The organism is Dorea acetigenes (genome assembly GCF_025567385.1).
Lineage (GTDB): Bacteria > Bacillota > Clostridia > Lachnospirales > Lachnospiraceae > Claveliimonas > Claveliimonas acetigenes.
The window spans coordinates 1-57,671 of the sequence record NZ_JAOQJU010000018.1 but is presented as its reverse complement, the minus strand read 5'-3'; the positions used below and the strand labels follow the sequence as shown (position 1 = coordinate 57,671).

50 protein-coding genes, 1 tRNA gene and 1 pseudogene (1 of these 52 running past the window's edge) are annotated in these 57,671 nt (G+C 43.9%); 38 read left to right on the top strand and 14 right to left on the bottom strand.

Going from position 1 to position 57,671, the window contains the following annotated elements; all coding sequences use genetic code 11:
* Both OCV99_RS12785 and OCV99_RS12780 read right to left on the bottom strand, forming a co-directional pair.
* Nucleotides 1-228, bottom strand: partial view of a ThiF family adenylyltransferase gene (locus OCV99_RS12785; RefSeq protein WP_262575613.1) — the beginning only. 1,122 nt of this gene lie to the left of the window's left edge; the window shows 228 of its 1,350 coding nt (coding positions 1-228); it begins with the start codon at nt 226-228; its stop codon lies beyond the left edge, outside the window.
* 439 nt (nt 229-667) lie between these two features.
* Nucleotides 668-805: a hypothetical protein gene (locus tag OCV99_RS12780; RefSeq protein ID WP_262575612.1), complete on the bottom strand. Its 138-nt coding sequence runs from the start codon at nt 803-805 to the stop codon at nt 668-670.
* Between the two features lie 196 nt (nt 806-1,001).
* On the opposite strand from OCV99_RS12780, the gene OCV99_RS12775 reads away from it, so the two are divergent.
* The 4 genes and pseudogenes from OCV99_RS12775 to OCV99_RS12765 all read left to right on the top strand — a co-directional run bounded on the left by OCV99_RS12775 (nt 1,002) and on the right by OCV99_RS12765 (nt 7,420).
* Entirely contained in the window at nt 1,002-2,195 is a 1,194-nt protein-coding gene (locus OCV99_RS12775) for a hypothetical protein (RefSeq protein WP_158371073.1), read from the top strand.
* Nucleotides 2,196-2,744: 549 nt separating this feature from the next.
* A pseudogene (locus OCV99_RS18390) lies at nt 2,745-2,939 on the top strand (type II secretion system protein); the annotation flags it as partial.
* Between the two features lie 147 nt (nt 2,940-3,086).
* Entirely contained in the window at nt 3,087-4,820 is a 1,734-nt protein-coding gene (locus OCV99_RS12770; RefSeq protein ID WP_158371071.1) for a DNA methyltransferase, read from the top strand.
* Between the two features lie 2 nt (nt 4,821-4,822).
* Nucleotides 4,823-7,420 carry a DEAD/DEAH box helicase family protein gene (locus OCV99_RS12765; protein ID WP_158371069.1) on the top strand — a complete coding sequence of 866 codons (2,598 nt, stop codon included), beginning with the start codon at nt 4,823-4,825 and terminating at the stop codon, nt 7,418-7,420.
* A gap of 126 nt (nt 7,421-7,546) precedes the next feature.
* On the opposite strand, the gene OCV99_RS12760 is transcribed toward OCV99_RS12765, so the two are convergent.
* From OCV99_RS12760 to OCV99_RS12730, 7 genes are all read right to left on the bottom strand, one after another.
* Nucleotides 7,547-7,948 carry a hypothetical protein gene (locus OCV99_RS12760; RefSeq protein ID WP_158371068.1) on the bottom strand — a complete coding sequence of 134 codons (402 nt, stop codon included), beginning with the start codon at nt 7,946-7,948 and terminating at the stop codon, nt 7,547-7,549.
* A gap of 71 nt (nt 7,949-8,019) precedes the next feature.
* A complete protein-coding gene (locus tag OCV99_RS12755) occupies nt 8,020-8,286 on the bottom strand; it encodes a response regulator transcription factor (RefSeq protein WP_262575616.1) in 267 nt (88 codons plus the stop codon).
* A gap of 21 nt (nt 8,287-8,307) precedes the next feature.
* Nucleotides 8,308-8,976, bottom strand: coding sequence for a hypothetical protein (locus OCV99_RS12750; RefSeq protein ID WP_158371065.1), 669 nt, complete (start codon nt 8,974-8,976; stop codon nt 8,308-8,310).
* An 11-nt stretch (nt 8,977-8,987) separates the two neighbouring features.
* Nucleotides 8,988-9,611 (bottom strand): response regulator transcription factor, encoded by a 624-nt coding sequence (locus OCV99_RS12745; protein ID WP_158371063.1) that lies wholly within the window; start codon nt 9,609-9,611, stop codon nt 8,988-8,990.
* On the bottom strand, nt 9,608-10,639 hold the full coding sequence (locus tag OCV99_RS12740) for a sensor histidine kinase (RefSeq protein ID WP_158371061.1): 1,032 nt from the start codon (nt 10,637-10,639) through the stop codon (nt 9,608-9,610). Before OCV99_RS12740 ends, OCV99_RS12745 begins: the two co-directional genes overlap by 4 nt.
* Nucleotides 10,636-12,276 carry a hypothetical protein gene (locus OCV99_RS12735; RefSeq protein ID WP_158371060.1) on the bottom strand — a complete coding sequence of 547 codons (1,641 nt, stop codon included), beginning with the start codon at nt 12,274-12,276 and terminating at the stop codon, nt 10,636-10,638. The genes OCV99_RS12740 and OCV99_RS12735 overlap by 4 nt, the downstream gene beginning before the upstream one ends.
* A 201-nt stretch (nt 12,277-12,477) precedes the next feature.
* Nucleotides 12,478-14,316: an LPXTG cell wall anchor domain-containing protein gene (locus OCV99_RS12730; RefSeq protein ID WP_262575609.1), complete on the bottom strand. Its 1,839-nt coding sequence runs from the start codon at nt 14,314-14,316 to the stop codon at nt 12,478-12,480.
* A gap of 340 nt (nt 14,317-14,656) precedes the next feature.
* On the opposite strand from OCV99_RS12730, the gene OCV99_RS18260 reads away from it, so the two are divergent.
* Nucleotides 14,657-14,839, top strand: a complete 183-nt coding sequence (locus tag OCV99_RS18260) for a restriction endonuclease (protein WP_158371056.1) — start codon at nt 14,657-14,659, stop codon at nt 14,837-14,839.
* A 96-nt stretch (nt 14,840-14,935) separates the two neighbouring features.
* Here the strand turns inward: OCV99_RS18260 and OCV99_RS12720 are convergent, their stop codons facing one another.
* Genes OCV99_RS12720 through OCV99_RS12710 form a run of 3 tightly spaced genes read right to left on the bottom strand, consistent with a single transcriptional unit; the run spans nt 14,936 to nt 16,341 of the window.
* On the bottom strand, nt 14,936-15,397 hold the full coding sequence (locus tag OCV99_RS12720; RefSeq protein WP_158371054.1) for a helix-turn-helix domain-containing protein: 462 nt from the start codon (nt 15,395-15,397) through the stop codon (nt 14,936-14,938).
* Between the two features lie 30 nt (nt 15,398-15,427).
* Nucleotides 15,428-15,892, bottom strand: a complete 465-nt coding sequence (locus OCV99_RS12715; protein WP_158371053.1) for a GNAT family N-acetyltransferase — start codon at nt 15,890-15,892, stop codon at nt 15,428-15,430.
* Nucleotides 15,893-15,897: 5 nt separating this feature from the next.
* The gene (locus OCV99_RS12710; RefSeq protein WP_158371051.1) at nt 15,898-16,341 is read right to left on the bottom strand and encodes a MarR family winged helix-turn-helix transcriptional regulator; all 444 of its coding nucleotides are present in this window, start codon (nt 16,339-16,341) and stop codon (nt 15,898-15,900) included.
* Between the two features lie 390 nt (nt 16,342-16,731).
* Between OCV99_RS12710 and OCV99_RS12705 the strand changes: the two genes are divergently transcribed.
* The 5 genes from OCV99_RS12705 to OCV99_RS12685 all read left to right on the top strand — a co-directional run bounded on the left by OCV99_RS12705 (nt 16,732) and on the right by OCV99_RS12685 (nt 26,364).
* Nucleotides 16,732-23,808: an RICIN domain-containing protein gene (locus OCV99_RS12705; RefSeq protein ID WP_262575605.1), complete on the top strand. Its 7,077-nt coding sequence runs from the start codon at nt 16,732-16,734 to the stop codon at nt 23,806-23,808.
* A 112-nt stretch (nt 23,809-23,920) separates the two neighbouring features.
* A complete protein-coding gene (locus tag OCV99_RS12700) occupies nt 23,921-24,514 on the top strand; it encodes a hypothetical protein (RefSeq protein WP_262575603.1) in 594 nt (197 codons plus the stop codon).
* Between the two features lie 227 nt (nt 24,515-24,741).
* A complete protein-coding gene (locus OCV99_RS12695) occupies nt 24,742-25,122 on the top strand; it encodes a hypothetical protein (protein WP_262575601.1) in 381 nt (126 codons plus the stop codon).
* Between the two features lie 27 nt (nt 25,123-25,149).
* Nucleotides 25,150-25,743, top strand: a complete 594-nt coding sequence (locus OCV99_RS12690) for a hypothetical protein (protein ID WP_262575599.1) — start codon at nt 25,150-25,152, stop codon at nt 25,741-25,743.
* Nucleotides 25,744-25,770: 27 nt separating this feature from the next.
* Entirely contained in the window at nt 25,771-26,364 is a 594-nt protein-coding gene (locus OCV99_RS12685; protein WP_158371041.1) for a hypothetical protein, read from the top strand.
* A gap of 97 nt (nt 26,365-26,461) precedes the next feature.
* On the opposite strand, the gene OCV99_RS12680 is transcribed toward OCV99_RS12685, so the two are convergent.
* Together OCV99_RS12680 and OCV99_RS12675 are read right to left on the bottom strand one after the other, a co-directional pair.
* Nucleotides 26,462-26,534: transfer RNA gene (locus tag OCV99_RS12680), tRNA-Ala, on the bottom strand.
* Nucleotides 26,535-26,575: 41 nt separating this feature from the next.
* The gene (locus tag OCV99_RS12675) at nt 26,576-26,854 is read right to left on the bottom strand and encodes a hypothetical protein (RefSeq protein ID WP_158371040.1); all 279 of its coding nucleotides are present in this window, start codon (nt 26,852-26,854) and stop codon (nt 26,576-26,578) included.
* A gap of 532 nt (nt 26,855-27,386) precedes the next feature.
* On the opposite strand from OCV99_RS12675, the gene OCV99_RS12670 reads away from it, so the two are divergent.
* The 28 genes from OCV99_RS12670 (at nt 27,387) to OCV99_RS12535 (ending at nt 57,126) form a co-directional block, all read left to right on the top strand.
* Nucleotides 27,387-28,067 (top strand): response regulator transcription factor, encoded by a 681-nt coding sequence (locus OCV99_RS12670; protein WP_158371038.1) that lies wholly within the window; start codon nt 27,387-27,389, stop codon nt 28,065-28,067.
* On the top strand, nt 28,064-29,530 hold the full coding sequence (locus OCV99_RS12665) for a sensor histidine kinase (protein ID WP_158371036.1): 1,467 nt from the start codon (nt 28,064-28,066) through the stop codon (nt 29,528-29,530). The genes OCV99_RS12670 and OCV99_RS12665 overlap by 4 nt, the downstream gene beginning before the upstream one ends.
* A gap of 9 nt (nt 29,531-29,539) precedes the next feature.
* A complete protein-coding gene (gene hisH / locus OCV99_RS12660) occupies nt 29,540-30,145 on the top strand; it encodes an imidazole glycerol phosphate synthase subunit HisH (protein ID WP_158371035.1) in 606 nt (201 codons plus the stop codon).
* 16 nt (nt 30,146-30,161) lie between these two features.
* Nucleotides 30,162-30,923, top strand: coding sequence for an imidazole glycerol phosphate synthase subunit HisF (gene hisF / locus OCV99_RS12655; protein ID WP_158371033.1), 762 nt, complete (start codon nt 30,162-30,164; stop codon nt 30,921-30,923).
* 32 nt (nt 30,924-30,955) lie between these two features.
* A complete protein-coding gene (locus OCV99_RS12650) occupies nt 30,956-31,624 on the top strand; it encodes a uracil-DNA glycosylase (protein WP_158371095.1) in 669 nt (222 codons plus the stop codon).
* Nucleotides 31,625-31,690: 66 nt separating this feature from the next.
* Complete coding sequence (locus OCV99_RS12645; RefSeq protein ID WP_158371032.1) at nt 31,691-32,239, top strand: hypothetical protein; 549 nt, start codon at nt 31,691-31,693, stop codon at nt 32,237-32,239.
* 253 nt (nt 32,240-32,492) lie between these two features.
* Nucleotides 32,493-34,847: a heavy metal translocating P-type ATPase gene (locus OCV99_RS12640; protein WP_262575594.1), complete on the top strand. Its 2,355-nt coding sequence runs from the start codon at nt 32,493-32,495 to the stop codon at nt 34,845-34,847.
* Nucleotides 34,848-34,971: 124 nt separating this feature from the next.
* Entirely contained in the window at nt 34,972-35,331 is a 360-nt protein-coding gene (locus tag OCV99_RS12635; protein WP_158371028.1) for an ArsR/SmtB family transcription factor, read from the top strand.
* A gap of 30 nt (nt 35,332-35,361) precedes the next feature.
* Nucleotides 35,362-35,955 (top strand): tetratricopeptide repeat protein, encoded by a 594-nt coding sequence (locus OCV99_RS12630; protein WP_158371093.1) that lies wholly within the window; start codon nt 35,362-35,364, stop codon nt 35,953-35,955.
* A 32-nt stretch (nt 35,956-35,987) separates the two neighbouring features.
* Nucleotides 35,988-37,232 (top strand): GTPase HflX, encoded by a 1,245-nt coding sequence (gene hflX, locus OCV99_RS12625; RefSeq protein WP_158371027.1) that lies wholly within the window; start codon nt 35,988-35,990, stop codon nt 37,230-37,232.
* A gap of 5 nt (nt 37,233-37,237) precedes the next feature.
* On the top strand, nt 37,238-40,588 hold the full coding sequence (locus OCV99_RS12620) for a PD-(D/E)XK nuclease family protein (protein WP_158371025.1): 3,351 nt from the start codon (nt 37,238-37,240) through the stop codon (nt 40,586-40,588).
* Nucleotides 40,585-44,145, top strand: a complete 3,561-nt coding sequence (gene addA / locus OCV99_RS12615; RefSeq protein WP_158371023.1) for a helicase-exonuclease AddAB subunit AddA — start codon at nt 40,585-40,587, stop codon at nt 44,143-44,145. Before OCV99_RS12620 ends, addA begins: the two co-directional genes overlap by 4 nt.
* Before the next feature lie 83 nt (nt 44,146-44,228).
* On the top strand, nt 44,229-44,552 hold the full coding sequence (locus OCV99_RS12610) for a PadR family transcriptional regulator (RefSeq protein WP_158371021.1): 324 nt from the start codon (nt 44,229-44,231) through the stop codon (nt 44,550-44,552).
* A complete protein-coding gene (locus tag OCV99_RS12605) occupies nt 44,549-45,268 on the top strand; it encodes a DUF1700 domain-containing protein (protein WP_158371019.1) in 720 nt (239 codons plus the stop codon). The genes OCV99_RS12610 and OCV99_RS12605 overlap by 4 nt, the downstream gene beginning before the upstream one ends.
* Nucleotides 45,268-46,098, top strand: coding sequence for a DUF4097 family beta strand repeat-containing protein (locus OCV99_RS12600; protein WP_158371018.1), 831 nt, complete (start codon nt 45,268-45,270; stop codon nt 46,096-46,098). The genes OCV99_RS12605 and OCV99_RS12600 overlap by 1 nt, the downstream gene beginning before the upstream one ends.
* A gap of 31 nt (nt 46,099-46,129) precedes the next feature.
* A complete protein-coding gene (locus OCV99_RS12595; protein WP_158371016.1) occupies nt 46,130-46,315 on the top strand; it encodes a PspC domain-containing protein in 186 nt (61 codons plus the stop codon).
* 166 nt (nt 46,316-46,481) lie between these two features.
* Nucleotides 46,482-46,670: a small, acid-soluble spore protein, alpha/beta type gene (locus tag OCV99_RS12590; protein WP_158371015.1), complete on the top strand. Its 189-nt coding sequence runs from the start codon at nt 46,482-46,484 to the stop codon at nt 46,668-46,670.
* Nucleotides 46,671-46,788: 118 nt separating this feature from the next.
* The gene (locus OCV99_RS12585) at nt 46,789-47,460 is read left to right on the top strand and encodes a WecB/TagA/CpsF family glycosyltransferase (protein ID WP_158371013.1); all 672 of its coding nucleotides are present in this window, start codon (nt 46,789-46,791) and stop codon (nt 47,458-47,460) included.
* 235 nt (nt 47,461-47,695) lie between these two features.
* The gene (locus OCV99_RS12580) at nt 47,696-48,784 is read left to right on the top strand and encodes a PucR family transcriptional regulator (RefSeq protein WP_158371012.1); all 1,089 of its coding nucleotides are present in this window, start codon (nt 47,696-47,698) and stop codon (nt 48,782-48,784) included.
* A gap of 16 nt (nt 48,785-48,800) precedes the next feature.
* Nucleotides 48,801-49,487, top strand: a complete 687-nt coding sequence (gene ftsE / locus OCV99_RS12575) for a cell division ATP-binding protein FtsE (RefSeq protein ID WP_158371010.1) — start codon at nt 48,801-48,803, stop codon at nt 49,485-49,487.
* Nucleotides 49,477-50,385 (top strand): permease-like cell division protein FtsX, encoded by a 909-nt coding sequence (ftsX, locus tag OCV99_RS12570; protein WP_158371009.1) that lies wholly within the window; start codon nt 49,477-49,479, stop codon nt 50,383-50,385. The genes ftsE and ftsX overlap by 11 nt, the downstream gene beginning before the upstream one ends.
* Nucleotides 50,386-50,426: 41 nt before the next feature.
* Complete coding sequence (locus tag OCV99_RS12565; protein WP_158371007.1) at nt 50,427-51,623, top strand: murein hydrolase activator EnvC family protein; 1,197 nt, start codon at nt 50,427-50,429, stop codon at nt 51,621-51,623.
* 20 nt (nt 51,624-51,643) lie between these two features.
* Entirely contained in the window at nt 51,644-52,834 is a 1,191-nt protein-coding gene (locus OCV99_RS12560; protein ID WP_158371005.1) for a S41 family peptidase, read from the top strand.
* A 154-nt stretch (nt 52,835-52,988) separates the two neighbouring features.
* Nucleotides 52,989-54,281: a dihydroorotase gene (locus tag OCV99_RS12555; protein WP_158371004.1), complete on the top strand. Its 1,293-nt coding sequence runs from the start codon at nt 52,989-52,991 to the stop codon at nt 54,279-54,281.
* Nucleotides 54,274-55,209: an orotidine-5'-phosphate decarboxylase gene (pyrF, locus tag OCV99_RS12550; RefSeq protein WP_158371002.1), complete on the top strand. Its 936-nt coding sequence runs from the start codon at nt 54,274-54,276 to the stop codon at nt 55,207-55,209. Before OCV99_RS12555 ends, pyrF begins: the two co-directional genes overlap by 8 nt.
* Nucleotides 55,210-55,211: 2 nt before the next feature.
* Nucleotides 55,212-55,994: a dihydroorotate dehydrogenase electron transfer subunit gene (locus tag OCV99_RS12545; protein ID WP_158371000.1), complete on the top strand. Its 783-nt coding sequence runs from the start codon at nt 55,212-55,214 to the stop codon at nt 55,992-55,994.
* Nucleotides 55,994-56,896 (top strand): dihydroorotate dehydrogenase, encoded by a 903-nt coding sequence (locus tag OCV99_RS12540; protein ID WP_158370999.1) that lies wholly within the window; start codon nt 55,994-55,996, stop codon nt 56,894-56,896. The genes OCV99_RS12545 and OCV99_RS12540 overlap by 1 nt, the downstream gene beginning before the upstream one ends.
* A gap of 74 nt (nt 56,897-56,970) precedes the next feature.
* Nucleotides 56,971-57,126: a rubredoxin gene (locus OCV99_RS12535; protein WP_158370997.1), complete on the top strand. Its 156-nt coding sequence runs from the start codon at nt 56,971-56,973 to the stop codon at nt 57,124-57,126.
* The last annotated feature ends 545 nt before the right edge of the window (nt 57,127-57,671 follow it).

Here is a 57,671-nt window from a genome sequence, read left to right as displayed (position 1 = left end):
TTTTCTATGCCACTCCTGAATAACTTTGTTGCAAATTTCAACATCCGGCTCGCAACTAATTTGCGTAGACTTTGATTTACTAATATAGAACGTGACATCTACCTCTTTTCCGTCCGACGATCCAAGCATGGCAAGCTGCTCAGGGGTTTGATATGCGAGTGATTTCTGCAAGTCTTTAAGCGTGTCTGGTGTGGGTTTTAAGCCTTCTTTAATTTTCTTTAAAAACATATTTTTATCCTCCGTGTTTATTTGTGTATTAGATATGCCTACATTAACTTCCGGTGAGCCGCGAAACATATGAGTCGAAACTTCGTAGTCCTCTAATATATCTAGATGTGCAATCCGCCCAAACAGCCGCAACTTGCTTTGCGTCCTCGAGACTCATCAATTCGCCATCCCAGCAGATATATTCATAGGTTTCATCTTCGTCCTTCAGTCTGTGCGTACTGTGCCCATCACTTGGTCGATTACCGTAATCGATATTTTTAATGATATAGATGCGCCAAGATTCCGTTCGAAGACCAAGATCAAAGAATACAAAATCAAATGTCATGCAGTCATCTATATCTCGGTAGAGCAATCTTACGTGTTCTCCGTACATTCTTTGCACCTTCTTTCTGTAGAAGATTGCGAAGAGCCAGTAGACTCTTCGCAAAAAGATGTAAAATTAGAAACTTTTAGATCTAAAGGTTCCTGGCGGAAGAGAACGCGTAAAATCAGTATCCTGACCTACACTACTGCCGTCTTTAGGACCGATATCAGCCATAGAGACGATATCGCTTCTCAGTTTCAGAGATTCCATCATAGATCTCACCTCCTTTACGATGGATTGAAAAAAGCGAGAAAAATGTTATAATACAAGTAGTTTAAAGTATTCAGATTCTACTTTTGGAACCTCCCGCTTTTCTTGATGCTATTGTATTACGAACCGAAGCAAGAATATATGAAAGACCAATTGACATTGAGTTGACATTTTTGTTGACATGAAGAGGGATATTATTATGGAAAAAAATTTAAATTATATGAATTATGAAAAAATATTTAGAGAATATTGCAGGGGTACTTTTAATCCAGAAATAGAATCTATCAGATTTATTAAAGCTAACGCCGATAACGTAGATAAATATATTCTACTGTGTGCTGCCATGAATGAATCTGAAAAGCAGAATTTAATTGGAGAAGGCGATAGTTCCATCGATGCAGCAACGCTTTCAAGATATAGGAAGGGTGGTCGCAAAATCGCAGACGATATTCAGAACACTTTTCGGAGAAAAGATTCCCTTAAATTAATACAGCAACATTTTCAGAGAATATTTCCTAGCGCAATCTCTAAGTATGACCACTATAATCTTTTAAAAGAAATTTGGAATCTTACTCAAGATGATCTTTCTATTCCTGCGGAAATACGAGAACAATTTAACCAAGAGTATTCAGAAGCAGTATCCGCATTAAAAGATGACAATCTAGAGGAGTCTTGTTTATTTCTTGCGCATGCATTAGAAGTCGCTATATTGCGTGAAGATTATGTAAAATATATCCCACATTTAAGCCGGGACGTTGAAAAGGCTATTCGGGAATTAGAAAATAATACAGTGAGTTATCAAGCGGGGGAAATATTTCGCGAAATGTGTAGAGCTGCGCTGGATGGCACTATAGACGAACATAAGAATGCGGCCCTCAAACAAGTTAACGACTCTAGATTCACAGATGATGACTACAAGTATTTCGCGTTAGCAATTCTAAAATGTAGAGACAAAATGGCTGAAGATGAGCTCTATGGCTTGAGGATTCTGTGCTTCTTTTCTGCCATATTAGAGATAAAGCAACTAAAAACATCTTCAATAGAGGGAATTAAACATGTTTTTGAAAAATATGAAATACCTAAAGAATCGATGTTTGTGATTCCCATAGATGAGCACATATTATCGGGGCGAATACTCCAATTCGAAGCCAAGCTGCCGCGCCTGATATCGAAAGAAGTTGTTAATTTCGATGATATGGATGAATTTCTGGAACAGAAAAAAAGAGAAGGATATAAGTATATTTATAAACGGCAAACAAGTTCCGAGAATGATGGGGAGCCCGCTATTTATCTCTCTAAAGAGAATCTATCTACGGCGGGAGTTGTCAATGACGATAAAGCTCCTGAATTTTGGATAGAAACTCCTGGATTTGATAAAAATAAGTTAATGTAGACAAAAAATCAGCCAAGACTTCTTACGCATCTTGGCGGATTACTTTTAGGTTTTTATCTATACATCCTGTGCTGTTTTTAGGCCGCACTGCTCACCTCTTCGCCATTCCGCTACAGGCTCGCAGTCATTTGTTTTATTGCCTAAAATCTATATTTCTTCCATTCTAAGTTCTTTTCAATTCTTTCAATTCCCACGACCTACCCATAGAAGATAATGCTCTGATTCAGGATGTTAATGATCTAAATGTACATTCTTGTTGGTAAAATATCATAAAATAGCAAAAATGTCAATAGTATTTTAATGCAATATGCACAAAACCAAGAACTCGGCAGAGGTAGCGAAATTACATCCTTTTAATTTATCTTTCTTGGTTAAAGGAAGAAAAACGAAATACAATAATCTCCAAATGCTTTGCATTTTCTGCAATAGAACCAACCTACAACAGTCTGAGTATAGTACACTAAAATAGCATAAGAACAATAAAACACTGGAGAAAAACATGTCAAAATTTCTTAGGGGGAAACTAAAGGATAACGAAGCTAAAAAGGCTTTACTATCATCGAAGTTGTTCTAGTTCTGGCTATCGGTGGGCTTATCTTTTTGATGGTCTTCATTGCATTACCGGCTCTGCAGCGCAGCCAAAGAAATACTCAGCGCAGAAATGATATAGATAGATTTGCGCAAGCAGTAATTGAATATCAAAAGCATAATTCTGGAGAACTGCCATTCAAGGGATACGAATAGCTCTTATCATTTAAATCCTTCATAATACTCGCACCTCTCCAGGAAATAACTTCTCTCTAGAATTAGCTTACTTCACATTTCGATTAGGCGTCCAGTATTATTTTTCAAAGATATGCTAATCTATAAATAGAGTAATATGGAGCAAAAATGCAAAAATACTATGATAGATTAGCTGAGCTATTAAAAAGCAATAGCGAATTTGTAATTGATGAGAAGTTGAATAAAAATATGCTTGCCGAACTGGCAAGAAAATATGACGCCGGATTGTTTAGCTTATTGTTAAGCGATAACATTATTAAGGAATTATTTTTCACAGAGACTGAAGCTGGATTAATTTTCAAGAAAGATGTATTTCTTCAGTTTATTTCGCAAAAGGAATTCTTGCCGGACTCATACACGCGATTCTCTTCAAAGATCGGCTTGGCTTCCGGTGATAATTTTATATCCGACGATAACCGGGTCGTACTAAACTGGCCGTATAAAGATTGTGTTCTAGAAGGCGGTCAGACTAAAGAGGATCAAAAGCGCGACGAAGTCTTTTTTAATGAAGTTCTCGCTCCGGATCAAATAACCACCATTCTCGATGACAAAGTCTTTACTAACTGGAAACGCTACGACAAAGACGGCGAGCATGAATTAGATGAGCTAAAACCAGACGATAATCTTATTATAGAAGGCAATAACCTCATTGTCCTTCATTCGCTCAAGAAACGCTTTGCTGGCAAGGTTAAGCTTATCTATATTGATCCGCCGTTCAATACCGACAACGATAGCTTTATGTATAACGATAGATTTACTCGTTCAACTTGGCTTACATTTATAAAGAACCGGTTGCAGGTGGCAAAGGAATTACTTTCAGACGATGGCTCTATCTTTATTCATTGTGACGAAAATCAAGATGGTTATTTACGCGTGCTTTGCGACGAAATCTTCGGTGAGGATAATCTCATGAATGAGATAATTTGGCGCTATCGAACATATGTCGGCCAAGTAAAAGATTATTTTCCCAAAAAACACGACACCATATTCTGGTACAAGAAACATAATAGACCAAAGTTTAATCTAATTTACGAAGACAACATCGAGGAGACCGTGGATTATAAGAGGTGGGGTAAATTTATCGTGGATGGAAATAAAATAAGATATGGTAATCATCCTACCACAGATAGCAGATTTGCTGCATACTTAAGGAAATATATAAAGCAGTATGGCCAACCGGATGAAGGTGAGGTGATATATCAAGTGAATGGGTATATTATTGATGATGTCTGGGAGGACATTATTGCTCTTGATCCTAAAAACCTTTCGGAAAGGACGAAATTTTCTGGTGGCCAAAAACCAGAGGCGTTACTGCAGAGGATTATTGGATCCGTTACCGATCCTGGTGATATTGTCCTAGATTATCACCTTGGTTCCGGAACGACTGCCGCCGTAGCACACAAGATGGGGCGCCAGTACATTGGTATTGAACAGATGCATTACATTGAAGATATTTCCATAAAGCGCCTTAAGGACGTTATTGGCGGCCATAAGGGCGGCATATCGAAATCCGTTAATTGGACCGGTGGCGGCTCATTCGTTTATTGCAATATCAAGAATGACGCAAATAAATTCCGTGAGCGCATAAAAATGAGCAACGGAGACAATATGTCGGAGTTGCTCGATGAAGTTCTTCATTCATCATTCTTATCCTATCGCGTAGATCCGAAGAAAGTTAATGCGGATGAGTTCGAAAAATTATCATTAGCGGATAAAAAGCATATCCTTCTTGATCTCATAGATAACAACACGCTCTACTTGAATTATTCCGAGATTGAAGATAAAACCTACAATATTTCTGAAGCAGACAAAAAACATAACAAAGAATTCTACGGAGCATAAAAATGACTCCAGATAAACCACTATACGAGAAATATAACATGGTGACGGCATCGGGAATATCTTTCCCGTCGACGCCTAAGCATATTCGTGAGAACCTCTCCCATAAATTACGTCCATACCAAGAACAAGCCATTGGCAGATGGATGCACTATATAGATAATGATTCGGTAAACAAAAAAGTTCCAATTCAGTTGTTATTTAATATGGCAACTGGTTCTGGTAAGACTTTAATTATGGCGAGCCTTATACTTGATCTGTATAAGCGAGGCTATCGGAATTTTATCTACTTTGTAAACAGCAAGAATATCATCGAGAAGACGCGAGATAACTTCTCCAATCCCGGAAGTAGCAAATATTTGTTTTCGAATAATATTCAAATTGATGGCGAGAAAGTTGAGATTTGCGAGGTTGAGAATTTTTCTGAGACAGATAATAATGCAATTAATATTATTTTCACGACCATTCAAGGATTACATACAGATCTGAATATTCCTCGCGAAAATAAGCTTTCATATGAAGAGTTCGATAATAAGAAAATTGTATTAATCGGCGATGAAGCGCATCATAATAATTCCTCTACGCTTCTGTCAAAAGATGATTTAGAAGATAACCGTAGTTGGGAGTCGACTATTTCTAATATTATGGATATTGCGAAAGATCCCATCCTCCTTGAATTTACAGCAACAATTGATTTAGAAGATCCAAATATTTACTATAAATATTTCGACCGTATTATCTACAGATATGACCTAAAAAACTTTCGTCAAGATGGCTACAGCAAGGATGTCTTCATCTACGATGTCGACTCTGATCTTAGGAGCCGTATGCTTCAAGCGATTATTATTTCGCAATACCGAAAGAAAGTTGCTCTCAGGCATGGTATTTGGCTAAAGCCAGTTGTTTTATTTAAATCGAAAACCATCGCAGAAAACAAAGCTAATTTTCGAATGTTTAGGGAACTAATAACTTCTTTGTCAGTAAATGACTTAATAGAGCAGAAATCCGGTGCTTCAAATATATTGGCAGACGCTTTTAAAAAGATTAACCTAGAATTGACTGATATTGTTGAGGAATTAAAGAACGATTTTATGTCGGAACGGCTACTCCTCATAGATGGCAATAATATTGATTCAGACAAGCAGATTAGGCTGAATTCTCTCGAAGATAAGGACAATGAAATTCGTGCAATTTTCGCCGTAGATATGCTAAATGAGGGATGGGATGTCTTAAATCTTTTTGATATCGTTCGGTTATATGATACTCGCGATGCAAGGAATGGCGCTCCGGGAAAGACAACGATTAGAGAAGCGCAGCTTATTGGTCGTGGAGCACGCTACTATCCATTCGTAGTAGATAACCCTGAGCAGAAATATGTCCGGAAGTTCGACAACAACGAAAATGAAGAACTTCGGCTCATAGAGCAACTTCATTATCACTCGGCAAGTAATCCAAAATATATTCAAGAAATTCGACAAGCATTAGTCACGTCTGGATTAATGGATGAGAATTACGTCGAAAGGACATTAGAATTAAAAGAATCCTTTAAGAAGACGCGAACCTATACCGATGGCGTTGTGTATATAAATGAGCGCGTATCGCGAACCGAAGCATCTATTAAAGATATTCGCAAGGCTACTCTATATGGTTTTGATTTTCCGAAGATTGTCGAAATATCTCTTCCTACAAACATTGGGCATATAACGTCGGTTTTTGATGAAGTCCAAAATGAGCATTATAGTGCAGACGAGATAGTAAATCTTGAATTTGATTTTGGTAGATTAATCCCGGCTAATATACTCCGCCATGCTATCGCAAAGAATAAGGCGTTTCGATTCAACCGGATATCTAAAAAGATATTCGCTTTAAATAGTATTGAAGAGTTTATGACTATGGTTGGCAAAGTAAAAATAATTGTCACGGGCTCAAAAAATACCAAGAATAGCCTAACTTCTCGACAAAAGCTATATATAGCTGAATATGTTCTTTCAGTCATAGAAGCTCAAATTGACCAGAATGACGAACGATATATAGGAACCGAGCAGTTTATTGCTAAACCGATATCGCAGCTGTTCAAAGATTCAATAAGACGTAAGTATCATACCGTAGATGCTGGAAGTGATAAGGAATATGGCATACCTCAATTCATTGCGCAAAATCCAAAATACAGGTTAAATCTTGCACAAAAAGACTGGTACGCATATAAGGAAAATTACGGAACTAGCGAAGAAAAATCACTTGTTGTAACACTAGATAGCATGATAGAGAATCTTTCTGAAAAATGGAGCGACATCTATCTCTTGCGCAACGAAAAGGCTGTTACGATATATTCATTTGACGACGGACGAGCATTTGAGCCGGACTTCTTGCTATTTGCTAATGACAGGAAAACTGGAAATGTATCGTGGCAAATATTTATCGAGCCAAAGGGTGGCCAACTCCTCGAAAGAGATAAATGGAAAGAGGATTTTTTGCTTGAGATTACCGAAAAAAGCGACTCCCATATTTTCTTTGAGAATGAAGATACAAGAATTATTGGCATGCCTTTCTATAACGAAGAAAAAAGAGCGGAATTTATTGCGAGATTAGAGAATATTCAATAAGCTAAAGTAACGATACAAGAAGCTCCGCTAATCCGACACTACGGGAATAATGCCATTCATGAAATAAAATGCAGACAATGTCCATGCGAGTAAAATACCGCCGAGTTTAACTCGGCGGTTTAAAAATTATCTTGCATTTATTCCATTCACGAAAGCTAAATAGCAGGCGAAGTCTCCGATGGCTTTGCGGTTATATGGATTATCCTCTTCATAGCCAAGTTCGTCACGCCATGCGGCGGCTTTGCCTTGCTGTTTTAAATAGCGCGCCAGCATATTAAAATGCGTGATCACGGAGTTGTGGCAGGAAGTTCTGCCGGAGTCTTGCTCATTTTTCTCTTCGCGGCTAAGCAGTAGCCAATTTGCTCGGATTATAGCATAGCGAGTTGCAACCTTCATTAACTCATCATATAACTCCAGCGCTTCCACATCTGCGCCAATCTCGGCGAGCATTTCCGCATGGATCGTTTGCATTTTTTCAAATGTAATCGCTTTTGGCTGCTTTAAATATTCTTCATAAGTACAAACCATAATAACCCCACCTTTCCTTTTTAGAAGTATAGCTTACGGCATATTGGGCAGGAAGTCCAGTGGATTCTTAATTAATATTTTGGCAGAATCAGCCGCTTTTCTACCACCTCGGCTACCAACTGCAGGGTGTTCTGGTAGCCTGTTTTCTGTAAAATGTTCTTGATGTGATACTTGACGGTATTTTGCGTAATATCCAGATCTGCCGCGATTTCTTCGTATTTCCTGCCTTGTGCAAGCTCCCGGATAATATCAAATTCCCGATTGGTAAACTCAGTGCTGTTGCTGTACCCGATACGAATCATTGGCGCGTCCTCGGGGTAAATGTATTCGCCGTTCATCACCCGGCTGCAGACCCTCCACTAAGGCAATGCTCGAGCAAGCCATTGCTCCAAATCTTCTATAGACATTTCTTCGATGATATATTTGTTTCTTGCAAAGATTGACCCGTCTTTATATAAATACGCGGTGTCACGGTTGCCGTTAAAGCTTAACCGAACATACTCTTGCGAACCAGAAGCCGCCTCTTGAAGAAGATGATAATACTCTTGCACTTCGGAAAAACATTCCATTCGTGCTTTATTTCGTCTCTTCTCGTTCCCCAGAGAGCCAATAAAACCGCTTTTGACATCATAACGCTTTTCAAAACGGCAGCCACAAGGAGTATGATGTATGCTTCCGTCTGCCCAGCGAAATTTTCCGGAAGCACAGTAATCGAACTGAGCTTTTTTGCAAGAGTTGTTAATGTTTACTATGTCAATGTCATCTATCGTTGGAACAGGGGGTGTTACCCACTTGTCATCACTGATTAGTGAGATCGCTTCCTCAAATAACCGCTGCTGCTCCAAAGTGATCTGCAAGGCCAGAGATTTCTCATAGTCAAGCAGATACCCTTCACTATTTGAATTATGTTTGTGCATTTCAATCAAATACGGCGTTTTATTCATGACATCTCTGTAGTAATCATTCCTATTCTTTCGTTCCTGTTCGTCAGACTTCAATTTATTATAATGTTCTGTTAAATTTCCCATTTTTATCCTCCTTAATACTTCGGTAAAATCAACCGTTTTTCTACCACCTCGGCTACCAACTGCAGGGTGTTCTGGTAGCCTGTTTTCTGTAAAATGTTCTTGATGTGATACTTGACGGTATTTTGCGTAATATCCAGATCTGCCGCGATTTCTTCGTATTTCCTGCCTTGTGCAAGCTCCCGGATAATATCAAATTCCCGATTGGTAAACTCAGTGCTGTTGCTGTACCCGATACGAATCATCGGTGTGCCCTCGGGGTAAACATATTCGCCATTCATCACCCGGTCACAAACCTCCAGCAAAGTGGTACTGCCATATTCCTTGTACCAAAAGCCGTTACAGCCGCAAGCTTTTGCCTTTTGGATAAAGGAATGTTCCGGCATGGAGGTCATAATAATAATTTTAATTTTAGGGTTGTACTGTTTGATTTTTGACGCAGCTTTGAGACCGGATTCTTCATCAGCCGTACAGACATCCATCAGGATTAAATCGACACACCCGCGCAGACAGGCAATTTCTGCATTCGCTGCATTTTCTATGGAGGCGTACAGGACATATCTTTCTGATTTGGCAATCTGACTTTCAATGGCGTCCTGGGTAATCCTGGAATCTTCTACTACTAAAACCTGTATCATTTTCGTCCTCCTTTCTGAGCTTCGTCAAAATCAAAGGGAATATCCACAAGCAGGGAAACACTGTTGTCGCAGAGTACCTTCAGGGTAGCTCCTTCCTGCTCCAGCCGCTGACGCAATGCGCTGAGGCCATTGCCCTCGGTAATACTTGAAACAGATACGCCGCCGTTGTCGGATATCTCTATATGATAACTTTTCTCGTCCTGCTCGATTTTTACCGTCAGTTCCGTAGCATCCGCATGGCGTACCGCATTGGTGAGTGCCTCTCGAACGGCGGCATATAGTAATTGCAATGCCTTGCGGCTTTTGGGCTGTTCTCCAAGGAAGGTAACCTTACAGCCAATCAGCTCCGCAACCTGCATCAGTTCAGACTGCAGAGAGGAATCGGGAACCGTCCACACGGTAGAAATATTGGAAAAATCCTGAATGGTACTGTTCCAGCTTTTCCGCAGTGTGTCGGCATTCTCAGCCAGACGGTCTTCCGTAATCGCCTTAGTGGTGGCCAGCAAACAATGCCCCAGCTCATCATGGATATGCATTTTCGCGGCAAGAATCTCTTTATTCAAATTGACTTCCACGATGCTTTCCAGCAAGGCTTTCTGCCGCTTTTGCATCTCCTGCAGTCGAATGGTATTCTCGTACAGTTCTTCGCTGAGCCGGTAGAGCCCGGTAATTTCCGCCGCCTCAATCTGAACGGTATTGGGATCAAGAAATCTCAGTTCAAAATGCCAGACCGAGCTGTCGGAGAAGCAGAAGAACAACTGTTGGTGGGTGTTCCCGTTTCCATTGTCCGGCTCTTTCGGTAGCCAGGATTGGGTCAGCTTTTCCGCCTTGCCGTTACTGGAAAAGCTTGCGAGTTCATCCCACGCTACCTTTGCGTTCAGAATCGTGTGTCCGGTCAGTTCCAATACCAGCTTGTTCATCTTCTCATTGACGAGAATGACCCGGCCATCCAGCGCGGAAAAACAGATTCCGCCGGGATAAGAGTCGATTGCCTTTTTGATCATTTTCGCCGATGGTTTCTTTTTCATGACTGCACCCCCTCTCCCTCCTGCAAGAGCAGAAGCCGATAGCCTGTCGGAACCTTTACTGTCTGAAGACGATATCCTCCCTCTAAAAAGCGAGGAACAAACTCGCGATCTGTACCGGTAATCTCAAAGCAAACCTTGTCGCTGATTTGGATTACCACAGAAGACAAACGAAAATCTGCCTTCTCTAAAATCTCTTCCAAAGTTTTCATAATGAGGAGAATCAACTCCGGTTCCAAATTCGACGTGGGGCAAAAATCCAAGCTTGTCTGAATCCCAAGATTCTTCATACCTTTCGCCATATCCTGTAAGCTGATTGCTAAATCACCCATCGGAATCATCTGCTGTTCCTGATAAGTGAGCTGTAGGTTGCAGAAGCGTTTGATATAGGTGCCGATGAGGCAGATGCGGTTCCAGTCATCCGCCGTAAGGGATTCTTTCGATAAAAGCGTTGTCAGCGAAGCAAGCTGCCCGGTCACCTCCGCGGACAGACTGTCGTAAATATCATTGCGTGCCTGAATACTTGTCTCATCCGATTGAATGCGGATTTCCTGCGCCAGAAGATCTCTCTTTTCTTCCAATTCTGCATTTAGACTCTGAAGCTCTCGTAAAGCCTGATTGATCTGCGAGAGATCGGTTTGCCAGACCATATACCCGCCCGGGATTTGGTGCAGGTTCATGGTAATATCTTCCGTAGCAGAAAAATGCTGATTTTGCTTTAGAGCTTCCAGCATAGCAGGCGTGATTTCCGCCGCATTTTCCGATACTGCAATCCGCTCATCGTTCGATGAAAGAATTTGCATTGCCACCGTAGACCGCCGGAATACTTCCTCGTACTGCGTGTTGACGGGAATCAGCCCCGTCAAAATATAGAGCTGCCAACAAAGCACGATGATGAAAATCAATCCCGCCGAATATTCCACAAGCTCAAACCGCACCACGTAGGCCGTAGCAGCATAAGGAATACTAAATAGAAACAGTAGGATCGGCTCGTAGAAGGGAATCAACTTTCGGTAAAGCGGGTCTGACTTTGTCGTATCATTTCGCTGATAAATCACATATACCTGATGCCCGATCATCCACAATCCCCACAGATAGATGATATATGTGCCGATGTATGGATGAAAATACAAATTTGGCTGGGGTTCCTCCGGCACAATGTAATAGAAAAAGTGATGCAAATCGTTGGTTAGTGCCAGCATGCTCAGAAAATATGCCGGGATTAGGAGCAGATACCACTTTTTGCTGATCTGGTAATCCTCCGGCTTGCCGAGATAGAATGCGCTGTAAAACCCGAACAGTGGTATGAAGACAGCCGCGATATTGATAAAGTATCCGGTAAAGCGCATCCATGGAATATTGACATAGAGGAAAGCATCCTGAACGAAGCGGACCGTTAAATACAGGATACTGACGATATTTTGGGCAGTCAGGTGGTTGCGCATGGTTTTCTGTGTGATTTTCGTCGTAATTGTATGCTGCCAGCTAAAAAGCAGGAACATATAAACCGCCCAGACAAGATATGGACGCAGAAAATCCTCCGGTAAGTATCGCATACTGAGTTGCCGGTATGCGGAGACTACAAACAGTAGCACTGCCGCTGCAAAAAGCCGGACAATGGATTTTTTACGCTCGCTCATTTTATCCCCCCTTAGAAAAATGATTCTAACCAATCTGCGCAGTTAGATAACGATAAGAATATTATAGCATGAAAGGTCAAATCCGCCCTACACAAAAGGGTAGTTTCTTGGAATAGGAGTAACGAATAAAAAATCATGCCCACAATCGCGGGACATAGGAAATATCCTTTCGCTTGTGGGCATGTTATCATTGATTAATGATTAGATTTTGTTTTTTCGTCTTACAAAATAAGTACAGCTTAATCCAGCCGCAGATACGAGCATAACGATTATCCACAAAGCAATGTTCGCTGAATCTCCGGTCTTTGGTGATGTTGTATCCGTGTTCGGATTTGCAGAATCGCCAGGCGTAGATGGCGTTGTGCCGGAAGTCAATTTAGGGATGCTTTCCGTTCTTGTCGCGCCACAGGTCTTACAGGTATACGTTTTGATACCTTCCGCATCTTTGGCGGCTTCCTTTGTGACTTTTCCTTCATCCCAAACGTGAGCTTCTTTCTGGACATGTCCGCAGGAGCAGGTACGCTGGTGATTGCTGCCATCCTTGCAGTCTGTCCATCCGCCATAAGAATGTGTATGAGGCTTGTACCCGAGCATAACAGGAGAGGTGCCTGTCAGGCGGAAGGAGATGCCGTTCGCGCTCTCTGTTACTTCAGGGGTCTCCACTTCGCCGGCCTTGTGTCCGTTCACATCTTCATCAAACATATGGACAACGGTAAAATCATATTCCGTGCCATTGGTTCCCTCCGGATAAGGAAGTGTTACCTCAATGCCTTCTGCCGGGAAGTTCTCGGCAGTGACCGGAATCCAGGTTTCACCGCCATCCTCACTGGTTACAAACTCAATATCGTACAGTACGGTATTATCCGCCGAATACCCTTCGTTGGAAAGGATGGTTTCCGTCAGCTTGCTTTCGATCTTTTCAACGGTATCGTATTCCGTATTGCTCAGATCACCGGTCACTTCGCTGAGACCTTCGGTAATGTTGACTTTGTTCTCTGCTTGTTCAGATACTTTAAAGCTTTCAGTATACAAGGAATCGACATCATCAAATGAGTAAATCTCTATTTCATTTGTTTCTTCATCATAAAAACATGAATATGAACGTCCGTCCGGTGTCCATTTAATTCCTTCCCCGTCATATAAATAAGTTTGTGTGCCACCTTCTGTATATGTGACTTTGAATTCTAATCCCTTTAAAGTTGCGGCAGATCCGTTTTCCTGTATATCTTTGATGACGCTGTCAGGAACCGACAAAAGCTCCATGTTTTTTATGCGCTTTATTTTCACAAGTTCAAAACGAGCATTGTCTGAGGCTGGCTGTACATAAAACGAAATGGGATCGCTGTCTGTTGTATAGTAGGTAGGATGGTTTCCGAGAATTGAGCCTTTAACTTGTCCGGAGGCATTCTCTACCCAAAGTCTGTATCCAATGTAATTGCCTGTCTGGTCTTTTGGCGGCTGATACAGATAATATAAATATTGTCCGGCCTGATCGGATATGTTGTAAACGGTGTCTAATTCAATCTTCGCAGGCTCCACTTCCTGAGGCGTACCAATTGAGAAATTATAAGTGGCAGTGATTACCGGATTGCCATTCGCGTCCTCGCCTACCGTAACATCCATAGAATCGCGTTGGCCATTTACGGTTACATAAACGTTGTTTGTTCCGGACAGTACATAATAATAGTCCCCAGAATAAGAAGCAAAAGATTGGAACGTCATTTTCATCGTGTATCGACTATTATTCTGGAACGTATCCGTATCCGCCATTTTTTCGCCTGTACTGTCGTAAAATTCCTGAGTGACTTTGACAACATCAAGAATAGTACCGTCGTCCCACGTTGGTTCCGCCTTAACAGCCAACCAATCATAAGCCGGAGTATCGACCAGTTTATCAAGCGAAGGGAGCTGAACGATTAAATCGTTCTCGATAACCTCCTTTTCCGCATCTGGCCCTGATGCCGCTAGGGCTACTGTTGGGAGCATCGTGAATATCATGCATAATGCAAGTAAGAGTGCTCCCCATTTTTTTAGTTTCATTAAAAATTCCTCCTTTTCGCACATATAAGATAAAAGCCTATTAAAGCTACTTCATAGTAACACTCTCAAAAGGAAAGCGCCACACACAATCAGGTAGTTTTTTGAAAAAAATAAAAATATGTCCGCATTGTTCTTTTTTCTGATGTAATCATCCACGAATCCGATCCGCTGACATAGCAATAAAAGCAAGAAACCTCTCCAAGAGAAATCCTCGACGCCCGCAGCAGTGACGAGGATTTTTATGTATGACGGGTACGCCGTCAATCTGTGATGAAAATCCACAAGGGGCGCAGTTGCCGGTGAACTTCCATAGCGACCCACAAGGTTCACATCGTGAGGTTTGGGCGAGAATATCTACTTCGTAGCAGAAACTAAGGACTCAATGCCTTCGATGCAGCTCCGTTTAGTAGAAGAATCCAAGATTCACTGCGCTCGTGAGCATTTCAAGGCAATTAGCTCTGAAAACGTAGTTTACGATGTCGTAGACAGCTATGACGCATTACTTAATAAGGTAATGAAGTAGTAATAACAATATGGACTCGCTATTTTATGGCGAGCCCCCTATCTTAAATAGACTATACTTCAGAATGGGATGAATATTGTCATCGAAGATATCGTATTACTCATAATCCCATCTCGTCCGATTGGTTGATATATTGTTTCTCCTCAAGCATTTATATATAGTTCCATCGCATACTCCGAACATCTTAGCAATTTGCTTAACGGACTTCCGCTCTTCAGTATATAGCCGGATGACTTCTTCGGTCTTATACTTCCGCCCTTCGACGTGGCCAGAAACATCAATTCCCATTCTTTTTAGATTGTTGCTGATGGTGTATCTATGGCACCCAAATTCCTGAGCTAGGTCATATGTGGATACTCCGGCAAGATATTTCTGAGCTATTAGTTCGAGTTCTTCGTCCGATAAATGTTTTTGTTGCTGTTTTATCTCAGTTTTGATATTATATGCAGTAGCGAAATCTGCAGACTCAGAACTATCAATAACAGGGGTCGGCAGGGCGTATTTGACTTTTTCTAGGATTATCTTATAATTCTTCGAGTTGATTTCCGATAGTCCCACTTAAAAAAGCGCCGCAGCTGCGGTGCTTTTTTATTTGTTTAGATACAATTCAAATGCGATATCGGCTCTTTCAAACGGAAATTTTTCTTTATCAACGGGAATTTCGGTGAATCCAAATTTGCGGTACAGGTGTACGGCATGTGTACACCTTCTGTTAGATACAATGATAATTTTTTCTAAATCCAGTTCTTTTGCGTAATCAATGCAGGCTTTCAGGCAGGCGCTGCCGGCGCCCGTTCCGGTGTACATTCCTCTTGCTGCAAATTTCATAATCTCCCAGTCGCCGTCTTCCCGCGGCGCGATCATGCAGCATGCCATTGCCTGTCCGGCGTCATCTAATGCGAAGAAAATCTGACCGCCTTTTTCAATACAGGGTTCTATGTTTCCCATCTCCCGTAAATCCTCGTCTTCAAGAGCAAACATATCCTCAATCCATGCTTTGTTCATTTCGATAAAATCTTCTTTGTATTTGGAATCATATGGTACGATTTTCATTCTTATCAATCCCTGCCTTTCTTTTTGCTCAGTAAATTTATAATTGTATCGATTGCATTGATTAAGCATTGTTCATCCTCGTCAGACAGATTCTGAAGGATAGTCTCTATATCTCTGTTAGATGTGTTTATAAAGTCTTCAGCTCTTTTCTTCCCGGCTTCTGTTAAATACAGCGAATAGGAGCGTCCGTCCGTACCGGAAGGTTTCCGGAGAATGTACCCCTTTTTTTCATGGGCTTTGATAATACGGCTTAAATAACTTTTATCAATATTCATAATCTGAGCAATGTGGGCTGCATTACAGCCCTCGTTTTCATATATTTCAAAGAAAACACGTGCTTCTGTTATGGAATACTCTGAACCAAGGTAATGATTTCCAAGCAAATTCATGGAAGGCATATAAAACCGGTTAAAAGCTCTTACTTTTTCTACACTTTCCATATGGCTCATAATCCAATTTTCTCCTTTTCTATTTTAGTGGACTTGTTCAACTAAATATACAATATATCAAATGGTGGAATTTGTCAACTAAAAAAGGAAAATAAAAAAATACGGAAATTCGCAAATTAAAGCTTGACAATATACGAATTTCCGTGTAGTGTATAGTTAAGAGTTGCGGAAAACAGTAAAGAAACATTTGTTCTGTGCATACGATAACATGCTATGGAAGGGTTGTCAAGTGTGGCTTTGTCTTCAACGGCCGTGAGGATAACAAAACTGTAATATCTACGTAATTCCACAACAAAAACTTCCGGAAGAATTGTGAAAATATTAACGAGGGACGTAGTACTTTTACACTTTACTACGTCCCCAATTAAAAAAGAAAGGATGAATAAGATAATGAATGAAATAAAGAAAGCAGCAGAATCAAAGATTCTTGCGGAACAGAAAGAGAAAAGAGACAGGAATACGAAATATTTCCTGACAGAAAATCATGGTGGAATTGCCGCAGTCTATCCGTACCCGGTTCACTATGAGGAAAATGGAGAGTGGAAAGAGATAGATAACTCGCTCAGGGAAGAAAATACGGGAGAAGAAGGTTATGAAAATAAAGCGGCTTGTGTGAAAGTAAAGTTTGCAAAGCATGGGGATTCCCCTAAAATGGTTACTTTGAAGAAAGGAAGCCATAAGCTTTCCTGGGGATTGGAGAATGTGCAGGCAGATGAAAAAGAAAAGAAAAAGAAAACAGTCTTCCGCATTTATGAAAGACAGAATGAATCCGCAGACATCGCCGGAGAGATACCGGAAGCAGAAGAAAGGATTAATGCTTCTGCATGGAACCGGAAGCAGATGCATCTGGCAGGGACGGTAAGCGGTGGTATCTATGAAAATATCCGTGAAGGTGTGGATCTGGAATACCTGATTCAGGGAGAGACGGTGAAAGAAAATGTAATCCTGAAAGAGGCGTCGGCGGCAGAAGAACCGTTACGGTTCTGCTTAAACCATAAAGGACTTACGCTATCCAAAGAGGAAAACGGAGAATTAATCTTCCGTGCTGCAAAAAAGGGTGAAGATGAGGAAATCTTCCGTCTGAAGGCACCGTGTATGTATGATGCGGCGGGAAGTTACAGCGCAGCCGTATCTTATGAGATGGAAACGGTGAAGGAAGGAGAAACCATCCTTACTATCCGGGTAGATCAGGAATGGCTGAAGGCAAAGGAGCGCCAATATCCGGTTGTGATTGATCCGAATGTGGAGACAATACGGCAGACGGCAAATATCAGGGACACTTTTGTAAGAGAAAAGTATCCCAACAGCAGTGTTACCGGCGGCTATGGTTCCTTTGTAGTGGGGAATAACGCTGAGTATGGCAGATGCCGTTCCTTTATTGTGCTAAATACACTTCCGCAGATTCCGGCAGGAGCGATTATTTACGATGCAAAACTGTGTATGTACCAGTATCAGTTTTTCCCGGGAACAGTAAATAGTTTTTATGTAAATGCGCATGAAGTAACCGGCAGCTGGAGTGATAATTCTGCTACGTGGAATAATCAGCCGTCTTATGACAGCAGAGTGCTGGATAGGGCAGAGGTGAAAAGCGTGGTAAGTGGGGGCGTGACCTATGCTGCGCCGAAAACCTTTAATATCACAAAGCAGGTACGCAAGTGGTATAAGGGAAATAATTTAGGAATCTGTCTTAAAATGCATGATGAGAGTGTTAGTGCAGCTGCAGGATTTGTTGCGAGCGACCATCCGGTAAGCGGCGGTATTACAACAGACATGTATCCATTCTGTATGTTTTATTACCGTGATGCAAAAGGGCTGGAGGATTATTATAGCTATCATGAGCAGAGGGTAGGAAGAGCCGGAACCTGTTATGTCAATGATTTTAATGGAAATCTGGTAGTGGTACATCCGGATACAGTCACAAGCGGGAATCGGTTCCCGGTCAGTCTGTCCCATGTGTATAATGCAGCGGACAGAGAGAAAAAGGAAGCGAATGGCAGATATAGCCGATATGGATGCGGTTGGAGACTGAGTGCCCAGAAAGAATTACGTGCGTCCGGGATTGCAGATTATCCTTACGTATATACGGATGAAGATGGAACAAACCATTATTTCTACAGAGACAGGGAAGATAGCAGCAGGTTAAAAGATGAAGACGGATTGGGCCTTATCATTACACAGGAATCTTCTTCGGATGAGACTGCTTACAGGAAAGTGGAGACAAAAGGAAAGGTACAGATGATATTCCGAAAAGACGGTTACCTCAGCAAAGAAATTGACCCAAATGGTAATACAATTGAATATCTCTATGAAAGCGATAAGTATGGCAGTTATCTGTCCAGAATTAAGGATCCGTCCGGGGCATATCTGAAGCTTTTTTATAATACAGACGGAAAGCTCTATATGCTCAAAGATGAAATTAACCGGATAACAAACTTTTTTTATGAAGGAGATGATTTAAAGTCCATTACTTATCCGGATGGAAAGGAAAGCCGCTATGGATATGGAGTGAGTGATTATACACATCTTCTCATGTATGTAAAGGCACCGGAACTTTATGAGATGTATTATGGTTATGTGGATGATGGAGGTACAAAGCGTGTAAAGCAAATGACCGAACATGTGGGGAGCCAGATGGGGAAAGAAGTGAATGTTACCTATTGTGACGGCAATGTGACTATCTTTGAAGAGCCGGGACTGGATGGAAATATTAATAAGAAAGAAGATAACCGGTACTATACCTATCAGTTTGATACCAGCGGACGTCCGGTGTGTGTCTATGACCAGGATGGAAAAGGAACAAGTTATGGTTATTATACTGAAGGAAAGAAAAATAACCGATTAAGCAGAGCGGGATCCACGGCGAGAACCATTCAGAACCATCTGCTGAATACTCGTTTCGAAGATGGCTGGAATCATTGGGAAAAATATCCGGCAAACAGCAGCCGGGTTCAGATTGTTTTAGGAACGGGCTATATTGGAAAGAAATCGGCAAGAGTGATAAGAAACAGCGTTGCTTATGATGAAACAGGTGTACAGCAGATTGTGGAGGTAAGTCCCGGTAAGTATACGGTCTCTGCTTATTATAAAGTAACGTCCATTTCTCAGGGTGAAGTATATATTACGGTTAATGGACTCAAAGACAGTGGAGCGGAAACATTTCTGGGAGTCTCGGCAGTCATAAAAGAACCTACGGACAGCAGCATTGATGATGGATGGCAGAGAAGAAGTGTGAGCTTTACGGTGCCTTCTGAATGTAAGAGAATCCGTATCCGCAGTATTTTGTCTCATGGAACAGGAACCTGTTATATGACCTGTTTCCAACTGGAAGAAGGAGAAATAGCGAATAAGTTCAATCTCATGGAAAATGGAAGCTTTGAGCGGCTGGAAAGTGGGTCTGCCACCATACCTGCCAGTTTCACAGGTATTCTTACCAATTCTGCATTGTATGCAGACGGTGTGAACAGCTCGGAGCGAAAATATGGAAGCAGCGCCCTGCGTATTTATGGCGAACCGGGGAAACGGAAAGGTTTCTGGAAACGAATTCCGATAGAAGGCTCGGCAAAGGATGTATTTTCCATTAGCGGATGGGCAAAAGGAAAAGGAATTCCGGGCAAAGAATTTGGCATGGTGATAGGGATTGAGTATGAAGACAAAGATGCGAATGGGCAGTATAAAACGAAGTATGAGAGCATTCCGTTCAATCCTCATGTAGAAGACTGGCAGTTTGTGAACCAGACCATCAGTGCAGATGCCGGGGATGGAAATACATCCAGGAAATATCGTGCCATCTTGTTCCATATCTTCTATGGAAATCAGGCAAATGACGCTTATTTTGATGGGATTCAGATTATCCGGGATGATGGAAAGAGCTATGTATACGATGAAGAGGGCAATTTGATTTCTGCAAGGACAGCGGCAGCAAATGCCAGCTTCTCCTACGATAAAAACAAAAATCTTACCAGAATGTCAGACATTACAGGAACCGCTTTTGAGTACGGATATGATGAGAAACAGAACCTGAAGCGGGCGGCAAGCTCCGAGCAGGTGATATATCAGTTCCAATATGACACTTATGGTAATCCGGTTCAGACTACCGCTTATGGAGAGAGACGCAGGCGAGCTTTGGTTGTGGGCAGGTGTTATTATATTCGGGAAAAAGTGTCGGGAAAATATCTGGAGGTGCCGGGAAGCAGCACATCAGCGGGAACTGCGGTACAATTAAATGCTTTCCAGGGAAGTACAAACCAGAAGTGGAAAGCAGAAGATGCAGGCGCCGGGTATTTGCGGTTTCTTCCGCTGCATGATCCGACGAAAGCGCTGAATGTGCAAAATGGCAGCAATAGTGATAATACAAAGGTAGATATTGCAGTTTATGATAGCGAAAAAGATGCGCAGAAATTCAAATTGATTTCTCAGTGGAAGGGAGATTATCAGATTGCGGCGAAATGCAGTAAGGATAAAAGAGTTCTGACGAATGCGGCGAACAGTACCGCAGATGGCGCGCTTGTTACAATCTGGGGAGCGAATGACAGTTATGACCGCCAGAAATGGTGTTTGGAACCGGCAGATCTGGCGACGGTTTCAGACGAACCGGAGGATGGAAGCATCTTTGCAATCCGTGCAAGGCACAGTGGACAGTATCTGGACGTGCCGGGAGGATATTCCACTTCAGGAACGGTACTCCAGCAGTATTATTATAACGGTACGGATGGACAGAGCTTCCGGCTGCAGAAAGCAGATAGCAATGGTAATTATTATCTCAGACCAATATGCGCCCCGGCCATGGCTCTTACAAGAATTGCAAACGACGCGCAGATTAACCGCGCGGCAATCATCCTGCGGCCCTTCTCAAGTGGGAATACAGCTCAGAAATTCCAGTTTAAAAAGGTGGGGACAGATTATGCCATCTGGAATGAAGCTTCCAATGAAGGACTGGGAATTATGGGAAATTCCTGGGGAAGCGGAGCAAGGATTGTGACTGACGGAAGCCAGGCGATTTCCAATTATTCGCCAAACAAGAGATTTGTGCTGGAAAACCGTGGAAAGCAGATCAGAGCTTCCATGGCACATACAAGCAACGGAAAGCAGGTGGCTTCTGTAACAGATAACAGAGGATATACTACTACGAATACCTATGATTCCAGTCAGCGCTTGTTGACGAAAACAACGGATGCAAAGGGGAATGTAACGAATTATGCTTATGATTCCGATACAGACCAGTTGAGGCAGGCAAGCGCCGCCGTAGATGGAAAAACGACCAGCAATACGTATACGTATGATAAAGGGGATCGTTTAAGCAGTATTGGCCATAATGGATTTTCCTATAATTTTGAATATGATGTCTTTGGCAATCCGACGAAGGTGAAGGTAGGAAATACGGCGCTGGAAAGCTATACCTATCTGCCTTATAACGGTCCTCGGAAAACGCTGACCTATGCAAATGGTAAAGTTATTACAAATGAATACGATAAGGACTTCCGCCTGATTGCCCAAAAACATAAAGAGTCAGATGGGGATGAGAGAACAGTATATGAAAATGCTTATGACGGATATGATAATCTGGTAATTCACAAAGATTTATGCCGTGAGAATACCTGCCAGTATGATTACGACCTGATTGGGCGGATGACGGCAATGGAGAAGAGAAAGAGTACAAATAATGAGGTTCTGCAGAAACTACAGGTCAGCTATGATGACAAAAACCGGGTAGAATCGGTAGTCAGCAAGGTTGGCGGAATTACGAAAAAGACCGGTTATATGTACGGAAATGCTTCCGGAGGAGAGCTGCCGGGACTGGTGTACGGGATACGCGTGGACGGTTTTAGAAAGTGCGTCCTGTCTTACGACCAGATGGCCAGATTGAAAGAAAAAGCAATCTCTGTCGGTACGGGCAAGTATTACAGAAGTACCTATACTTATGTACAGGGAAAGGAGAATTGGCAGACTACAATCCTGCCGGAGGGAATTACTAACGGAAGCAATAAGTTAAAGTATACATACGATGCGTTGGGTAACATTGCGAAGATTTATGAGAATAATATTTTAAAAGTATCTTATACCTATGACGGACTGAACAGATTAGCCCGGGAAAATAATCAATGGCTGAATAAGTCCATCTGCTATAGCTATGATGCGGGTGGAAATATCCTTGCAAAGAAGGAGTATGCTTATACAACCGGAACCCTGGGGACAGTGCAAAAGACAATTTCCTATGGTTATGGAAATACCGGGTGGAAGGATCAGATTACCAGCTATAATGGGCAGACAATTACTTATGATGCAATGGGAAATCCTCTGACCTATAGAGATGGAATGAAGATGTTATGGTACGATAGGAAATATCTGACGCATCTGACGAAAGATAAGACCTATTACTTTGCTTATGATTCCGAAGGAAAACGTATTGAAAAGCATATTGTAAATGGACATAATGCGGAAAATATTATTAAGTATTATTGGAATGGGGAAGACATTCTTGCGATTCAGGATGAAAACGATTTGATGCATTTTGTCTATGATCAGGACGGACATCTCTTTTCCATAGAGCTGAATGGAACGACTTACTATTATATCCACAATCTTCAGAATGATATTATCGGTCTCATTGACAGCAATGGAACCCAGGTGGTAAGCTATCGGTATGATACGTGGGGAAATCCAATTTCCATGACGGATACATCCGGCACAGATATCGGTACCAAGAATCCGTTCCGTTATAGAGAATATCTCTATGATGAAGAGACAGGGCTGTATCACCTAGACAGCAGATTCTATGATCCGGTGATCGGAAGGTTCGTCAGCCCGGATGATGTAGATGTGCTGAAAGCAGGGCAGGGCAATCTAAATCAGTATAATTTGTATGCATATTGCCTGAATAATCCGGTGAACTATGAAGATTCCCAGGGAATGTTTGCAGTAATGGCAGCCGGTATCATCTGCAGTGCCGTGATTAATGCAGGACTTAGTGCATTAGAAGCGTATTCGAATGGAGAAAATGTGGGGAAAGCCTTTGTTATAGGGGGCATCTCCGGCGCCGCTTCTGGAATACTGGGATTATCTAAGTATAAGATGATACGCCTAGTGGGAAGTGCAGTGGTAGGAGGAGTTACAGAGGCTGTAAGCCAAAAGGACATCAATATAAGGAAAATATTGATTGGCGCTGGTTTTGGATTCCTGGGCTCTGTATGTGCGATTCCGGATAAATATATGGAAGTTTTTTCAGAGGGAGAGAAGCTACTGAAAACACTGACTTTTGATAATATCGTGACCCTCGGTACGGGCACAGTATCCATGGGAACGAAAATGCTTGTGACGGCGCCTGAGGAAAAAACGACGTCCTGGTCGACGCAGTCAAGGGATCGAAGATATTATTCTGTCCAAACTTCCTGGTCTTCACAGTCGAAGGATCCGCGGTATTATCCTGAAGTTTCATGGTCGGTAAAAAGCCATGACCCTAGATATTATTAAATAAAAAGAGAGAAGAGTGTTCACGACACGGCTTAAGAATGTTTTTATAACTGAGCCTGTGTTGTGAACACAGCTATTGAAAGAAGGAATCTGATTACGGAAGGAGTATGGTGTGAGAATGAAAATAGGAGCGAGAAAGGGTCTTTTACTGCTGGCTTTTAGTGGTTTCGTTATTGGTAGTGCGGTGGTGATAAATTGTATAGATCTTATTTGTTATGCCATTCGGAATATAGAACTCTATGAGAAGGGAGAAGTTTATATGGGACTCCCTTCATGTTTTATTATGATAATAGGATGTCTGTGGGGAGTATGTATGACCTTTTGTACAATATGTAGGGAGAGCAGTACAATAACTTTGGATGAGACAGGTGTTACCAATAAGACTCGTTTCTATGAGGAATCGTTGCGCTGGGAAGAGGTATGGGGTTATGGTGTTGTAAAGAGAAGTTTTAAATTTATTTATATCTCAGGGAAAAGAATGTCGAAAAAGAAAGCATTTGTAATGATGGACAACAATGAGCGACGAGTGTGGTATCCGAATGTTGTCCGTGAGAAGAGGAATCAGAAAAAGAAAGATTTTTTCCTGGCATTTCCATACAAGAAGGAGCGGTGGAGCTACGTGTGCCGGATGATGGATAAGCAGGAAGAATGGAGAAGAGAATATCTGGAAGAACTGCAGGAGGGGCAGGGAGAGTTCAGGGAATAGGAAATCTGATTATGGAAGGAGTATGGTGTGAGAATGAAAATAGGAGCGAGAAAAGGTCTTTTATTGCTTTAGCTATTACTGGTGGAGGAGCCATATATGGCACATATCTTATTTGTTATGCCATTCGGAATATAGAACTCTATGAGAGGGGAGAAGTTTATATGGGAATTCCTTCATGCTTTATTTTGATAATAGGATGTTTATGGGGAGGATGTAGGCTCTTTTGTATGATATGTATGGAGAGCAGTACAATAACACTAGATGAGACAGGTGTTACTAATAAAACTCGTTTCTATGAGGAATCGTTGCGCTGGGAAGACGTATGGGGTTATGGCGTTGTAAAGAGAAGTTTTAAATTTATTTATATCTCAGGGAAAAGAATGCCGAAAAAGAAAGCATTTGTAATGATGGACAACAATGAGCGACGAGTGTGGTATCCGAATGTTATCCGTGAGAAGAGGAATCAGAAAAAGAAAGATTTTTTCCTGGCATTTCCATACAAGAAGGAGCGGTGGAGCTACGTGTGCCGGATGGTGGATAAGCAGGAAGAATGGAGAAGGGAATATCTGGAAGAACTGCAGGAGGGGCAGGGGGAGTTTGGGGAATAGGGAATCTGCTTACGGAAGGAGTATTGTGTGAGAATGAAAATAGGAGCGAGAAAAGGGCTTTTATTATTAGATTTTTATGGTTTGTTTTTTTGTGTTGGAGGGACAATATTTTTGATGTATTTGCTTCCCCGTCTCTTTCAGAATGCAACATTGTATGGTGTAGGGATGGCTTGTCTGGTGATTCCCTCGCATTTTTTAATGATAATATTGGGACTGAAGGGAGTAGGTACGGCTTTTTGTACGATATGGGAGGAGAGTAGTACAATAACTTTGGATGAGACGGGTGTTACCAATAAGACTCGTTTCTATGAGGAATCGCTGCGGTGGGAAGATGTCAGAGAGCATGGTGTTATAAAGAAGTCTTTTAAGTTTATTTATATTTCAGGGAAAAGAATATCGAAGGATAAAGCCTGGATTATGATGGAGCGTCATGAACGACGAGTGTGGTATCCGAATGTTGTCCGTGAGAAGAGGAATCAGAAAAAGAAAGATTTTTTCCTGGCATTTCCATACAAGAAGGAGCGGTGGAGTTACGTGTGCCGGATGATGGATAAGCAGGAAGAATGGAGAAGGAAATATCTGGAAGAACTGCAGGAGGGGCAGGAGGAGTTCCGGGAATAGGAAATCTGCTTACGGAGGGAGTATTGTGTGAAAATGAAAATAGGAGCGAGAAAAGGGACTTTGTTAGTATGGTTTTTGAATTTGTCTATTTACAGTGTAGGAGTCATATATGGAGTATATCTTATGTATTATGCCATTCAGAATATAGAACTTTATGAGAGGGGAGAAGTTTATATGGGAATTCCCTCATGTTTTATTATGATAATCGTAAGTCTGTGGATAGTATGTAGGGCTGTTTGTAATATATGTATGGAGAGCAGTACAATAACTTTGGATGAGACAGGTGTTACCAATAAGGCTTTTTTCTATGAGGAATCATTGTGTTGGGAAGAGGTATGGGGTTATGGCGTTGTAAAGAGAAGCTTTAAATTTATTTATATCTCGGGGAAAAAAATGCCGAAAAAGAAAGCATTTGTAATGATGGACAACAATGAGCGACGAGTGTGGTATCCGAATGTTGTTCGTGAGAAAAGGAATCAGAAAAAGAAAGATTTTTTCCTGGCATTTCCATACAAGAAAGAGCGGTGGAGCTACGTGTGCCGGATGATGGATAAGCAGGAAGAATGGAGAAGAGAATATCTGGAAGAATTGCAGGAGGGGCAGGAGGAGTTCAAGGGGTAGGAGCCATAGAACAAAGGGGACAAGTCCGTCTCGAACTTCCTATATCATATAACAAAAACAATCCGAACACAGCAATGTGTTCGGATTGTCTGTCAGATGGAGTATAGGGGATTCGAACCCCTGGCCTCAACAATGCGAATGTTGCGCGCTCCCAACTGCGCTAATACCCCATACCACTATTGTAGCACAATAGAAGAGAAAATGGAAGTGGTTATTTGGAACGTCTGAAAAAGTTATTTTTTTTCTCATGCTCCCGCTGTTCTTTGCCGATGGCAAGCAGTTCATCATATGCCTGGCGCATCTCTCGTTCTCTCTTTTCCCGTACTTCCCTTGGAGGGATATTCGCGTATTTGGGATAGTGCTCTTCTTCATCGTGAGGATTCACGATGGTTCTGGGCAGCCGGAATTTGACACGGCAGTTGTCGCATAGCCCGTACCGGGAATCTTTCTTGCTGATTCTTAATGGATTATCACATAATGGACATTTCATATTGTCACCTCAAAAATAGTATTCCGTGCTGCTTTTTGTGATTTGCACGGCTCATTGACTTCTTGTACAGTTTACCACATTTTAAGCAGAATGTACACCCATCCGGGCATACCGTAATTCAGATGCTCCGCATGGGCGTGCTTCGCACGATAATGTACACCCATCCGGGCATACCGTGATTCAGATGCTCCGCATGGGCGTGCTTCGCACGATAATGTATACCCATCCGGGCATACCGTAATTCAGATGCTCCGCATGGGCGTGCTTCGCACGATAATGTATACCCATCCGGGCATACCGTGATTCAGATGCTCCGCATGGGCGTGCTTCGCACGATAATGTATACCCATCCGGGCATACCGTAATTCAGATGCTCCGCATGGGCGTGCTTCGCACGATAATGTATACCCATTCGGGCATACCGTGATTCAGATGCTCCGCATGGGCGTGCTTCGCACGATAATGTATAAATATTTATAGATTTTCACAAAAGTTACAAAATTTTGTGTTATGATATACGCGAGGTGATGATATGGATAAATTGCAGATACTGGTTGTTGATGATGAGAGCAGGATGCGCAAGCTGGTTCGGGATTTCCTGGAGCGGGAAGGGTTTATGGTTCTGGAGGCAGAGGATGGGCTGGATGCGATGGATAAGTTTTATGAAAATAAAGATATTGCACTTGTTATCCTGGATGTTATGATGCCGAAGATGGATGGATGGATGGTGTGCAGAGAGATCCGTCAGTCATCTAAGGTTCCGATTATTATGCTGACGGCCCGGTCAGAAGAGAGGGACGAATTGCAGGGATTTGAGCTTGGGGTTGATGAGTATATTTCCAAGCCCTTCAGTCCGAAGATTCTGGTGGCAAGGGTGTCGGCGATTTTGCGGAGGGTTCATGGAACTGGTACAGAAGAATCTATGAGCGCCGGCGGAATTGAGATAAATAAAGCGGCACATATTGTAAAGATTGATGGGCAGACAGTGGAGTTAAGCTATAAGGAATTTGAGCTTCTTGCCTATTTCGTAGAGAATCAGGGGATTGCCCTGTCCAGAGAAAAGATTTTAAATAATGTATGGAATTATGATTATTTTGGAGATGCGAGAACGATTGATACCCATGTGAAGAAGTTAAGGAATAAAATGGGGGACAAAGGTGACTATATCAAGACTGTATGGGGTATGGGATATAAATTCGAGGTGACAGAATGAGACATTCAATAAGACGTCAGATGCTGTGTCTGTTTATTGGTCTTTTAATCTGTATGCTGGTTGGACTTCTTGCGGTAAATATCTGGTTTTTGGAGCCATATTATATTAAGAATAAAGAAGAGCAATTTGTTGCCATGTATACTGCGATAAAAGAAGCTATGCAGGAGGGAAAACTGCAGGACGAGGATACATTTGATGAATTGTATCAGCAGGCGGAAAAAAGTAATATGTTTTTTCTGATTGTGAATCCCATTGAGAAGAAGGGATATTCTAATGCCCCGGATACCATGGAATTAAGGCAGCAGCTTGATGAATTTTTGTTGAATCAATCCTCTGAAAATGATAAGATATTGCAATCCACAGATGATTATGAAATCAGCCAGACGAACCGGCGTGGAGGGCAGACGGATGATCTTAGAATGAGGGGAGATTTGGATGATGGATATTATTTTGTAATACGAAGCCCTCTGGCAAGTATTCAGGAGAGCGTATCGGTTTCCAATCAGTTTTTGATGTATGTGGGCATTACGGTCATTCTGGTAGGAAGTATTTTAGTATGGTTTTTTTCTAAATGGCTTACGGATCCGATTCTGGAGCTGGCGGCTCTGTCTGTGAAGATGGCAGATTTGGATTTTGATGCGAAGTATAAGAGCGGCGGAGAAAATGAAATTGGAATTCTGGGAGAGAATTTCAATTCTATGTCTGAAAAACTTGAGAAGGCTATTTCTGACTTGAAAAATGCGAATTATCATCTTCAGAAAGATATTGAGAAGAAGGAAAAGGCAGAGAAGATGCGCAGCGAATTCCTGGGAAATGTATCTCATGAGCTGAAGACTCCCATTGCCCTGATTCAGGGGTATGCGGAAGGTCTGAAAGAAGGAATAAATGATGATGCTGAGAGCCGGGAGTTCTACTGTGATGTTATTATGGATGAGGCGGCAAAGATGAACCGGATGGTTCAGAATCTACTGACTTTAAATCAACTGGAATTCGGGGATGAGGACGTACAGTTTACAAGATTTAATCTGACAGAGCTGATTAAGGGAGTTATTGCGAGCATGGAGATTCTGGCACAGCAGAAGGAAGCGCGTGTTATTTTTCGCCAGAAGGAACCTGTTTTTGTTTGGGCAGATGAGCTGAAGGTAGAGCAGGTGGTGAGAAATTATGTGAGTAATGCATTTAACCACGTGTCCGGAGATAGGGTGATAGAAATAAAGATCCGGACAGGTGAAGAAAAGGCAAAAGTCACTGTTTTTAATACAGGAACCCCCATACCGGAGGAAGACGTTTCCCATATCTGGGAGAAGTTTTATAAAGTGGACAAGGCGCATACCCGGGAGTATGGAGGAAATGGAATCGGCCTGTCAATTGTGAAGGCGATTATGGAATCATTCCATCAGGAGTATGGAGTGAAAAATTACGATAATGGAGTAGAATTCTGGTTTGAACTGGATGTGAGGTAAGGAGACATTATGATAGCGATTATTGATTATGATGCGGGAAATATTAAGAGTGTGGAGAAAGCGATGCTTCTTTTGGGACAGCAGGTGGAAATCACCAGAGACAGGGAACGGATTTTGTGCGCGGATAAGGTAATCCTTCCGGGAGTCGGAGCCTTTGGCGATGCGATGGATAAGATTCGTCAGTATGGGCTTTACGACGTAATTCATGAGGTGGTAGAAAAGAAAACGCCCTTTCTTGGAATCTGCCTTGGACTTCAACTGTTGTTCGAGCGCAGCGATGAGACGCCGGGAGTGGAGGGACTAGGAATCCTTAAAGGAGAGATTCTTCGGATTCCGGATAAAGAAGGGCTTAAAATCCCGCATATGGGTTGGAATTCCCTGGAGTTCCCAAGGAAAGGCAGATTATTTCAGGGATTGCCGGAGAATCCTTATGTTTATTTTGTGCACTCTTATTATCTGAAAGCGGCAGAGGAAGAAATTGTGACGGCGGTGACGCAGTACAGTACTCTGATTCATGCTTCGGTAGAAAAGGATAATGTCTTTGCCTGCCAGTTCCACCCGGAAAAGAGCAGCGATACAGGAATTCAGATACTGAAGAATTTTGTAGAAATTTAGCCGGAGGAGGTAAATTATGCATACGAAGAGAATTATTCCATGTCTGGATGTACATAATGGCAGAGTTGTGAAGGGAGTTAATTTTGTAGATTTAAAAGATGCGGGGGATCCGGTGGAGATTGGGAAGGCTTATGATAAAGCCGGAGCGGATGAGCTGGTATTTTTGGATATTACCGCATCGTCTGATGCCAGGCAGACTGTGGTGGATATGGTGCGCAAGGTTGCAGAGACAGTTTTTATTCCATTTACAGTAGGAGGAGGAATACGTACGGTAGATGATTTCAGAGCCCTTCTCAGAGAAGGGGCGGACAAGATTTCCATTAATTCTTCTGCAATTAATACGCCGGAGCTGATTGCAGAGGCGGCGGAGAAGTTCGGAAGCCAGTGCGTGGTTGTGGCGATAGATGCCAAGCGCAGGGAAGATGGAAGCGGCTGGAATATTTATAAGAACGGCGGGCGGATTGATGTGGGGATTGATGCCATAGAGTGGGCGAGGAAGGTAGAAAAGCTGGGAGCGGGAGAAATCCTTCTCACCAGCATGGATTGTGACGGAACGAAAGCGGGATATGATCTGGAGCTTACGCGTGCCATTGCAGAGAATGTTTCGATTCCGGTCATTGCCTCGGGAGGGGCGGGAACGCTGGAGCATTTTAAAGAGGCCCTGACGGACGGAAAGGCAGATGCAGCCCTTGCAGCGTCTTTATTCCATTATAAGGAATTGGAGATAAAGGAAGTGAAAGAGTATCTGCGAAAAGAAGGCGTCTCTGTACGTCTTTAAAACGGATAAATATGAGGAAGGAGAGAGAAGGCATGGCGGCAATTCATAATGACTGGCTGGATGCACTGAAAGGCGAGTTTAAGAAGCCTTATTATAGAAAATTATTTGAAACAGTGAATGAGGAATACCGTACCCATCTGGTTTTTCCACCGGCAGAAGATATTTTCAATGCTTTTCATCTGACGCCGTTAAAGGATGTAAAGGTGGTGATTCTGGGGCAGGATCCATATCATAACGTGGGGCAGGCGCACGGTCTTTGCTTTTCGGTGAAAAAGGGGGTAGAGATTCCGCCTTCGCTTGTCAATATCTATAAAGAACTGCAGGATGACCTGGGATGTACGATCCCGAATCATGGGTGTCTTACGAAATGGGCTGAGCAGGGAGTTCTTATGCTGAACACTGTTCTTACGGTGCGGGCGCATCAGGCAAATTCTCACAGAGGAATCGGATGGGAGGAATTTACGGATGCAGCGATTATGGCATTGAACAGCCAGGACAGACCGATTGTATTCATTCTTTGGGGAGCGCCTGCACAGCGGAAAAAAGCGATGCTTCATAATCCGAAGCATTTAATTCTGGAGGCGCCGCACCCAAGTCCCCTATCAGCATACCGGGGATTTTTCGGGAGCAAACCCTTTAGTCAGACAAATGAATTTTTAAAAGCCAATGGGTTGGAACCTATAGATTGGCAGATTGATTAATTTTTTGTTGTTTTTGAGAAAATGCAGGCGTATAATGAACGTATCTAAAAGGAGGAGGGAAAGCTTATGGAATTAAAACAAACAAGGACAATTATGGATGTACGCAGAGGTTTTTTGATGACGGTTTTGGGTGTGAGCGTGGCGGGAATACTGCTTGCAGGAATCGTTTCCAATTATTTTGTTCACAGTATTCCGATTTTTACGGTATGTGTATTTGCAATATTTATCATGATGCTGTCTGTTTTTTATGATATTTTTATTAATTCTACATATCGTGTATTTCTTGTAGGGGATGATGTTTACATTTATTATCCGACTTACAGCAGCAGAGCCGGTAATGAATTTATTTTTTATAAAGTCCTGGATGTAACTTATTCTACTGTTAAGGGAAGTTCCATTGTATTTGACGGGACGGTAGCGGTAAAATCTGACGGGGTAGAACGCGAAGGCATGAAACATGTACAGAATCCGAAGGAAATGTTTGAAAAGGTATTCAGTGAAGAGAATGTGTATACCATTCAGAAGAAATTTCGCATTTCCCGTATTTTTGAGGGTGAAAATGAACTGATGGAATGCTTGGCTAAGAAGAAAAGAGCAAATAACAAAGCAAATTAAGAGATAGAGAAGGAATAGAAACTCCGGCTGCAGCCTTTATGGGGGAAGGTTGTAACCGGAGTTTTTTTAGTAACAGAGAAGAATCGTAGATGCGTTTTGCGAATGGCGCGGGCCGAACTGTTATTTTTTTGTTCACTTTATTCACAAAAAGTATTGACATTTCCCATAGATTGTGATTATATTGAATTATGAACATATGAACAATTGTTCATATGATAGGTAAATAATTACATAGTTTATGAGGAGGATAGATATGGCTGAGAAAGAGAGAACAACAACCTGTGAGTGTGGGCACGACCATGAACATGAGCATCACCATGAACATGAGCATCACCATGAACACGAGCACCATCATGAACACGAGCACCATCATGAACATGAGCATCACCATGAACACGAACATCATCACGACCATGATTGTTGCTGCGGGCATGAGCACGGACATCACCATGAGGAAGTGGTGCATACCGGAAGGGAATTTGATGGCGTGAGCCGGGGGACACAGCAGAAGATTTACATTTTGGAGAATCTGGGGTGTGCCAATTGTGCGGCGAAGATGGAGAAGAAGATTCAGGAGCTTCCGGGAGTAGAGATGGCGACAATCACGTATGCCACGAAGCAGCTCAGGGTGGCGGCGAATCATCAGGAAGAGCTGCTTCCCAAGTTTCAGGAAATCTGCAGTTCGATTGAGAGTGAAGTGCGGGTGATTCCAAGAGAAGACAGTGTGAAGAAGTCTGATAAGACGAAGACAGGATTTTTTGGAGAAAATAAAAAGGAAGCGCTGCAGATTGGTGAAGGAGCTGTTCTGTTTCTTACGGGAGTGGTTCTGGAACATCTGGCGGTACATCCGGCTGTTCCGGCAGTGATTTTTTTGATTGCCTACATTCTCCTTGGAAGAGAAATTCTGTGGACGGCGGCGAAGAATCTGGTAAAAGGAAGAGTTTTTGATGAGAATTTTTTGATGAGCGTGGCGACGCTGGCGGCATTTGCAATCGGAGATTTTGCTGAAGCAGTAGGCGTTATGCTGTTTTACCGTGTCGGAGAATTTTTCGAAGATGTAGCAGTAGCAAGAAGCCGCTCCCAGATTATGGATGCGGTGGATATGCGCCCGGAGGTTGTGAATCTTGTTGTGGGGGATGATGTGAAAGTAGTTCCGGCAGAAGAGATAAAGACGGGCGATGTTGTGCTGGTTCGTCCGGGGGATAGGATTCCGCTGGATGGAAGAGTGCTGGAAGGAGAAAGCAGGGTGGACACATCACCTGTGACGGGCGAACCTGTGCCTGTGTCTGTAAAGGCAGGTTCCGAACTGATTTCCGGCTGTGTGAATGAGCAAGGACTTTTAAAAATGCAGGTAGAAAAGCCGCTTTCTGAATCGATGGTAACAAGGATTTTGAATTCGGTGGAAAATGCTGCGGCAAGCAAGCCGAAGATGGATCGTTTTATTACCAGATTTGCGGCAGTCTACACGCCGGTCGTAGTGTTTGCCGCTGTTGCAACGGCTATTATTCCGTCTTTGGTAACCGGAGACTGGAAACAATGGATATACACGGCGATTACGTTTTTGGTTATCAGTTGTCCATGTGCGTTAGTACTTAGTGTCCCGCTTGCATTCTTTTCAGGAATCGGGGCGGGTTCTAAGAAAGGTATTTTATTCAAAGGCGGCGTTTCCATTGAAGCTTTGAAAAATGTCCGGGCAGTTGTGATGGATAAGACGGGAACCATTACGAAAGGTGAATTTAAGGTACAGAGCGTGATTCCATTTGGAAATACTTCTATGGACAAAATTCTTTTGCTGGCGGCTGAGTGCGAGATGAATTCGACGCATCCGATTGGCAGCAGTATTGTCCGTGCCGCGAAGGAGAGAGAGCTGTCTCTTGTGAGACCGGAGGAAGTTACGGAGATTTCAGGAAAAGGAATCCGGGCAAAGGTGCCGGAGGGAGAAGTCTTGTGCGGAAACAGGAGTTTGATGGAAGCATATAAGGTAGAAACTTATGATTATCACAATCAGAAATATGGAACGGAAGTGCTTGTTGCGTGGAATGGAAAGCTTATTGGCTGTCTGATTATTTCAGATACGATAAAAAATGATGCAGCTTCTTCTATTAAGACGATGAAAGGACAGAATCTGGTAACTGCCATGCTGACCGGCGATGCAAAGGAAAGCGCTGAGGCAGTGGCGGCTGAAGTGGGAATTGATGAAGTACATGCGGAATTGCTTCCGCAGGATAAATTGGAGGAATTGCAGAAGATCCGAAGGACTCACGGGGCAGTTCTGTTTGTAGGAGATGGGATTAATGACGCTCCTGTGCTGGCAGGAGCAGATGTGGGAGCAGCCATGGGAAGCGGTGCAGACGCGGCGATTGAAGCAGCGGATGTGGTTTATATGACTTCCAGTGTCAACGCAATTTCGCAGTCTGTCCGGATTGCAAGAGTGACGGGGCGGATTGCGATGCAGAATGTAGTGGGAGCGCTGGTGATTAAGGCGCTGGTTATGATCCTGGGATTTTTGGGATTTGCAAATATGTGGATGGCGGTTTTCGCAGATACAGGAGTTGCCATGCTCTGTGTACTGAATTCCATACGGATTCTGTATACAAAAATAGAATAACAGATTGCGGATATGTAAAAAAGTGCGCCCCGCAGGCGCACTTTTTTTGGGAAATGGTTGAAATGCAAAGGCGCATTTGGCATAATGAACCCATGAGCATGTACTCATATGAAAGGGCGATAATATGGAAAAATTAGAAGTAGAATGCTGCGATACGGTGATGACACATGAGTGTACGATACAGAAGGTAAAGGAAAATATGCCTGCAGAGGATACGTTAAAAGAGCTGGCGGAGTTCTATAAGGTGTTCGGAGATGCTACCCGGATACGGATATTGTGCGTGCTTTTGGAGGCGGAAGTGTGTGTCTGCGATCTGGCGGAGCTTCTGGATATGACGCAGTCCGCTATTTCTCATCAATTGCGTGTATTAAAACAGATGAAGCTGGTGAAGAACAGAAGGGAAGGAAAGACGGTATACTATTCTCTGGCAGACGGACATATTCAGACAATTATCAGTCAGGGCATGGAGCATATTGCAGAGTAAAAATAAGATGGAGGTTATAAATCAGAGATTATGGAAGAGAATAGAAGCAGGGCAAACCGCAGAAGACGAAAGAAAAGACGTAAGAAGATAATCCGAAGACTGGTTGTGGCGGTCATTTTTTTACTGGCTGTCGTAATTGCTGTTGTTCTGTGGATGAACAGCTCCCGGCAGGTGGAAGAAGGTGTGGAGTTTTTGTCTCAGGGAAATTATGAGCAGGCAGAAGCGAAATTTCTGGAGGCAATTGAAAAGGATAAGAGCCCGGATGAAGCTTACCGGGGGCTTGGAATGGCTCTATGGGAACAGCAGGATTACGAAGGGGCAAAGGATGCTTTTTTTAATGCTCTTGAGAATGATGCAGAGCCTACAGGAACCATTTATAATTTCCTGGGGAATTGTGAATCCGAATTAGGCAACTGGGAAGAAGCGATTCAATATTATGAAAAGGGGATTGCGTCGGAGGATTGCAGCGATGATATGATGCAGGAGATGCTGTTTAACGAGATTGCGGCTTATGAGAAGCTGGGAGATTATGAAAGTGCCAAGGTGAAATTGGAAGCGTACACAGAAAAATACCCGGATGACGAGAAAGCGGCGAAGGAAGCAGAGTTTCTTGAAACAAGATAACCTAAATTTGAATGAAGTGAAAGAGGAGCAGGATGTTTGAGTTAGAACAGGAAAAGGAACGGGTTCTTCTGGTGGGTGTTAGTGTGGACGATGGAGATGATACGGAGGAATCGCTGGACGAGCTGGCGGAGCTTGCGCTGACTGCGGGAGCAGAGACAGTGGGAAGAGTGATTCAGAATCGGGAGCAGATTCACCCGGGAACCTACGTGGGGAAAGGGAAATTAGAAGAGATTAAAGACCTTTTGTGGGAGACGGAAGCGGATGGAATTATTTGTGATGATGAGCTTACCCCGGCGCAGCTTGGGAATCTCAGAGATGAGCTGAACACGAAGGTGATGGATCGGACGCTGGTGATATTGGATATTTTTGCGTCCAGGGCTTCTACCAGAGAAGGAAAGATTCAGGTAGAGCTTGCTCAGTTAAAGTACCGTCAGTCCAGATTAACAGGATATGGAACCTCTCTGTCCAGACTGGGAGGCGGAATCGGTACCCGGGGACCCGGTGAGAAGAAGCTGGAGATGGACCGGCGGCTGATTAAGAGCCGGATTGCCCAGCTTAATCGGGAGCTGAAGGATGTGAAGCGCCACCGAGAAGTAACCAGGGAGCAGAGGAGCAGAAATCACGTTCCGGTAGTGGCGGTGGTGGGATATACCAATGCGGGGAAATCCACCCTTTTAAACAAGCTGACGGGAGCCGGTATTCTGGCGGAGGATAAGCTTTTTGCTACGCTGGATCCTACGACCAGAGGTTTAAAGCTTCCCAGCGGACAGGAAATTCTTCTGACGGATACGGTAGGATTCATAAGAAAGCTTCCCCATCATTTAATAGAGGCGTTCCGGAGTACCCTGGAAGAAGCAAAATATGCGGATATGATTTTACATGTAGTAGATGCATCGAACCCACAGATGGAACGGCAGATGTACACGGTATATGAAACCCTTTATCAATTGGGGGTGCAGGAAAAGCCGATTATTACTGCATTTAATAAGCAGGATAGGCTGGAAGAGACATTTACGGTAAGGGATTTCAAGGCCGATGACACAGTAAAGATTTCTGCAAGGACGGGGGAAGGGCTTTATGTTTTGCAGGAAAAGCTGGAAAATGTGCTGCGGCAGCAGAAGGTTGCCATAGAACAGATGTATTCCTACAGAGAAGCGGGGAAGATTCAGCTAATCCGGAAATACGGGGAGCTGATTGAAGAAGAATATCTGGAGGAAGGGATTCTTGTAAAGGCATATGTGCCCGTGACAATTTATGACAAAGTAAGGAGCGTGTAACCTGTATGGCATTGCAATTTATATTTGGAGGTTCCGGCTCCGGAAAATCCACATATCTGTACAATAAAATAACCAACGAGGCGGAGAAACATCCCGACTTGAATTATATGGTCCTTGTGCCGGAGCAGTTTACCATGCAGACGCAGAAGGACCTTGTTTTCATGAGCAGAAAGCATGGAATTATGAATATTGACGTGTTGAGCTTTGTGCGTCTTTCTCACCGTATTTTTGAAGAAACCGGGAAAGGACAGATTCCGATTCTGGACGATGAGGGCAAGAATCTGGTGCTGCGTAAGATTGCGGGAGATTCTTCTTTGGAGCTTTGTATGCTGAAAGGGAACATAAAGAAGCTTGGCTATATCAGTGAAGTGAAATCGGTCATTTCTGAATTTACCCAGTATGATATTGGAATCGAAGAGCTGGAGCGTGTGATGGAGTCGGTAGGAACAGAGTCTTCACTCTATTATAAGCTGAAGGATATGGCGCTTTTATATGAGCGTTTTCAAAAATATCTGCAGAATAAATACATTACGAAGGAAGAGCTTCTGGATGTTCTCTGCCGGGTAGCGGAAGAGTCGGAGCTGTTAAAAAAGAGCACGGTAGTGCTGGATGGATTTACCGGTTTTACGCCGGTGCAGAACAGGCTGCTGGAAAAGTTACTGAAGATATGCAGGGATGTGATTATTACAGTTACCATCGATGAAAGGGAAAACCCTTATGCATATAAGCATCCCTACCAGTTGTTTGCGATGAGTAAGCATACGGTCAGTACGCTTATGGATATTGCGAAGTTGGCAAATGTGGAAGTGAAGGAGCCGGTCTGTCTGAAGCAGAGGCCGTTTTTTCGATTCCGGAAGGCTCCCGGGCTGGAGTTTCTGGAGAAATCTTTGTTCCGTTCTTTCCGGGAGGATTATGGCACAGAACCGGAAGAAATCGAAATCCATACAGCAAGAGACCCTGGGCGGGAGGCGCTGGCGGCTGTGGGAGAAATTCGCCGTCTGATCCGGAAGAAACAGTACAGATACCGGGAGGTAGGAGTGATTGTGACGGATATGGAAGCGTATGGAGATTATCTGGAGCAGGCTTTCCGCGCATATGACATACCGGTATTTATGGATAAAAAAAGAAATATTCTGTTAAATTCTTTTGTAGAATACATTCGCAGCCTGTTGGCTATGATAGAGCAGAACTTTACCTACGACAGTGTATTCCGTTTCCTTCGGACAGGCTATGCGCCGTTTACCAATGAAGAAATCGATGCCCTGGAGAACTATGTGGTGGGAATTGGAGTGAAAGGCTATAAAAGATGGCAGGAGCGTTTTGTGCGCAGGACAAAGGGAATGAAAGAGGAAGAACTTGAACGCCTGAATCATTTGAGAGTGGTATTTGTTGAGAAAATTGACGGGCTGGCATATGTCCTGCGGCAGAGAAGTAAGACAGTAGAAGATATCACGACAGCGCTCTATGAGTTTATTGCAGGGGAAAAGATGCAGGAAGTATTAAAACTGCAAGAAGAGAAATTTCAGGAGAGGGGAGAATTGGCGCTTGCCAGAGAATATGCTCAGGTGTATGGGATCGTGATGGATTTATTTGACAAATTTGTGGGGCTTCTGGGAGACGAGAAGGTTTCCTTGGAGGAATATGAGAAACTTCTGGATGCCGGGCTTGCAGAGGCGAAGGTGGGCGTAATCCCGCCGGGATTGGATCAGGTGCTTGTGGGAGATATGGAGCGTACCAGATTGAAAGATGTGAAGGCCCTGTTTTTTCTTGGCGCCAATGATACCTATCTTCCAGGGGCGCTCATGCGTACAGGGCTTCTGACAGAACGTGACAGAGAGCAGTTTGAGAAGGAGAAACTGCATCTGACGCCGGGTGGCAGGGAGCAGGCGTATGTTCAGAAATTCTATTTGTACCTGAATCTGACGAAACCATCGGAGAGGCTATACATTTACTATAGTAAAATGTCTGCCGACGGGAAGAGTATCCGTCCTTCTTATTTGGTGCAGGAAATGTGCAGTCTATATCCGGGGCTTAAAATCGTAGAAGAAGAGGAGAAGACGCTGAGAGAGCGGGAAATGACGGAACGGACAGCGGCTGCGGACTTGATTGACGGTTTACGGATGAAAAGTGAGACGGCCGGGAGTGCATGGCTGGAGCTTTACAACTGGTATAAGAGCCGGCAGGAGTGGGCGGATAAGCTGGCTGCACTTTTAGAGGCGGCGTTTTACAGGCGGCCGAAAGATGCAATCAGTCAGAGGGCCGCAAGAACCCTGTACGGAGAGCATTTTGAGGACAGTATTACAAGAATGGAGAAATTCTCGGCTTGTGCGTTTGCACATTTTCTGACTTATGGGCTGCGCTTGCGTGAACGACAGGAATATGAGTTTCAGGCGCTGGACATGGGAAATATATTTCACAGTGCCATTGAGAGGTATTCGAAGAAGGTACAGGCAAGCGGCAGAGGCTGGACGGGACTTGCAAAGAAAGAGCAGGAACAGCTGGTGGCCGAGAGTGTGGAGGAGGCGGTTGCCGGTTATGGCAATTCTGTACTCTACAGTTCGGCGAGGAATGAATATATGATTATCCGGATGACGAAAATGCTGAATCGGACGGTGTGGGCGCTTACCAGACAACTGGAGCAGGGAGATTTCGTGCCGGAATCCTATGAGCTGCGGTTTGGCAATGGAAAGATTGACCGGGTAGATACCTGTGTGGATAAGGATGAGGTCTATGTAAAAATCGTGGATTATAAAACCGGAATGACGGCATTTGATATATCGGCTCTGTATTATGGTTTGCAGTTGCAGCTGATGGTCTATATGGACGCTGCCGTGGAGCTTACGAGGAAAAAGTATCCGCAGAAAGAGGTTATTCCTTCTGGTGTTTTCTATTACCGGATCCAGGATCCTCTTGTGGATAAGACAAGGGATAGGAAGGAGCTGGACGAGCGGCTTCTGAGGGAATTGCGTCCGGATGGGATTGTCAGCCTGGAGAAAAATTCGCTTTTGCATTTGGATCATAGTTTTGAGGGTGAATCTTTGGCGGCACCGATAAAATTTAATAAAAATAAGAGCCTTGCGAAGGCTTCTAAGACAGTGTCAGGGGAAGAATTCCGTACGATGACAGAATATGCGGGACGAAAAGTAGCGGGACTGCATGAAAGGATATTAACCGGGGAGGTTGATGTGAAACCCTGGCGGCAAGGAAAAAAAACCGGGTGTGATTATTGCCCGTATAAGCATGTCTGCGGATTTGATGAGACGATTCCGGGATATAATTATCGGGATATAGAAAAGCTCGGCAAAGAGGAAGCGCTTGCGAAGATGAAAGCACAGAAAGGAGAGGATCAGGAGTGAGTGTCAGATGGACGGAGGAACAGCAGAAAGTTATAGACCTGCGGGAAAGAAATATTCTGGTGTCTGCGGCGGCGGGATCCGGCAAGACGGCCGTGCTGGTGGAACGTATTATCACCATGCTGACACGAAGCGATGATCCGGTGTCGGTGGATGAGCTTTTGATTGTGACTTTTACAGAAGCAGCGGCGGCAGAGATGAAGGAGCGTATCCGGGATGCGATAGAGAAAAAGCTTGCAGAATGTCCGGGGGATGAACATCTGTTACTGCAGGCAACATTGATTCACAGCGCTCGGATTACGACGATTCACAGCTTTTGCCTGTCTGTGATAAAAGAGCATTTCCATACCATTGAACTTGACCCTGCCTTCCGTGTCGGAGAAGAGGGAGAGCTTAAATTGTTAAAACATGATGTTCTGGGGGAGGTCCTGGAGTCGCATTACAGCGAAGGCGGGAAAGAATTTCTTGATTTTGTAGATTCTTATGCCGGGGGAAGGGACGATAAAAAGCTGGAAGAGCTGATTTTGAACCTGTATGAATTTTCCCGCAGTCATCCGGATTACAGAAGATGGCTGCAAAAATGTGTGGACAATTATCAGCCGGAGACGGAGCAGGAATTGAATGCAAGTGAGATGTTTCAAGTAATCAGGCGGAATGTAAGGCGCTATATGGAGGACGCGATGCGTTTGGCTGAGCAGGGACTTGCGGTCTGCCGCGAGGCGGACGGACCATATATGTATGAAGAAGCATTGATGAATGATAAGCAGATAATCCAAAGATATCTTGAAGCAGAAGGGTATACAGACTATTATCTGGCGGCGGAAAAGACAGAATGGATGAGGCTGGCGGCGAACCGCAGTAAGACGGCATCCGAGGAGAAAGCTTCCTTTGTGAAAAGGATCCGTGAAGAGCTAAAGGATATTGTAAAGGATGTGAAAGAACAGTATTTTACGCAGGATGTGGAAAATGTATTGGAAGATTTGCGGCTTTGCCGTCCAATGATGGAAATTCTTGCTTTGCTTGTGGACGAATTTTCAGAGGCATTTGAAGAAAAGAAAAAATCGCAGAATATGATAGATTTTGACGATATGGAGCAGTACGCGCTTAGAATACTTACTGAGAAGGACGAGGAAGGGAATCTTGTGCCGTCCAAAGCTGCAGCGGAATATCAGGAGCAATTCCGGGAAATTATGATTGATGAGTACCAGGACAGTAATCTGATTCAGGAAGCGATTCTTACCAGTGTGTCAGGAATTTCCCGTGGGCGCTATAACATTTTCATGGTAGGCGATGTGAAACAGAGCATCTATCGGTTCCGCCTTTCGAGGCCGGAACTTTTTATGGAGAAATTCGACACTTATGACAGGGAAGACGGTAAAAAGCAGAGAATCGATCTGCACAAGAATTTCCGAAGCCGGAGTGAAGTGCTGGATAGTGTAAATTTTCTGTTTGAGCAGTTGATGACAAAGCCTTTGGGGGGAATTACCTACGATGAGAAAGCGGCTCTGTATGTGGGAGCCGATTATGAAACATCTGCGGAAAATGAGACGGAAGTACTTCTTGTGGATGCGGAGATGGAACATGCAGAAGCGAGGGCTGTGGCAAGACGTGTGAAAGACTTGATGTGCACGAAGCAGGTAACTGATAAAAAAACAGGCGTGCTGCGTCCTGTGAAGTATTCGGATATTGTGATACTGACTAGAAGTATGAAAGGGTGGGGCGATGTATTTGCGTCGGTACTTACGGAAGAAGGAATTCCGGTGTATGCAGGTTCCACAGAAGGGTATTTTGAGACGCGGGAGATAGGCGTGCTGCTGGATTATCTGCGCGTGTTAAATAACCGGCAGCAGGATATTCCTCTGACGGCAGTCCTCTCTTCCTTCTTTGGAGGAGTAACCTGCGAAGAACTGGCAGTGATTAGAAGCGCGTATCCGCAAGAGCCTTTCTGGCGCGGAGTGACACAGTATCTTTCAGAAGGGGAGAATGAGACTATAAAAGAGAAGCTTCGAGTATGCTTTGAACAAATGGACTGGTTTTGCGAAAAGATTCCTTATACTGCGCTCCATGATTTGCTGCTCCAGATTTTGAACGATACCGGGTATGGAGATTATGTGGCGGCACTGCCGGGAGGTGAACAGAGGAAAGCGAACGTAGATATGTTGGTGGAAAAGGCAAGAGCGTTTGAGAGTACCAGTTATAAAGGGCTTTTTCATTTTATCAGGTATATAGAACAGCTTCAGAAATATCAGGTGGATTATGGCGAGGCGAGTCTGGAGGATGAGCAGTCTGATACGGTCAGGATTATGAGTATTCATAAAAGCAAGGGATTGGAGTTCCCGATTGTCATTGTGGCGGGAATGGGAAAACGGTTCAACCAGCAGGACGCACGGAGGAATGTCCTGATACACGCATCTCTTGGTGCGGGGCTTGAGGCGGTTGATTTGGAAAGAAGGACAAAGATTCCTTCCTTATTAAAAAGAGTAATCCAGAGAGAAGAAGTGCTGGAGAGTCTGGGGGAGGAACTTCGTGTACTGTATGTGGCATTTACGAGGGCGAAGGAAAAGCTAATTATCACCGGGATGTTAAAAGGAGCAGCGCAGAAGCTGGAAGAGTATGACATGGTGCGCAGACAGAAGGAAAAGGAACTTTCTTTTGGAAGACTGTCCCATGTTACAACATACTGGGATTGGCTGCTGCCTGCGCTGGCCAGGAAGACGGAAAAACAGCCTATAATACTCCGGATTATCGGTGATGAAGAACTGGCGGCAGGAGAGATAGAAGAGGAATTGACAGGGGTATTAACCCGGAAAATGTTGGAGGAATGGAATACAGAATCTGTCTATGATGAGAAAATGCATCAGGAGCTTGCAGAACAGTTCGGTTATCAATATCCTTATGAGCAGGTTGAAGGAAGAAAGATGAAATTCACCGTGTCAGAGCTTAAAAAACGTGCTTATCTGGCTGAAGAGCCGGGGGAACTTTTGTACAGAGAGCCGGAAGTGGTTCCTCTGATTCCGCAGTTTATGCAGGAGAGTCATGAGCTGACGGGAGCATCAAGAGGAAGCGCCTATCACAGGGTGATGGAACTTCTTGATTTTACCAGAGAGTACAGCAGTGGAGAATTGAAAGAGGCAGTTGCCGACATGGCAGAAAAAGGAAGAATTTCCGGGGAAATGGCAGAATGTGTCCGAACAGCGGACATCCTGGGATTCCTGGAATGTCCGTGTGGCAGAAGAATGCAGCGTGCTGCCGGAAAAAATCTTCTGTGGAAGGAGCAGCCCTTTGTGCTGGGGGTTGATATGGGAGATGTCTATCCTGATGCAGAGGGAGAAGAGATGATAGTCGTGCAGGGAATCATAGATGCTTTTTTTGAAGAAGAGGATGGACTCGTCGTGTTGGATTATAAAACAGATAAAGTAACAAAGGAAGAGCAGCTTGTGGAAAAATACCATATGCAGTTGGATTATTATGCCAGGGCGCTCTCGCAGATTACCGGAAAACATGTAAAGGAAAAAATGATTTACTCCTTTGAACTTCAAAAAGAAATAATATTGTATTGACAAATAATATTATACGTCATATAATATAAATATGAAAATAATATTACACGGTGCGTATAATATTGTGGTGAAGGAGTGATGTTATGGTATTTAACACCGGAGCCGCTTTGCTTGATGCGATTGTCCTTGCGGTTGTGTCAAGGGAAAGTGAAGGGACTTACGGATATAAGATCACTCAGGATGTAAGGAAAGCGATAGAAGTATCGGAGTCAACACTTTATCCGGTTCTCAGAAGACTGCAGAAGGATGAATGCCTGGAGGTCTATGACAGACAATTTGACGGCAGAAACCGCCGTTATTATAAGGTGACGGACAAAGGAATGACTCAGCTTAATTTATACATGACTGAGTGGAAGAGATATTCCGGTAAGATTAATGAATTGTTTGAGGGAGGTGCCACTGAATGAACCGTATAGAATTTATGACAGAACTGGCTTCCTTGCTGCAGGATATATCAGTGGAAGAGCGCACATCCGCGATGCAGTATTACAATGATTATTTTGATGACGCAGGCGAAGAGAATGAACAGAAGATTATAGAAGAATTGGGAAGCCCTGTCAGGATAGCTGCTGAATTGAAAGAAGGACTGAAAGGGCAGAGTGGTGCATCGGGAGAGTTCCGTGAGACCGGATATACGGATCCCCGTTTTGAACGGAAAGAGTCTCCGGCGTATACTTATGGAAGAGGAAATACGCAGGCAGAGGATTTTGGCAGCCAAAGCCCGGAACAGACACCGCCGCGTACCAGTAAACTGCTGAAGTGGATCCTTATCATTCTGATTGCTATTGTACTGTGTCCGTTCGTGCTTCCAGTGGCGGCAGTGATAGTATGTTGTGTCTTCGGAGCTGCAATTGGGATTGTCATGCCGTTCGTATGCTTTGTGATTGCCGCTATATGTTTGGTGATAACAGGAGCTGCGTTGTTCGTGGCAGGAATCACAGTGCTTATTTCCGAGGTTGCCGTTGGTCTGACTTTGATGGGGAGCGGAATGGTGCTTGCGGTGCTGGGCATGATTCTGACCGTATTTTCCGTGAAGCTTTGTAGCGTTGCAGTGCCTGGGATATTCAGAGGGCTTGTGTGGCTTTGCCGTAAGCCGTTCCAGCACAGAAAGGCGGTGGCATAATGAAAAAGGGATGGAAGAATTTCTGGATTGCCTGCGGTGTTACGGCAGGCGTAGGGCTGGCCTTATGCTGCGTGGGAATTGGCATGGGCGCTACTTTTGAAGCAATAAATGCAAGATTTCCTTATGGTATCGGTATCGTGGGCAGAGGAGGATACGCAGAGTCTGGCTCCGGTACAGTAGATGCAGATGCAGCGGAAGTCTTTTCGGGGATTCAGAAAATAGACATGGAGGTATCGGGAATATACGTAGAAATTGCCGAATCTGACAGCAATTCTGAAGTGAGGCTGGAGACTTCCGCAGTGGATTCCAGACTGAAGCTCCGCTATTATCAGGAGGGCGATGAATTAAAGATCGAGACGAGAAACAGCGTGATATGGAGAATCAATAACGGTTCTTATGGACAGATTACTTTATATCTTCCCAAATATATGATGGAAGAAATAGATATTTCGCTGGAAGCGGGAGAATTATATGCTGATATGCTTCAGGCGAGGCAACTGTCTGTCGATATTGGAGCCGGAGAAGGTACGATTGAACAGTTCAGTGCGTCGGAAGCGGATTTGGATTGCGGAGCGGGAAGTATTACTGCGAGCGGCACAATTGAGAGAGAATTGGATGTGGATTGTGGAATCGGCAATGTAGATGTGACACTTGATGGTGTGGAAAGCCTGTACAATTATGAGCTGCAGTGTGGGATTGGAGAGATAACAGTGGGTGATTCTTCTTATTCCGGGATCTCAGAAGAAAAGGATATGAATCATCATGCACACCGGGAGGTGAATATTGACTGTGGTATCGGAGAAGTGAAGATAGCATTTGGAGATTCCTAAGATGGAATAGAAAGAAAAAGGAGGAAGGATTATGGAACCGAAAAGATTGTATCGTTCAAGAAGACAGCGTATGATATGTGGTGTATGCGGAGGTGTGGCAGAATATTTTAATATTGACCCGACTTTGATCCGGTTGGCAATGGTATTGTTTGGATTTACAGGGACAGGAATTCTGGCATATTTTGTTGCGGCTGTAATCATACCGGACGAATTGTAAATACAGCGAAAGAAATATAAGAAAGATTGCGCAGCGTGGCGGATTACGCGAGGCGCAATCTTTTTTTGTATAACCCCTTTGAAAATGTACATACTTATAGTGAACGATAAATAAATTTTCTGTTTGTGATAACCCTTCCGGGTTATGGAAGGAAAGGGGTGCGAGAATGGCGAAGAATAAACCGATTAATTTAGATGAAATCACCCAGGAGGAAAAATTAAAATACGAGATTGCAGAAGAACTGGGGCTTTTGGACAAAGTACTTTCAGAGGGATGGAGAAGTCTGTCGGCGAAGGAAACCGGGCGGATTGGAGGTCTGATTGCCCGGAAAAAGCGAGAGCAGGAGAAAAAATAACAAAATTATTACGAATATTAATTACTGTGACGATTCTATGTCAAAGGTTGAAAAAGAAAATATGGTTTGCTATAATCGAACAGCTAATATTTATATATTATATAGCAGGTGATATACGATGAATGAAAAAATTAGCGTATTAGATGTTGCGATTAATGGCTATACGGCAAAGAAAGCAATGAAGGAGACTGTGGATTATATGCACACAGAGCCCTTGAATATCATAGAGATGGTAACGGTGGACACGCTGATGTATGCCAAAGAAGAGCCGGAGCTGCGGGAGAGTATGTCACAACTGGACATGGTTCTTCCGGGGGAGAAGGAGATACTGGAAGGAGCCGGTATTACGGATCGGCGTCGGCTGCAGGAGGTGGAGGAACAGACCTATCTTAGAATGTTTTTCCGATACCTTCATAAAAACCACTGCCGTGTATTTTTGCTGGTGGAGACGGATGAAGAGGCGCAGGCGTTTTACAAATTCCTGAATGAATCCTATGCCGGAATACAGATTACGGGAATGGCGAAGGTTTCTGCGGAAGATAAAGGAGACGAACTGGTGGTGAATGCGGTGAACGGTGACGAGGTGGATTGTGTGATTGCAGCTCTTTCAGCACCCATCCGGGAAGAATTTGCAGAAAATAATAAGCATCTTCTGAACGCAAGAGTGTGGCTTGGCGTAGGGAAGATGCTGAAGATGACCCGGCAGGATGGAAGTCGTAAGATGCGGTTTGTCAGATTCATGACTCATCGTTTTTTTAAGAGGGAGATTCAGAAAAACCGGAAAGAATGATAGGAGCTGATAAAAAATCCCTTCTTTGATTAAAATGCTTTTGTACACAATGTATAAGGTGGAAAAACCCTGTTTTTCAAAGAAAGATTGAGGAAATCAACGAAAAAAAGAGATTTCCTCTTTATTTTTTTGTCTATTTATATTAAGATAACTAATAACAGAGTGTATTGGTATGTAAAAATGTGTATAATATATTGTGAAAAATGCATATTGAAATAAGTGGAGGAGATGGAATATGATATCTAATCAGATACTTCAAAATACAATTGATGGTTTGAAGGCGATTACGCGTATTGATATGTGTGTGGTAGATACGGATGGTAAGCTGTTTGCAAGCACTTTTCCTGAGCAGAACAATTATGAGGAAGCAGTGGCTGCTTTTGTGAAGTCACCGGCAGATAGCCAGGCGGTGCAGGGATATCAGTTCTTTAAGATATTTGATGAACATCAGCTGGAGTATATCTTGCTTGCCAATGGAGAAAGCGACGACGTATATATGGTAGGCAGGATGGCGGCATTCCAGATACAGAGCCTTTTGATCGCATATAAGGAGAGATTTGATAAGGATAATTTTTTTAAGAATCTTTTGTTGGATAACCTGTTGTTGGTAGATATCTATAACCGTGCCAAGAAATTACATATTGACACGGAAGTGAGACGTGTTATCTTTATAGTAGAGAGTGCGCGGGAGAAGGATAGTAATATGCTGGACAATATGCGTGCTCTGCTGGGAAACAGGGTAAAGGACTTTATTACGGCAGTTGATGAAGAAGATATTATTATCGTCAAAGAGCTTGGAGCGAATGAAGGATATCCGGAGCTTCAGAAGGATGCAGAAGAATTGCTGGCGATGATTCAGGCAGACGGAGAAGAGAATGTAAGGATTGCGTACGGGACTATTGTCAATGATATCAAAGAAGTATCCAAGTCATATAAAGAGGCTAAGCTGGCATTGGATGTGGGAAAGATATTCTTTGATGATAAGAATATTGCAGCTTACAATACATTGGGAATAGGGAGACTGATTTACCAGCTTCCGCTTCCGCTCTGCAAGATGTTTATAAAGGAGATTTTTGAGGGGAAATCTCCGGATGAATTTGATGAGGAGACTCTGGCTACTATCAACAAATTCTTTGAAAACAGTCTCAACGTATCGGAGACTTCCAGGCAGCTTTATATCCACAGGAATACGCTGGTTTACCGGCTGGATAAGCTGCAGAAGAGCACGGGGCTTGACTTGCGTGTTTTTGAGGATGCCATTACTTTTAAGATTGCTTTAATGGTAGTGAAGTACATGAAGTATATGGAGACACTGGAGTATTAATAATCAGGAGGAGAATATGATTGAATTAACAGAAGTTACCAAAGAATACTCAAAAGGGGTTGCCGCCCTGAACGGGGTCAATTTGAAGATCGATCAGGGCGAATTCGTTTTTATTGTAGGAGACAGTGGTTCCGGAAAATCGACGCTGATCCGTCTGCTCATGAAGGAGCTGGAGCCTACTTCCGGAACGATTGTGGTAAATGGTCAGAACCTGGGAAGATTACGGCATAGGAAGATTCCAAAGTATCGGAGATGTCTTGGTGTTGTATATCAGGATTTCAGACTTTTAAAAGATAGAAACATATATGACAACATAGCATTTGCCCAGCGTGTTGTGGAACAGCCGGTACGTGTGATTAAGCAGAAGGTTCCGGCAGCGCTGTCCCTTGTGGGCCTGGCGCAGAAATATAAGTCCTTTCCACAGGAGCTGTCCGGCGGTGAGCAGCAGCGTGTGGCGATTGCAAGGGCGATTGTGAATGAACCGGCGATCCTTTTAGCCGATGAGCCGACAGGTAACCTGGATCCGACAAATTCATGGGAGATTATGAAGTTATTGGAGGAAGCGAATGAGCGTGGAACGACCGTTCTGGTTGTTACACATAATCAGGAAATTGTCAACGCGATGCAAAAACGAGTTGTTACAATGAATAAGGGGGTCATTGTCAGCGACGAGCAAAAAGGTGGGTATAATCATGAAAATTAGAACAATTGGATATTCAACAAGACAGGGATTTAAGAACATTGGAAGGAATAAGATGTTTTCCTTTGCGTCTATTGCTACGATGGCGGCATGTATTTTCCTGTTTGGGCTGTTTTTCGCAATTGTGACAAACTTTAACTATATTGTGAAAAAGGCGGAAGAAGGCGTCGCAATTACTGTGTTTTTTGATGAAAATGCGACGCAGAGTGAGATTGATAATATAGGAGAAGAGCTGAAGGCGTATGATGGCGTGCGGGAAGTGAATTATGTATCTGCTGATGATGCATGGGAATCTTTCCAGGATGACTATTTTGGCGAGGCAAAAGAGCTGGCAGAAGGATTTAAGGATGATAATCCGCTGCAGACATCTGACAATTATGAAGTCTATATGGATGACGTGGAGAAGCAGAAGGATGTTGTTGCATTTGCCGAGGGTCTGGAAGGCGTACGAAAGGTGAATAAGTCCGATGTGGTTGCAAAGACGCTTACCAGCGTGAATCGGCTGATTGGTTATGTGTCGGTTGCAATTATTATCATTCTGCTTGTTGTGTCTGTGTTCCTTATCAGCAATACGGTTACGATGGGCGTGACGGTAAGACACGAAGAGATAGCAATTATGAAATACATTGGCGCGACAGATGGTTTTGTCCGGGCGCCGTTTGTGATTGAAGGAATTGTAATTGGCCTGATCGGAGCAGTAATTCCATTGATTTTGCTGTATTTTCTGTATGGCAAGGCGGTTACATATGTAATGACGAGATTCAGCCTGTTGAGCAATATTGTAGAATTTCTGCCGGTTACACAAGTTTACCGCACTTTGCTTCCGGTAGGGCTGGCACTGGGAGTTGGCATAGGCTTTCTTGGAAGTCTTGTAACGATCAGAAAACATTTAAGAGTGTAGTTAAGAATTGCAGACAGGTTTAATAAGGGAGAAATATTAAGATGCGTGGGAGAAGATTATTAAGTGTGCTTCTGGCGGGAACACTGGCACTTGGAACAGTTATGCCGGTCAGGGCAGACAGTATTGAAGAGAGACAGCAGAAGGCAAATGAGCTGGAATCGCAAAAGAGTCAGGCGCAGGAAGATGCCAACCAGCTTTCTGAACAATTGAATACCGTTCTTTCGGAAATGCAGCAGACACAGTCGGATATTGAGACGAAACAGGACGAGATTGTGGAAAAAGAGGATGAGCTGATGTATGCTCAGATTGATGCGAATAACCAGTATGAAAGCATGAAAAAGCGCATCAAATATATGTATGAGAATGGAAATACACAGTTTATTGAGATTCTATTTGAATCGAAGAGTATCGGAGATTTTCTTAATAATGCAGAGTACATTACACAGATTTCTGAGTATGACAGAGATATGCTGACACGGTTCCAGGAGATTGTGGAGAGCATCAGGCAGCAGCAGGCAGTTCTGGAGCAGGAAAGAGTGGAGCTTGAAGATCTGCAGAACCAGCTGATTGAGAAACAGAACAGCGTTTCTGCTATGCTTCAGGATAAGAATATTGAGATCAGCAGCCTGGAAGCACAGATTGGGGAGAATGCCCGGATTTTACAGGAGCTGGAACAGGCAGCGGCTGAGGCGGCGAGAAAGCAGCAGGAAGCAGCAGCGGCTGCGGCAGCGGCAGCAGCGGCGGCCGAGGCGGCGAAGAACAGCGGCAGTAGTAGCAATGGCAGCGGCAGTTCATCTTCCGCATCCGGTGTTTCAACAGGAAAAGGAGAGTCTTATACGCCTTCAGCGGGCAGCGGGGTTTTGAGTAACCCGTGCCCATCGGCATACATAAGCAGTGAATTTGGCGGACGTTCATCACCGGGAGGAATCGGAAGCACGAACCACAAAGGAAGAGACTATGCAGCGGCATCCGGATCACCGATTTACGCGGCGGCATCCGGAACGGTGACAACTGTCGGATATAACAGCGCCCGCGGCAATTATCTGGTGATTAATCACGGGGATGGGCTTGCTACGCTGTATCAGCACTGCAGTGCAATTTATGTGGCGCAGGGACAGTCTGTGAGCCAAGGAGAGAATATTGCTGCAGTTGGTTCGACAGGGGCATCCACAGGTCCGCATCTGCATTTTGAAGTACATGTGAATGGGGTGCCGGTAGATCCCCGTAATTATTTGTAGAATATGGGATGGAAATCATAATGAAGCAGAAAAGTGGATTTTTAAAGGGGGCGCTTTGCGGCGCCCTTACTGCATTGTTAATAGTGGGGCTTGTCTCCTGCGGGATTATAGCAGATAAAAGACAGGAAGCGCAAAGCGCCGGACAGAGTGCGGATAATACGGCCGAGGCAGAGACGAAGCTTCAATATCTGAAAGCGCTCATCGATGAGTATTTTATTGAAGACATTGATGAAGAGAAATTGACGGAAGGTATTTATAAAGGATATATAGATGGTCTGGAAGATCCTTATTCCGTCTATTATGACGAGGAAGAGACGAGGGAGATGAATGAGACAACTTCCGGAGAATACCAGGGAGTGGGATTTGTTGTCAGTCAGGACAAAGACACAGAGATCATTACGGTTTTACAGGTATATGAGGATTCTCCGGCTCAGGAAGCGGGCATAAAGGATGGAGACATTTTATATAAGGTTGACGGCGAAGAACTGTCCGGGCTGGATCTTACGGAGGTTGTACGGAAGATAAAAGGTGAAGAAGGTACAGAGGTTGAGCTTACCGTGCTGCGTGGAGACAATGCGGAAGAGGTGACGGTGACGGCTGTGAGAAGGACGATTGAGGCGCAGACGGTGTCCCACGAGATGAAGGAGAATGGAGTGGGGTATATCCGGATTTCCGAATTTGATTCTGTGACCTATGAGCAGTATAAAACTGCATTGGAAGATCTGGAAGCGAACGGCATGCAGTCGTTGATTGTGGATTTGAGAAGTAATCCGGGAGGTAATCTGGTTACGGTGTGTGATATTCTGGATCTGATGCTTCCGGAAGGAACGATTGTTTATACGGAAGATAAGAATGGTGAGAAAAATGAATTTACTTCGGACGAAGAGAATCAGTTTACGAAACCGCTGGTTGTTATGATGAATGGATACAGTGCCAGCGCATCAGAGATTTTCGCCGGAGCCGTGCAGGATTATGGAACCGGACAGATTGTCGGCACGCAGTCTTATGGCAAGGGCGTAGTTCAGCAGATTTTTGACCTGAAAGACGGAACGAGCCTGAAACTTACGATTGCGGAATATTTTACTCCGAATGGCCGGAATATTAACGGGGAAGGGATTACCCCCGATGTGGAAGTGGAATATGAATATGACGAGGCGAACCCGGAGGCAGACAACCAGCTTGATAAAGCGATAGAGGTGGTTTGTCAGTAGGGAGCCTGCTGATTTTGAAGGGGATTGTGCTGTGGCGCAATCTCTTTTCTTGTCAACAAGTATTGGTATATGTTAAAATAAAATCAGGTGTTCAAGGCATGCAGCCGCGGGCTGCAATAGCAAAAACGCTAATTAACAGAAAGGACTTAATTCTATGACGATTCTGATTAAAAACGGACATGTCCTGGATCCGAAGACAAGAAGGAACGGAATCTGTGATGTGTTGATTGACGGAGACAGAATTACGAAGACGGAAGAAAATATTACGGTTCCGGCAGATAAAGTGATTGATGCTTCCGGCTGTTACGTTATGCCGGGATTTATTGATCTGCATGTGCATTTTCGAGATCCGGGACTGGAATATAAAGAGACGCTGACAACCGGAGGACGGGCGGCGGTTAAAGGCGGTGTGACGACCGTTTGTGCCATGCCGAATACGAAACCGGTAACGGACAACAGTGTGAAAGTGGCGATGATACACCGGAGGGCGAGAGTAGAATCTTTGACAAATGTGATTCAGATCGGCGCTGTTACTATCGGCCAGGAAGGAAAGGAACTTGCCGATATCCGGGGGATGGCTGCGGAGGGCTGCCATGCAATCAGCGAGGATGGAAAGTCAGTGATGAACGCCTCCCTGTACCGCAGAGCGATGCAGATTGCGAAAGAAGCGGGAATTGCGGTATTTGCCCATTGTGAAGATATTACTATGGTGGAGGGCGGCGTTATGAACGCAGGCGCTCAGGCTAAGAAGCTGGGGATGAAGGGAATTTCCAATGCAGTGGAAGATGTGATTGCAGCGCGGGATATTCTGCTTGCGAAGGAGACGGGAGTGCAGCTTCATCTCTGCCATTGCTCTACGAAGGATAGTGTGAAGATGATTGCACTTGCTAAGGAAGAAGGGCTTCCTGTGACCGGAGAAGTATGCCCGCATCATTTCATTCTGACCGATGAAGATATCAAGGAAGATGACGGCAATTTTAAGATGAATCCTCCTTTGCGTAGCAGAGAGGATGTGGAGGCTCTGCGGGAAGGGCTTAAGAATGATATCATGGATGTAATCTCTACGGATCATGCGCCGCACGGCTCCGCAGAGAAGAACCGGACCATGAAGATGGCGCCGTTTGGAATTGTGGGATTGGAGACGTCCGCAGCGCTGACTTATACAGAGCTTGTGGAGCCGGGGATTCTGACGCCTATGCAGATGGCAGAGAAGATGAGCTATAATCCGGCAAGGATTCTGGGACTTGCAGAGAAAGGCTCTGTGTCCGAGGGGATGATTGCAGATGTTGTGATTTTTGATCCGTCAAAGGAATATATCATCAGGAAAGAGACTTTTGTTTCAAAGGGGAAGAATACTCCGTTTGACGGACGAAAGGTAAAAGGCGATGTAAATTGTACCATTGTGGGTGGTAAAATCGTGTACGAAGGAGGAAAAGTCATTGATTAATAAACTGGTAGAAAATATTAAGAAGACGGGAGCGCCTATCGTGGTAGGGCTCGACCCGATGCTGAATTACATTCCGAAGCATGTGCAGGAGAAGGCATTTGCAGAATACGGGGAGACCTTAGAAGGAGCTGCGGAGGCAATTTGGCAGTTTAATAAGGAAATTGTAGATAAGACTTATGATTTGATTCCGGCAGTAAAGCCGCAGATCGCTATGTATGAGCAATTTGGAATTCCGGGGCTTACGGCATTTAAGAAGACGGTAGATTATTGCAAAGAGAAAGGGCTGGTAGTCATCGGAGATATTAAGAGGGGCGATATTGGCTCTACTTCTGCAGCCTATGCGGCGGGGCATCTGGGAAGAGTACAAGTGGGAAGTAAGTCCTATGTACCGTTTGACGAGGACTTTGCGACGGTGAATCCTTATCTTGGTTCTGATGGAGTGAATCCGTTTATTGATGTCTGCAAGGAGGAGAAAAAGGGATTATTTATCTTGGTAAAAACTTCGAATCCTTCCAGTGGAGAATTTCAGGATCAGCTGATAGATGGCAGGCCGCTCTATGAGCTGGTAGGCGAGAAGGTTGCAGCATGGGGTGCGGACTGTATGGGCGACGAATATAGTTATATTGGAGCCGTGGTGGGGGCGACTTACCCGGAGATGGGAAAAGCTCTTCGCAAGATTATGCCGAAGACCTATATCCTAGTGCCGGGCTACGGCGCACAGGGCGGCAAAGGAAAAGACCTGGTACATTTCTTCAATGAGGATGGACTTGGTGCAATTGTCAATTCTTCCCGTGGAATTATTGCTGCATATAAGCAGGAAAAATATGCAAAATATGGCGAAGAAGCCTTTGGAGATGCGTCCAGGGCGGCCGTGGAAGATATGGTGGCAGACATTGAAGGCGCGCTGAATGGTAGCCGGAAGGAGTAGAAATGGATAGAAGGAAGGAACAGGCTGAAATCATCTCTCAGGTGATGCTGGCAGACGGGATTTTCAGTATGTGGCTTAAGACCGAAGCCTCTCATACGGCGAAACCGGGGCAGTTTATCTCTATGTACACAAATGACGGGAGCAAGCTGCTTCCGAGACCTATCAGCATCTGTGAAATTGACAGTGTGAAGGGGCGGCTTCGTGTGGTATACCGTGTGACAGGTGAGAATACCGGCACAGAGCAGTTTTCCAGAATGCAGTCCGGGGATACGCTTTCGATTATCGGACCATTGGGAAATGGATTCCCGTTAGAGAAAGCGGAAGGCAAAAATGTCTTTCTCATGGGCGGCGGCATTGGCATTCCGCCTATTCTGGAGCTGGCAAAGCAGGTGCAATGCAGAAAAAAACAGATTGTAGCAGGGTATCGGGATGCGCATACATTTTTGAGAGAAGAATTTGAACAGAATGGAGAGCTTTATATTTCCACAGAAGACGGAAGCGTGGGAACGAAGGGTAATGTTATGGATGCCATCCGGGAAAACGGACTGGAGGCGGATATCATCTATGCCTGTGGCCCGACACCTATGCTTCGGGCGATTAAAACGTACGCCGAAGAAAAAGGGATCGAGTGTTATATTTCACTGGAAGAGCGGATGGCATGCGGAATCGGTGCCTGTCTGGGATGTGTGTGTCAGTCAAAGGAAAAAGATCATCACAGCAATGTAAAGAATAAGAGAATCTGTAAGGATGGTCCGGTATTCTTGTCTACGGAGGTGGAAATCTAATGAATATGAAAGTAAACATCGCGGGAGTAGAATGGAAGAATCCGGTAACGGTGGCATCGGGAACCTTTGGTTCCGGGGAAGAATTTGCGGAGTTTGTTGATCTTAACAAGCTGGGAGCAGTGACGACAAAAGGGGTTGCCAATGTCCCGTGGGAGGGAAATCCGACCCCGAGGGTTGCGGAGACTTATGGCGGCATGATGAACGCCATCGGACTTCAGAATCCTGGAATTGACCTGTTTTGTAAGCGGGATATTCCGTTCCTGAGACAGTATGATACCAAAATTATCGTAAATGTGTGCGGCAGATCTACGGAAGACTACTGTGAAGTGGTAGAACGGCTTGCAGATGAAGACGTGGACATGCTGGAGATTAATATTTCCTGTCCGAATGTAAAGGAAGGCGGCATTGCCTTTGGGCAGAATCCGAAAGCAGCGGAAGATATCACAAAGGCAGTGAAGAAATACGCGAAGCAGCCTGTTATTATGAAACTGAGTCCCAATGTAACAGATATTGCGGAGATGGCAAGAGCTGTGGAAGCAGGAGGAGCCGATGCGGTATCCTTAATTAACACATTGACGGGAATGAAGATTGATATTAACAGAAGGACATTTTCCCTGGCAAATAAAACCGGAGGTGTGTCCGGCCCGGCGATTCATCCGATTGCGGTCCGCATGGTATATCAGGCGGCGAATGCCGTGAAAGTTCCGGTTATTGGTATGGGAGGAATTGCAAGTTCAGAAGACGCGATAGAAATGCTCCTTGCAGGAGCAAGCGCTGTGTCCGTAGGAACGGCGAATTTTCATGACCCGGCCGTGACTGCGAAAATCGTAGACGGGATTGAAGCCTATATGAAAAAATATGGTTTTGAGACAGTTGCCGACATGGTAGGAATTGTAAAGTAAATAAAAACTTGTTTTTTGGAGTGTATTGAATTATAATGACTCCAGTACAGTAAGCATGAAAGGAGAATTTGATTATGAAATATGTATGTGAAGTTTGCGGATGGGTATATGACGAAGAAGCCGGATATCCTGACGGAGGGATTGCTCCGGGAACCAAATGGGAGGATGTACCGGAAGATTTTGAGTGTCCATTGTGCTCTGTTGGAAAAGACCAGTTTGTAGAAGAGTAATTTTCTGATTATAGGAGAAAATAGAAGTCCTCTGTGTGGTTGATGCCGTGCAGGGGATTTTTTTCTGTTAAAAACCGGGATAAAAATATTCCGGTCAAATTCTGCAATGCGCTTTTTCATTAACACTTCCAGTTCACGATTAGCGGAACGGGCGTTATATTCAGCGACATATGAAACTTTTTTAAAAGTTCCAACTCGGTTCTTAATGTGAATTTTACTGTGCCAGTCGGCATAGATTTAACCTCCTTGAAAATATAACATCACTATAACGTCAAAATGACGGCCAAAAATAGATTAACGGCATAATATAATGATGTTTGCAGATTGCGACGCGTAGCTAGTCCTTTAGGGTTCCGTGCTACGCATTCCCACAATCTAGTTGAGAATATAAGAATAACATAGTAGAATATATGTTAAAGAAATAGAGAAATCGGAATTTGTGGGAGGAAAGAAGTTATGGATGCAAATTCCGGCTCATCTGACCACGCATTCCGCTAAGAGCTGATCAGTCTTTCCGGATGTAACTGAACGCGTTTCCGCTTCAG

Coding starts and splice junctions, on each gene's coding strand:
- hisH (WP_158371035.1), top strand. CDS start 29,540: ATGATAGCGATTATTGATTATGATGCGGGAAATATTAAGAGTGTGGAG.
- OCV99_RS12630 (WP_158371093.1), top strand. CDS start 35,362: ATGGAAGAGAATAGAAGCAGGGCAAACCGCAGAAGACGAAAGAAAAGA.
- OCV99_RS12710 (WP_158371051.1), bottom strand. CDS start 16,341: ATGAGCCATATGGAAAGTGTAGAAAAAGTAAGAGCTTTTAACCGGTTT.
- OCV99_RS12780 (WP_262575612.1), bottom strand. CDS start 805: ATGATGGAATCTCTGAAACTGAGAAGCGATATCGTCTCTATGGCTGAT.
- OCV99_RS12765 (WP_158371069.1), top strand. CDS start 4,823: ATGACTCCAGATAAACCACTATACGAGAAATATAACATGGTGACGGCA.
- hisF (WP_158371033.1), top strand. CDS start 30,162: ATGCATACGAAGAGAATTATTCCATGTCTGGATGTACATAATGGCAGA.
- OCV99_RS12580 (WP_158371012.1), top strand. CDS start 47,696: ATGATATCTAATCAGATACTTCAAAATACAATTGATGGTTTGAAGGCG.
- ftsX (WP_158371009.1), top strand. CDS start 49,477: ATGAAAATTAGAACAATTGGATATTCAACAAGACAGGGATTTAAGAAC.
- OCV99_RS12735 (WP_158371060.1), bottom strand. CDS start 12,276: ATGAGCGAGCGTAAAAAATCCATTGTCCGGCTTTTTGCAGCGGCAGTG.
- OCV99_RS12750 (WP_158371065.1), bottom strand. CDS start 8,976: ATGGGAAATTTAACAGAACATTATAATAAATTGAAGTCTGACGAACAG.
- OCV99_RS12595 (WP_158371016.1), top strand. CDS start 46,130: ATGGAACCGAAAAGATTGTATCGTTCAAGAAGACAGCGTATGATATGT.
- OCV99_RS12555 (WP_158371004.1), top strand. CDS start 52,989: ATGACGATTCTGATTAAAAACGGACATGTCCTGGATCCGAAGACAAGA.
- OCV99_RS12590 (WP_158371015.1), top strand. CDS start 46,482: ATGGCGAAGAATAAACCGATTAATTTAGATGAAATCACCCAGGAGGAA.
- OCV99_RS12745 (WP_158371063.1), bottom strand. CDS start 9,611: ATGATACAGGTTTTAGTAGTAGAAGATTCCAGGATTACCCAGGACGCC.
- OCV99_RS12585 (WP_158371013.1), top strand. CDS start 46,789: ATGAATGAAAAAATTAGCGTATTAGATGTTGCGATTAATGGCTATACG.
- hflX (WP_158371027.1), top strand. CDS start 35,988: ATGTTTGAGTTAGAACAGGAAAAGGAACGGGTTCTTCTGGTGGGTGTT.
- OCV99_RS12605 (WP_158371019.1), top strand. CDS start 44,549: ATGAACCGTATAGAATTTATGACAGAACTGGCTTCCTTGCTGCAGGAT.
- OCV99_RS12565 (WP_158371007.1), top strand. CDS start 50,427: ATGCGTGGGAGAAGATTATTAAGTGTGCTTCTGGCGGGAACACTGGCA.
- OCV99_RS12650 (WP_158371095.1), top strand. CDS start 30,956: ATGGCGGCAATTCATAATGACTGGCTGGATGCACTGAAAGGCGAGTTT.
- OCV99_RS12635 (WP_158371028.1), top strand. CDS start 34,972: ATGGAAAAATTAGAAGTAGAATGCTGCGATACGGTGATGACACATGAG.
- OCV99_RS12600 (WP_158371018.1), top strand. CDS start 45,268: ATGAAAAAGGGATGGAAGAATTTCTGGATTGCCTGCGGTGTTACGGCA.
- OCV99_RS12715 (WP_158371053.1), bottom strand. CDS start 15,892: ATGAAAATCGTACCATATGATTCCAAATACAAAGAAGATTTTATCGAA.
- OCV99_RS12560 (WP_158371005.1), top strand. CDS start 51,644: ATGAAGCAGAAAAGTGGATTTTTAAAGGGGGCGCTTTGCGGCGCCCTT.
- OCV99_RS12675 (WP_158371040.1), bottom strand. CDS start 26,854: ATGAAATGTCCATTATGTGATAATCCATTAAGAATCAGCAAGAAAGAT.
- OCV99_RS12545 (WP_158371000.1), top strand. CDS start 55,212: ATGGATAGAAGGAAGGAACAGGCTGAAATCATCTCTCAGGTGATGCTG.
- OCV99_RS12730 (WP_262575609.1), bottom strand. CDS start 14,316: ATGAAACTAAAAAAATGGGGAGCACTCTTACTTGCATTATGCATGATA.
- OCV99_RS12670 (WP_158371038.1), top strand. CDS start 27,387: ATGGATAAATTGCAGATACTGGTTGTTGATGATGAGAGCAGGATGCGC.
- OCV99_RS12645 (WP_158371032.1), top strand. CDS start 31,691: ATGGAATTAAAACAAACAAGGACAATTATGGATGTACGCAGAGGTTTT.
- OCV99_RS12770 (WP_158371071.1), top strand. CDS start 3,087: ATGCAAAAATACTATGATAGATTAGCTGAGCTATTAAAAAGCAATAGC.
- OCV99_RS12540 (WP_158370999.1), top strand. CDS start 55,994: ATGAATATGAAAGTAAACATCGCGGGAGTAGAATGGAAGAATCCGGTA.
- OCV99_RS12610 (WP_158371021.1), top strand. CDS start 44,229: ATGGTATTTAACACCGGAGCCGCTTTGCTTGATGCGATTGTCCTTGCG.
- OCV99_RS12535 (WP_158370997.1), top strand. CDS start 56,971: ATGAAATATGTATGTGAAGTTTGCGGATGGGTATATGACGAAGAAGCC.
- OCV99_RS12695 (WP_262575601.1), top strand. CDS start 24,742: ATGATATGTATGGAGAGCAGTACAATAACACTAGATGAGACAGGTGTT.
- OCV99_RS12755 (WP_262575616.1), bottom strand. CDS start 8,286: ATGAACGGCGAATACATTTACCCCGAGGACGCGCCAATGATTCGTATC.
- OCV99_RS12640 (WP_262575594.1), top strand. CDS start 32,493: ATGGCTGAGAAAGAGAGAACAACAACCTGTGAGTGTGGGCACGACCAT.
- OCV99_RS12760 (WP_158371068.1), bottom strand. CDS start 7,948: ATGGTTTGTACTTATGAAGAATATTTAAAGCAGCCAAAAGCGATTACA.
- OCV99_RS12740 (WP_158371061.1), bottom strand. CDS start 10,639: ATGAAAAAGAAACCATCGGCGAAAATGATCAAAAAGGCAATCGACTCT.
- OCV99_RS12705 (WP_262575605.1), top strand. CDS start 16,732: ATGAATGAAATAAAGAAAGCAGCAGAATCAAAGATTCTTGCGGAACAG.
- OCV99_RS12775 (WP_158371073.1), top strand. CDS start 1,002: ATGGAAAAAAATTTAAATTATATGAATTATGAAAAAATATTTAGAGAA.
- ftsE (WP_158371010.1), top strand. CDS start 48,801: ATGATTGAATTAACAGAAGTTACCAAAGAATACTCAAAAGGGGTTGCC.
- OCV99_RS12665 (WP_158371036.1), top strand. CDS start 28,064: ATGAGACATTCAATAAGACGTCAGATGCTGTGTCTGTTTATTGGTCTT.
- OCV99_RS12620 (WP_158371025.1), top strand. CDS start 37,238: ATGGCATTGCAATTTATATTTGGAGGTTCCGGCTCCGGAAAATCCACA.